This window comes from Gluconobacter albidus (assembly GCF_002005485.1).
Lineage (GTDB): Bacteria > Pseudomonadota > Alphaproteobacteria > Acetobacterales > Acetobacteraceae > Gluconobacter > Gluconobacter albidus.
Genome location: NZ_CP014689.1, coordinates 1198837 through 1255311 on the forward strand (window position 1 = coordinate 1198837; position 56475 = coordinate 1255311).

The 56475-nt window shown below is 57.0% G+C and carries 60 protein-coding genes, 1 tRNA gene and 1 pseudogene (2 of these 62 cut by a window edge); 28 read left to right on the forward strand and 34 right to left on the reverse strand.

Translation table 11 applies throughout. From position 1 onward, the window contains the following. The 3 genes from A0U94_RS05295 to A0U94_RS05305 form a co-directional block, all read right to left on the reverse strand. Positions 1–2039: the 5' portion of a portal protein gene (locus A0U94_RS05295; RefSeq protein WP_167369348.1), read on the reverse strand. Its footprint begins 181 nt before the window's first position; the window shows 2039 of its 2220 coding nt (coding positions 1–2039); it begins with the start codon at positions 2037–2039; the stop codon falls past the left edge of the window. A gap of 61 nt (positions 2040–2100) precedes the next feature. Beyond that, the gene (locus A0U94_RS05300) at positions 2101–3378 is read right to left on the reverse strand and encodes a PBSX family phage terminase large subunit (RefSeq protein WP_077802684.1); all 1278 of its coding nucleotides are present in this window, start codon (positions 3376–3378) and stop codon (positions 2101–2103) included. After that, positions 3371–3697, reverse strand: coding sequence for a DUF5681 domain-containing protein (locus A0U94_RS05305; protein WP_208611677.1), 327 nt, complete (start codon positions 3695–3697; stop codon positions 3371–3373). Before A0U94_RS05305 ends, A0U94_RS05300 begins: the two co-directional genes overlap by 8 nt. 92 nt (positions 3698–3789) lie before the next feature. Here A0U94_RS05305 and A0U94_RS05310 point away from each other — a divergent pair, with 92 nt between their 5' ends. After that, positions 3790–4551: a hypothetical protein gene (locus A0U94_RS05310; protein WP_149026671.1), complete on the forward strand. Its 762-nt coding sequence runs from the start codon at positions 3790–3792 to the stop codon at positions 4549–4551. A 137-nt stretch (positions 4552–4688) separates the two neighbouring features. Here A0U94_RS05310 and A0U94_RS05315 read toward each other — a convergent pair whose 3' ends face one another. The 15 genes from A0U94_RS05315 to A0U94_RS05380 form a co-directional block, all read right to left on the reverse strand. Beyond that, a complete protein-coding gene (locus A0U94_RS05315) occupies positions 4689–4934 on the reverse strand; it encodes a hypothetical protein (RefSeq protein WP_077802686.1) in 246 nt (81 codons plus the stop codon). 61 nt (positions 4935–4995) lie between these two features. Further along, positions 4996–5307, reverse strand: coding sequence for a hypothetical protein (locus A0U94_RS05320; RefSeq protein WP_077802687.1), 312 nt, complete (start codon positions 5305–5307; stop codon positions 4996–4998). Between the two features lie 211 nt (positions 5308–5518). Further along, positions 5519–5692 (reverse strand): hypothetical protein, encoded by a 174-nt coding sequence (locus tag A0U94_RS15855; protein ID WP_167369349.1) that lies wholly within the window; start codon positions 5690–5692, stop codon positions 5519–5521. After that, positions 5686–6288, reverse strand: coding sequence for a TRM11 family methyltransferase (locus A0U94_RS05325; RefSeq protein WP_077802688.1), 603 nt, complete (start codon positions 6286–6288; stop codon positions 5686–5688). Before A0U94_RS05325 ends, A0U94_RS15855 begins: the two co-directional genes overlap by 7 nt. Further along, entirely contained in the window at positions 6285–6578 is a 294-nt protein-coding gene (locus A0U94_RS05330) for a hypothetical protein (RefSeq protein WP_077802689.1), read from the reverse strand. The genes A0U94_RS05325 and A0U94_RS05330 overlap by 4 nt, the downstream gene beginning before the upstream one ends. Then, positions 6575–7279 carry a hypothetical protein gene (locus A0U94_RS05335; RefSeq protein WP_077802690.1) on the reverse strand — a complete coding sequence of 235 codons (705 nt, stop codon included), beginning with the start codon at positions 7277–7279 and terminating at the stop codon, positions 6575–6577. The genes A0U94_RS05330 and A0U94_RS05335 overlap by 4 nt, the downstream gene beginning before the upstream one ends. Next, positions 7276–8157: a winged helix-turn-helix domain-containing protein gene (locus tag A0U94_RS05340; protein ID WP_149026673.1), complete on the reverse strand. Its 882-nt coding sequence runs from the start codon at positions 8155–8157 to the stop codon at positions 7276–7278. Before A0U94_RS05340 ends, A0U94_RS05335 begins: the two co-directional genes overlap by 4 nt. After that, positions 8154–8513, reverse strand: coding sequence for a VRR-NUC domain-containing protein (locus tag A0U94_RS05345; RefSeq protein WP_077802692.1), 360 nt, complete (start codon positions 8511–8513; stop codon positions 8154–8156). The genes A0U94_RS05340 and A0U94_RS05345 overlap by 4 nt, the downstream gene beginning before the upstream one ends. Beyond that, positions 8510–9460, reverse strand: a complete 951-nt coding sequence (locus A0U94_RS05350; RefSeq protein WP_077802693.1) for an ATP-binding protein — start codon at positions 9458–9460, stop codon at positions 8510–8512. Before A0U94_RS05350 ends, A0U94_RS05345 begins: the two co-directional genes overlap by 4 nt. Further along, on the reverse strand, positions 9457–10011 hold the full coding sequence (locus tag A0U94_RS16290; RefSeq protein ID WP_077802694.1) for a GapR family DNA-binding domain-containing protein: 555 nt from the start codon (positions 10009–10011) through the stop codon (positions 9457–9459). The genes A0U94_RS05350 and A0U94_RS16290 overlap by 4 nt, the downstream gene beginning before the upstream one ends. 160 nt (positions 10012–10171) lie before the next feature. Next, a complete protein-coding gene (locus A0U94_RS05360; RefSeq protein WP_077802695.1) occupies positions 10172–10450 on the reverse strand; it encodes a hypothetical protein in 279 nt (92 codons plus the stop codon). 84 nt (positions 10451–10534) lie between these two features. Next, a complete protein-coding gene (locus A0U94_RS15860; RefSeq protein WP_167369350.1) occupies positions 10535–10696 on the reverse strand; it encodes a hypothetical protein in 162 nt (53 codons plus the stop codon). Positions 10697–10747: 51 nt separating this feature from the next. Beyond that, entirely contained in the window at positions 10748–11218 is a 471-nt protein-coding gene (locus A0U94_RS05370; protein ID WP_167369351.1) for a hypothetical protein, read from the reverse strand. Positions 11219–11341: 123 nt separating this feature from the next. Beyond that, positions 11342–11815, reverse strand: a complete 474-nt coding sequence (locus tag A0U94_RS15865; protein ID WP_077802698.1) for a hypothetical protein — start codon at positions 11813–11815, stop codon at positions 11342–11344. Beyond that, the gene (locus A0U94_RS05380) at positions 11808–12029 is read right to left on the reverse strand and encodes a YdaS family helix-turn-helix protein (protein ID WP_167369352.1); all 222 of its coding nucleotides are present in this window, start codon (positions 12027–12029) and stop codon (positions 11808–11810) included. Before A0U94_RS05380 ends, A0U94_RS15865 begins: the two co-directional genes overlap by 8 nt. Between A0U94_RS05380 and A0U94_RS05385 the strand changes: the two genes are divergently transcribed. The 14 genes from A0U94_RS05385 (at position 12028) to A0U94_RS05435 (ending at position 20255) form a co-directional block, all read left to right on the forward strand. After that, positions 12028–12498 (forward strand): helix-turn-helix domain-containing protein, encoded by a 471-nt coding sequence (locus tag A0U94_RS05385; RefSeq protein WP_167369353.1) that lies wholly within the window; start codon positions 12028–12030, stop codon positions 12496–12498. The two genes, A0U94_RS05380 and A0U94_RS05385, sit on opposite strands and share 2 nt — an antisense overlap. 154 nt (positions 12499–12652) lie before the next feature. After that, positions 12653–13474, forward strand: coding sequence for a hypothetical protein (locus tag A0U94_RS15665; protein ID WP_149026683.1), 822 nt, complete (start codon positions 12653–12655; stop codon positions 13472–13474). A 471-nt stretch (positions 13475–13945) separates the two neighbouring features. Next, complete coding sequence (locus tag A0U94_RS05390; protein ID WP_077802700.1) at positions 13946–14266, forward strand: hypothetical protein; 321 nt, start codon at positions 13946–13948, stop codon at positions 14264–14266. Next, on the forward strand, positions 14266–14457 hold the full coding sequence (locus A0U94_RS05395; protein ID WP_062107345.1) for a hypothetical protein: 192 nt from the start codon (positions 14266–14268) through the stop codon (positions 14455–14457). Before A0U94_RS05390 ends, A0U94_RS05395 begins: the two co-directional genes overlap by 1 nt. Positions 14458–14486: 29 nt before the next feature. Continuing rightward, positions 14487–14774: a hypothetical protein gene (locus A0U94_RS05400; RefSeq protein WP_077802701.1), complete on the forward strand. Its 288-nt coding sequence runs from the start codon at positions 14487–14489 to the stop codon at positions 14772–14774. Positions 14775–14814: 40 nt separating this feature from the next. Further along, on the forward strand, positions 14815–15543 hold the full coding sequence (locus A0U94_RS05405; protein ID WP_149026687.1) for a hypothetical protein: 729 nt from the start codon (positions 14815–14817) through the stop codon (positions 15541–15543). After that, positions 15540–16133, forward strand: coding sequence for a 3'-5' exonuclease (locus A0U94_RS05410; protein ID WP_077802703.1), 594 nt, complete (start codon positions 15540–15542; stop codon positions 16131–16133). The genes A0U94_RS05405 and A0U94_RS05410 overlap by 4 nt, the downstream gene beginning before the upstream one ends. After that, a complete protein-coding gene (locus A0U94_RS05415; protein WP_077802704.1) occupies positions 16130–16429 on the forward strand; it encodes a hypothetical protein in 300 nt (99 codons plus the stop codon). The genes A0U94_RS05410 and A0U94_RS05415 overlap by 4 nt, the downstream gene beginning before the upstream one ends. Continuing rightward, positions 16426–16599: a hypothetical protein gene (locus A0U94_RS15870; RefSeq protein WP_156476367.1), complete on the forward strand. Its 174-nt coding sequence runs from the start codon at positions 16426–16428 to the stop codon at positions 16597–16599. The genes A0U94_RS05415 and A0U94_RS15870 overlap by 4 nt, the downstream gene beginning before the upstream one ends. After that, complete coding sequence (locus A0U94_RS15875) at positions 16599–17303, forward strand: YdhT family protein (RefSeq protein ID WP_167369354.1); 705 nt, start codon at positions 16599–16601, stop codon at positions 17301–17303. The genes A0U94_RS15870 and A0U94_RS15875 overlap by 1 nt, the downstream gene beginning before the upstream one ends. A 185-nt stretch (positions 17304–17488) precedes the next feature. Next, positions 17489–17653 (forward strand): hypothetical protein, encoded by a 165-nt coding sequence (locus A0U94_RS15880; RefSeq protein WP_167369355.1) that lies wholly within the window; start codon positions 17489–17491, stop codon positions 17651–17653. Continuing rightward, complete coding sequence (locus A0U94_RS05425; RefSeq protein ID WP_077802705.1) at positions 17650–18240, forward strand: hypothetical protein; 591 nt, start codon at positions 17650–17652, stop codon at positions 18238–18240. Before A0U94_RS15880 ends, A0U94_RS05425 begins: the two co-directional genes overlap by 4 nt. Positions 18241–18430: 190 nt before the next feature. Continuing rightward, positions 18431–18961 carry a class I SAM-dependent methyltransferase gene (locus tag A0U94_RS05430; RefSeq protein ID WP_077802706.1) on the forward strand — a complete coding sequence of 177 codons (531 nt, stop codon included), beginning with the start codon at positions 18431–18433 and terminating at the stop codon, positions 18959–18961. Between the two features lie 190 nt (positions 18962–19151). After that, complete coding sequence (locus tag A0U94_RS05435) at positions 19152–20255, forward strand: tyrosine-type recombinase/integrase (RefSeq protein ID WP_077802707.1); 1104 nt, start codon at positions 19152–19154, stop codon at positions 20253–20255. A gap of 189 nt (positions 20256–20444) precedes the next feature. Here A0U94_RS05435 and A0U94_RS05440 read toward each other — a convergent pair. Next, a tRNA-Val gene (locus tag A0U94_RS05440) sits at positions 20445–20519 on the reverse strand. Between the two features lie 74 nt (positions 20520–20593). On the opposite strand from A0U94_RS05440, the gene A0U94_RS05445 reads away from it, so the two are divergent. Continuing rightward, positions 20594–21430 carry an N-formylglutamate amidohydrolase gene (locus A0U94_RS05445; protein ID WP_077802708.1) on the forward strand — a complete coding sequence of 279 codons (837 nt, stop codon included), beginning with the start codon at positions 20594–20596 and terminating at the stop codon, positions 21428–21430. Between the two features lie 283 nt (positions 21431–21713). Next, positions 21714–24557: a hypothetical protein gene (locus tag A0U94_RS05450; protein WP_077802709.1), complete on the forward strand. Its 2844-nt coding sequence runs from the start codon at positions 21714–21716 to the stop codon at positions 24555–24557. A gap of 78 nt (positions 24558–24635) precedes the next feature. On the opposite strand, the gene A0U94_RS05455 is transcribed toward A0U94_RS05450, so the two are convergent. Continuing rightward, entirely contained in the window at positions 24636–25541 is a 906-nt protein-coding gene (locus tag A0U94_RS05455) for an SDR family oxidoreductase (RefSeq protein WP_077802710.1), read from the reverse strand. 98 nt (positions 25542–25639) lie between these two features. On the opposite strand from A0U94_RS05455, the gene A0U94_RS05460 reads away from it, so the two are divergent. Continuing rightward, positions 25640–26476 (forward strand): helix-turn-helix transcriptional regulator, encoded by an 837-nt coding sequence (locus tag A0U94_RS05460; protein ID WP_244178084.1) that lies wholly within the window; start codon positions 25640–25642, stop codon positions 26474–26476. Positions 26477–26483: 7 nt separating this feature from the next. Here A0U94_RS05460 and mgrA read toward each other — a convergent pair whose 3' ends face one another. Genes mgrA through A0U94_RS05475 form a run of 3 tightly spaced genes read right to left on the reverse strand, consistent with a single transcriptional unit; the run spans position 26484 to position 29428 of the window. Further along, complete coding sequence (mgrA, locus tag A0U94_RS05465; protein WP_077802712.1) at positions 26484–27506, reverse strand: L-glyceraldehyde 3-phosphate reductase; 1023 nt, start codon at positions 27504–27506, stop codon at positions 26484–26486. A gap of 43 nt (positions 27507–27549) precedes the next feature. Next, positions 27550–28392 carry a MetQ/NlpA family ABC transporter substrate-binding protein gene (locus tag A0U94_RS05470; protein ID WP_244178085.1) on the reverse strand — a complete coding sequence of 281 codons (843 nt, stop codon included), beginning with the start codon at positions 28390–28392 and terminating at the stop codon, positions 27550–27552. Next, entirely contained in the window at positions 28385–29428 is a 1044-nt protein-coding gene (locus A0U94_RS05475) for an isopenicillin N synthase family dioxygenase (protein WP_077802713.1), read from the reverse strand. Before A0U94_RS05475 ends, A0U94_RS05470 begins: the two co-directional genes overlap by 8 nt. Before the next feature lie 188 nt (positions 29429–29616). Here A0U94_RS05475 and A0U94_RS05480 point away from each other — a divergent pair, with 188 nt between their 5' ends. The 3 genes and pseudogenes from A0U94_RS05480 (at position 29617) to A0U94_RS05490 (ending at position 33534) form a co-directional block, all read left to right on the forward strand. Further along, positions 29617–32073, forward strand: a complete 2457-nt coding sequence (locus tag A0U94_RS05480; RefSeq protein ID WP_077802714.1) for a TonB-dependent receptor plug domain-containing protein — start codon at positions 29617–29619, stop codon at positions 32071–32073. A gap of 11 nt (positions 32074–32084) precedes the next feature. After that, positions 32085–32765 (forward strand): annotated as a pseudogene (locus A0U94_RS05485) (methionine ABC transporter ATP-binding protein); the annotation flags it as partial. Between the two features lie 109 nt (positions 32766–32874). Beyond that, positions 32875–33534: a methionine ABC transporter permease gene (locus A0U94_RS05490; protein ID WP_077802715.1), complete on the forward strand. Its 660-nt coding sequence runs from the start codon at positions 32875–32877 to the stop codon at positions 33532–33534. A gap of 10 nt (positions 33535–33544) precedes the next feature. On the opposite strand, the gene A0U94_RS05495 is transcribed toward A0U94_RS05490, so the two are convergent. The 3 genes from A0U94_RS05495 to A0U94_RS05505 all read right to left on the reverse strand — a co-directional run bounded on the left by A0U94_RS05495 (position 33545) and on the right by A0U94_RS05505 (position 36817). Further along, positions 33545–34426 (reverse strand): LysR family transcriptional regulator, encoded by an 882-nt coding sequence (locus tag A0U94_RS05495; RefSeq protein WP_077802716.1) that lies wholly within the window; start codon positions 34424–34426, stop codon positions 33545–33547. 35 nt (positions 34427–34461) lie between these two features. Further along, positions 34462–35331: a LysR family transcriptional regulator gene (locus A0U94_RS16240; protein ID WP_062029023.1), complete on the reverse strand. Its 870-nt coding sequence runs from the start codon at positions 35329–35331 to the stop codon at positions 34462–34464. An 85-nt stretch (positions 35332–35416) separates the two neighbouring features. Then, on the reverse strand, positions 35417–36817 hold the full coding sequence (locus A0U94_RS05505) for an amidohydrolase (RefSeq protein ID WP_408735622.1): 1401 nt from the start codon (positions 36815–36817) through the stop codon (positions 35417–35419). A 366-nt stretch (positions 36818–37183) separates the two neighbouring features. Between A0U94_RS05505 and A0U94_RS05510 the strand changes: the two genes are divergently transcribed. The 6 genes from A0U94_RS05510 (at position 37184) to A0U94_RS05535 (ending at position 45421) form a co-directional block, all read left to right on the forward strand. Further along, positions 37184–39508, forward strand: a complete 2325-nt coding sequence (locus A0U94_RS05510; protein WP_167369356.1) for a TonB-dependent receptor — start codon at positions 37184–37186, stop codon at positions 39506–39508. A 57-nt stretch (positions 39509–39565) separates the two neighbouring features. Next, positions 39566–40864: an MFS transporter gene (locus A0U94_RS05515; RefSeq protein ID WP_167369357.1), complete on the forward strand. Its 1299-nt coding sequence runs from the start codon at positions 39566–39568 to the stop codon at positions 40862–40864. 21 nt (positions 40865–40885) lie between these two features. Beyond that, entirely contained in the window at positions 40886–42202 is a 1317-nt protein-coding gene (locus tag A0U94_RS05520) for a CapA family protein (protein ID WP_077802720.1), read from the forward strand. 143 nt (positions 42203–42345) lie between these two features. After that, positions 42346–42771, forward strand: a complete 426-nt coding sequence (locus A0U94_RS05525; RefSeq protein ID WP_062029032.1) for a VOC family protein — start codon at positions 42346–42348, stop codon at positions 42769–42771. Positions 42772–42804: 33 nt separating this feature from the next. Then, entirely contained in the window at positions 42805–44097 is a 1293-nt protein-coding gene (locus A0U94_RS05530) for a Zn-dependent hydrolase (protein WP_077802721.1), read from the forward strand. Positions 44098–44254: 157 nt separating this feature from the next. Further along, positions 44255–45421, forward strand: coding sequence for an MFS transporter (locus tag A0U94_RS05535; RefSeq protein ID WP_077803866.1), 1167 nt, complete (start codon positions 44255–44257; stop codon positions 45419–45421). 45 nt (positions 45422–45466) lie between these two features. On the opposite strand, the gene A0U94_RS05540 is transcribed toward A0U94_RS05535, so the two are convergent. Next, complete coding sequence (locus tag A0U94_RS05540) at positions 45467–46144, reverse strand: peroxiredoxin-like family protein (protein ID WP_077802722.1); 678 nt, start codon at positions 46142–46144, stop codon at positions 45467–45469. Positions 46145–46435: 291 nt separating this feature from the next. Here A0U94_RS05540 and A0U94_RS05550 point away from each other — a divergent pair, with 291 nt between their 5' ends. Continuing rightward, positions 46436–47344 (forward strand): LysR family transcriptional regulator, encoded by a 909-nt coding sequence (locus A0U94_RS05550; protein ID WP_077802723.1) that lies wholly within the window; start codon positions 46436–46438, stop codon positions 47342–47344. A gap of 5 nt (positions 47345–47349) precedes the next feature. Here A0U94_RS05550 and A0U94_RS05555 read toward each other — a convergent pair whose 3' ends face one another. The 7 genes in view from A0U94_RS05555 to A0U94_RS05585 are tightly spaced (at most 55 nt apart) and all read right to left on the reverse strand, a layout consistent with a single transcriptional unit that may run on beyond the window. Then, positions 47350–48993, reverse strand: coding sequence for a urocanate hydratase (locus tag A0U94_RS05555; protein WP_077802724.1), 1644 nt, complete (start codon positions 48991–48993; stop codon positions 47350–47352). Between the two features lie 3 nt (positions 48994–48996). Further along, complete coding sequence (locus A0U94_RS05560) at positions 48997–50109, reverse strand: DUF917 domain-containing protein (protein ID WP_077803867.1); 1113 nt, start codon at positions 50107–50109, stop codon at positions 48997–48999. Between the two features lie 55 nt (positions 50110–50164). Continuing rightward, a complete protein-coding gene (locus tag A0U94_RS05565) occupies positions 50165–51418 on the reverse strand; it encodes a Zn-dependent hydrolase (protein WP_077802725.1) in 1254 nt (417 codons plus the stop codon). Further along, positions 51415–52737 carry a dihydroorotase gene (locus A0U94_RS05570; protein ID WP_208611678.1) on the reverse strand — a complete coding sequence of 441 codons (1323 nt, stop codon included), beginning with the start codon at positions 52735–52737 and terminating at the stop codon, positions 51415–51417. Before A0U94_RS05570 ends, A0U94_RS05565 begins: the two co-directional genes overlap by 4 nt. Before the next feature lie 22 nt (positions 52738–52759). Next, positions 52760–54280 carry an aromatic amino acid lyase gene (locus tag A0U94_RS05575; protein WP_167369358.1) on the reverse strand — a complete coding sequence of 507 codons (1521 nt, stop codon included), beginning with the start codon at positions 54278–54280 and terminating at the stop codon, positions 52760–52762. Next, complete coding sequence (locus tag A0U94_RS05580; RefSeq protein WP_077802728.1) at positions 54277–55632, reverse strand: MFS transporter; 1356 nt, start codon at positions 55630–55632, stop codon at positions 54277–54279. The genes A0U94_RS05575 and A0U94_RS05580 overlap by 4 nt, the downstream gene beginning before the upstream one ends. Before the next feature lie 10 nt (positions 55633–55642). After that, positions 55643–56475: the 3' end of a TonB-dependent receptor gene (locus A0U94_RS05585; RefSeq protein ID WP_077802729.1), read on the reverse strand. 1552 nt of this gene lie beyond the right edge of the window; 833 of the gene's 2385 nt are visible here — the last part of the coding sequence; its start codon lies off the right edge, out of view; its stop codon occupies positions 55643–55645.

Below are 56475 nucleotides of genomic sequence, written 5' to 3' on the forward strand. Positions count from 1 at the left end.
AACGCATTCGGATCGGTCGAGCCAATCGCGGCCATACGGTCCGTCTCTGCCTTGTACTGGTTCGTGTCCGCAGCCATCGCGTCTTTGACAACGGCATGCTGCTGGTCGGCCTGCTTATCCTTGAGCTGCTGCATAACCTGCTGAAGCTGCGCCTGCAGTTGCTGGATGGTCTGCTGGGCCTGTCCGAGACGGGGATCATCAGACGCGGGCTTGAGGCGGTCGGCAATCTCGTCAGCAAGCGGGAAATCAGCACTCTGGAACACAAGATCTCCGATCTGTCCCATGAGAGCCGGGGCCGCCTGAATGACCTGCGTCAGAGCGTTGAACGCATCCTGTTTCCGGGTCGCAAAAGCGGGCCCAACATCAGCCTCAACATCGAAGCGGCCGATGGTCGGGTTGATCGCAAGGATTGCCCCCTCGATCTGGCGCTGCTTCTCAAGCGAAACACCCTGAGGTGGCTGCTGCGGCTGTCCATCGGGCCCGGGTGGAAGAGCCACCTGTGCCGACGTCTGCATGCTCGGATCAACGACGACGCCCGTCTGCGCGCCGTCCATCCCAAGCGACTGCACGGCCCTCTGCGTATCATAGACGCGGGGGATGGCATCAATCAGCAGGCGCCCGAGATATCGGAGCGCCATGCCCTGATTGTCGGTGTAATGATAGTTCGCCGTGTCGGACTGCCGCTGGCGCTGCTGGATCGCAATGCCAGACTTTTCGTTACCTGGCGCGCCCATCTCGGCCTGATACTGTCCGGTGACCATCTGCATCCACTGATCGGCGGACTGCATGCCCTGCATGTGGCCAGTCGATCCGGATGGCGGTTCGATGCGTGTCGGGATGGGAATGGGCTGCCCGTCCTCTGAGAGGGCGTTGTAAGGCAGTACAGCAGCGTTGCTGGTGTTGGCCTGCGACCACTCGTTTGTGTAGCCCTCGATGGCCTCAGCGGAGGCAAGCCAGGGCGCCTTCGTTTGAAGCGCCACGCTCTCGACGTAGGCGCTGGCCGTGTAGTTGAACATGCGCTGCGGGTCGATCAGGGCGCGGACGAGGCCTGCATAATCGGCATCATTGCCATCCGTCGCCCGGGTCTCGATGCCGACCACGGGGATCAGGGGAATGAGCGAAAACACCGTCTCGCCCTGAGCCACCACAGCATTGCCCGCGATGACGTACTTATCGACCATGTGCGACGTCACGGGGCGGGAGGGTGCCTTGTTCTCACGGCACACAGCGACAAGCGCCTCAGGCATCGCAGACTGGCGCATCATGCCGCCCGGAAAATTCAGTTCCGGCATCGGCGGCACTGACCAGAGCGTGTCCTTCTTCTCGCTGCGGCGGTAATACGTCGCCACGCGAACCGTGTTGTCGCTGACCCAGTCGCTGTCTGATTGCAGACCAGAGAGCGGATCGCGCGCCACGTCTTCATGGCCGGGATAGAGCTTGTCGAATTCGCTCCGGTCCATTTCCTCCACGATCATCGCCCAGTTCTGGTCCGAGTGATCGGGCTCCCGGGCAGACGGATCGAAATAGACGGACAGACCGTTCGGAACAGACTTGATGAAGAAGTCCTGATCGAACGTGTCCACGCCCGGCACGTAATCCGTCACGACATGGAACCAGCCCAGACCGGTACGAACCTGCCCCTGAATGGCACAGGCATAGGCGTTTTGCTGAGCGTTCGACTGATACTCGATATGGCGGATAATGCCTTCAATGGCATCCGCAGCCTCAGCCATGGAGCCGAAGCCGGTCGCGTTGACCTTTACGCCCATTTGCGACTGCCGCGCTTCGTTCTCCACCTGGAAGACGTGCTGCGCGGTTTTGTTGATCGTCAGGCAGGGGCGAGGGGAGCCGCCGAACGTTCCAGCACGCGCCTGATAGACTGCATCATCCCACTGCGCGTGATTGTAGGCGTCAGCGTGGAAAAACCGCAGATCATCGCGCGCCCGACCGCGCCACTGGCTCGTATGTCCAGACGCCTCTTCGTAGCGTTTCTGGACCTCGGAAATGATGTCGGCATTGTCGGAAACGCTCTCGCTCATGAGGTATTGAAATACCACACGAGATTCCATCAGTACAAGCGAAATTGAAAGGCTTGTCCGATTACATGCCCATCCATCCAGAGGGAGAACCTGTCAGAGAGACGCGCGGGCGCTTGGCACTCTCAGCCTTCGGTCTCGGGTCATTGATCGCCACTGCCAGCATCCGGAATGCATCCGCGCCATGTGAGGCATCATCGTGCAGCGGCTTTTTGCTGAACTGTCCGGTCTGCTGGTCCACGTCATATCGGTAACGTCGCAGCGCGTTCATGCCGTCTGCCGTCGCCTGCTCATCAAACCATACGCGAGGGAACAGGGCACGGGCGGCGCTGATCCCGGCCATGATCGGCAACTGAGGCAGAACCGAGATTGGCATGGAGCGGGCGCGAAGCTGAGCCGCGATGGTTTTGCCTGCGGCCGATAGCTGGCCCTGATTGGCGTCGTGCGGCAGGAAATGGCGCTCATACCGATAGCCGCGCCGCTCAAGCACGCCAACGTAATGGTCAAGGCCTTCCATCCGGTTCTGGTAGAAGTCGATCACACGGATATCGAAGCCGATCTTCTGCCAGAACCAGATGCTGGTCATATCAGACCAGCCCAGATCCCAGGCAGTAAAGACAGGGGCAGACGGATCATATTCCACGCGGCAGATGCGCTGCTCGTCCGTGGCCTGTCGAATCTCGCTCGCATAGATCGCACCCTCAAGAACCTGCTTGGGGTTGCCCTGCCAGACGTTCAGCCATGCGTCGTAATCCGTGGCCTTGAGCTGCTCCATTTCTTCGCGCAGCACAGTAGGGAAGAATGGGTTCTGATCCCAATTCACCTTCCGAACAATCGCATTGCGCGGCGGGTTCAGAACGAACCGGCGATAGACCTCATCCTCGGCAAGCTCTGGGTTGAAGCCAAGCCAGATCTCAGAGCCTTCCTTTCGGATCGTCGGGATCAGAATATCGAGGCTGCCCTTGGTGATCGTCTGCGCTTCCTCGATCCAGCAACGGTCGATGCCCTCGATCGACTTGATCGACGCGATGTTGTGCCGCAGACCCGCAAAGATGAACTCCGTCCCATTGCGACCGATGATTGTGGTGTTCTGGACCGTGTAGAAACTGGCCAGGGCGGGATTACGCGCAATATGATCTGCCAGCAGCGAGTGAACGGAATCAGCAATGGATTTCTGAAATTCACGCGCGCATAGAACGCGGATCGGCTTCTCCGCACCCTGGATCAGCAGAGCAAGCGCCATTCCCCATGATTTTCCCGACCCTCGGCCACCATACGCGACCTTGTAGCGTGCAGGCTCGAACAGGAAGGCGAGGCTCTCAGGAAACTGGACCTCACTCACTCGGTCGAACCACGGTCACGACAAGGCCGAGCGGGGCGCCATCCTGTCCGCTGATCTCGACAGTCTCTTTCGCTTTACCCCAGGCACGATCGAGCAGAGCATTGGCGGCAGACACACGCGCGCTTTCAGGAGAGGATGGACTGCCAGCAATTTCCGCAAGCGCTGTAATGGCTGTGACCGTGTGCGAGCGGGCGAGGGCGATCACCTCGCGAATGTCTTTCGGAAGGCCCGAAGGATTGCCGCTTTGGCCTTTCTGAAACGGCCGACCAACAGGCATTTTCTTCCGCTGCTTACCGCTGTTGGCAGGGGGTTCTTTCATAAGCCCAACCTATCATTAGGCCCCACTCAGTACAAGCAAAACCGGTAACAGGATACCACAATCCTGCGTTTAATCCGTGCTATTTATCGAGCATGACCACTTTTATAGTCGATTTAAATTCTGGCATAGTTGCGACAGACTCTAGACATTCAGATAAACGTTCGGATGAATTGATATTCTCTGTAGACTCAGATGACGACAAAATAATAATTTTTAAAGACCATGCCTTTATCTTGGCTGGCAGCGGCAGGACATCTTCTGGGTGGAAAGAATGGTTAAGTAGTCATGATAAAGGACTACCGCCATTTCCACCTATGAAGGATGGAAAACCATATGCTGTATTCTGTGCCGTTAACATGAAAACTCGGAAAATTGCTCTTCTGTTCGGCAATGACGCAGCATGGATTTACGATGAGCAAGCGCAAATACTAGTAGCCGGAACCGGGCGATTAGCTGCTAAGCGCAAATGGGATGAAACACACAATGCGTTCGAAGCACTGGAAGAAGCAAAAAACCAGGACGCAAGAACGGGCGGGAAAACAAAATACGTCAACATCGACACTGGTGAAAATAATTTATCAGGGAATTGGCGGCCTTCATATGCTTTCAAAAAGCTCGTCCGTGAAAATGGAATCGTAATGTACGATTTGCAAGGGTCAAAAGAGTATACAATAAATAAGGAACTTCATAATTATTCACAAATTTTGGCCATTTTGTCGGAATATGAAGCACAGGCAATAGTTGAAGAGAAGAAATCCAGTCGTTTTTTTTATAAAAAAGAAATATGGCTTGAACCATATAAGACCGAAGTCACAGAAGCCTTAAAAAAAATATGTCCCGAGAGATTTTCATGACCATAAGACAAACAAAATCAGGCTGACCCTACGACTGTTGCAAGTGCGGGAAGGGCGCTTCATTCATCATTGAGCGCCCGAACGGGGATCTGCGCTACTGCTACGAGTGCTGTCTGGCTAAGCCTAAATCAACATCATCACTCAGGAACGGCGCCCGTATAAAATTCGGTAAGGATTAAATCTTCGCGATTGCCCTCAAACACTTCTTCATCATCAAACTCAATTAGCACAGGTGTATTTGGGCTTGAATTACAGGAAGATATGCATTTTCCGTCTTCTCCAGAATGACTGAGGAACGTTTTAGGTTCGTCAATTACAGTTACTTTGTCGCCAGGAAGCAGCGTGCTTTCGCTATCCAGTTTTTTCCCGATCTCTCTTGCCATTGCAGTCTTTTCCTTTCGTTCAAAGGCTGCACGTTACGCTTCCTTCCAGACTAATACATCCTCAAAACTCCACCGGCTGGCGCTCCATCTCCGCAAGCCGCCGCCTGAGATCGACGTTTTCAGCCTGAATGCGCTCCAGCTCTTCGGCCGGGACCATTCGAATTACTTCACCAAAATCTGGATGCGTGGGAAACGCTTTACGGATGTCGAATGACTCCAACTGCGCACAAATTCTCACTTTCCCATTCTGGGGTTTGGCCTCGGCATCTTTGCGTGCAGCGCGCTCTTTCAGCGCCCACTTGTGCTGCGCGTGGGCTTCGCGCTCCCACCGCCGCACTTCCGCCCAAGGGTTCAGGTACCAGGGAAGGGTCATAGGTTCACCACTATGCATGCAACCGAAACCGCAGCGGAGGCCGCATTACTAGCCGCGATAGCAGCGTCGCTTGCCGCCTGAGCAGCGGTAACAGTGGATAGTAAATCTTCACTTCCGCTACATTCGGGGCAGGTGCAAGGTCCGGAATATTTCCCCAAACCAAGCGCTCTATTTACGCTATCAATAGCACGCTTAAAGAATTTCATCCCCCTCATTCCCCACTCAATTCTTTGAGCATTGCGGGTTCATGCCATTCGCTGAAAGACTGACGTGCCCGGCAAAAGACCCGGCCGTCACTCATGACTGCGTAGGTTGCAGCCTCCGTATGCGAGACCGACACAATCCGTACCTTGCGCCGGAAGGCGCGCTTGATGAACTTCAGCATGCTCTTTCTCCACCCATCCCAAGGTCGCCCTCGGTGTTTGTTGTTCCCATGCCGACATCCGGCAGAAATCCGATTTGAGCAGGTCCGCGGTGACCATGCTCGAAAACGAACCACGCGTAGGCAATCGCGCCACCCTTTGCTTTCACGTCCGACCCTCCGGGCGGCATGGACATGCGACGGCTGGAGACCCAGACGCGGGCAAGAGGCACGGTCCCGAACCATTCCCGCCTTTTCATACCTTCCAAAAACGCCAGTCGGAGCAGGACGCACACCCTGTCGGTCGTGTTTGCAAGTGCGCAGTCGATGAACTCACGTGCCAGATTGTACGGCGGATTACTGACGACGGAATCCGGTTGGTATCCTTCGAGCGAACCATAGAAACTGTGGATGACGGCCCGAGACCAGCGCGGCTTGATATCACCCCCGAACGCGCGGATTCCGGCCATTTCCAGCCGAGTCACGATATTTCCTCCGCCGCAGCACGGATCCAGAACGATGCCGACAAATTTGCGCTCTGCCTGAATGAGGGAATCCACTGCCCACGCTGGCTCGACGTACCAGTCGTCTGCGTTCCGTTCGTAGCCTGATGCCCTCATGGTTGGCTCTCCATTGTTCCACAATTATCGAACAAAGCCGTAGAAGCATCGCCATCGACCGCAGGCGTTTCCGCCCCATCGTGTATCGTCTGACACTCCGCACCGCACTCAGCGACCAACGGCAATGCCTCTCCGTGCATGTCTGTGAGCAAGGCGCGACCGCCAGTCCCGATATCGCATCCCTGAGCCATCTGGGTCCGGGCACAGGCCGCAGCCCAGTTCCGAGGCTTGGCCAGTGACGCGGCGTGTTCCCCGATGCAGTCGGGCCAGGTGTTGAACTGGTCGGTCATGCCATTTCCCTCTCGCTGCGTCTGCGTTTCTGCGCCTTGTCGATCGCGTCATCCACAATCTGAAGGTTTTCCGGCGCATTCTTGGCGACTGCTGCACGAGCGCAGTTCAGAAACGCCATCGCCATTGGGTGGCCGTCCGTCAGAGCGATTGAGCGCCGAAGTCGCGCCACGTCATGCCAGTCAGTCGGATCGGTCTGATCAGCAGGGCGTCCAGTAATGCGCTCGGCTGCGGCGGGGGCGTAGCGCCTGACCATCGAAAGCGCGATGCGCCGGCGAGCTTCCCGAGCCTCGTCAGTGCTGGCGAACTGGTCGGGCTCATTCCAGTTCATGCTTTCACCCTGACGCCAGTACCGCAGCCAAACTTCCTCGCTCGGCGTGAGAGGGGCGAGAGGGCGCCCGGCTGGCCCCACGATCTGCGGCAACGGTTCGCGGGCGTTCTGGATCCGGACCTGCTGCACCTTCCAGCTCTCAGCCAGCAGTTCGCGCAGCCGGGAGTAGGCTGGCCACCATTCGCAGGCCTCTGCCACGTCGTGCAGAGCGGGCGTGCTGAACGCAGCGGCATGGAAGCCATCGCGCCCAAGCATCGCCGTGTAATCCGCGATCATTTCGCCTCGGGTAAAATCCGTGAGCGTCTGCTGGTGGCGAACGAGGCGGGCCAGACGGGTCAGCCAAGTTCCGATTGCGTGTCGGTTGTCGGTCATCCGAGCAGCCCTCCCGAGTAGTCCCGCAAGGCTGCATCGAGGTCGATCTGGTCGCCTCCGATACGCCGCTCGATTGCCGCAAAGCCAGTTCCGACCCGCTGCGCCACGGCCTTCTCGATCCACGCCACCGGCTCGGCCGGTCGAAGGTCGGCAGCTTCGAGCAGGATCCGGTTCAGGATCGAGGCGTCATCACCGCAGGCCTTGAGCCATTTTCCGATCAGGCCGCGAGACTGGGCCTCGGATTTCCCCGTCAGGCCCCGGACGGCTTGGAGCCCCAGCCGGAACAGGGCAGTCCGGGCATCGGGTGGCGATGGACGGGCAGGGAGGGTCTGGGAGCCAGCATCAACCGGACTGACCTCGGACGGCGACGGCTCGGCCGGCGGCACGAACGAAGTGAGTGTTCTTTCTGTATCTGCTTCTGCTTCTGTTTCTTGGTGTTTAAGGGGAGGGGTTGCGTTCGCCTTAAGGGAGGGGGTTAACCCCCCTGATGCTTCACCCTTAACCTTGCGCTTTGCCTTTCCGGTAATGTTGGGATTACCCCCTTTCTTACCGTTAGCAGCGGCTTCATCACTGATTGCCTTATCCCTCACCATGCGGCGGCTGTAGATTGTGCCCTCGTCGGAACGGCTGAAAACTCCGTTTTCTTCGAGTTCAGCCACCAGCTTTGTAGCCTCGCGTTCGGAACAGCCCAGCACGGCCGCAAGCTGTCGCATGTTCGGCGACCGTCCGTTGACCAGAAGGTGTCCGACCGGATCAGCGTCCGCCATCAGGCACAGCATCTCGATCCAAGCGCCGCGCGCTGCGAGGGAGCACATGCGCAGCGCGGGATCGCGTTGCCAATCCTGCCACCAAAATTTTGCCCATCTGCGTGCGCTCATGCCATCACCTCTGCGCGCACTGGCATGCCGACTGATCGCAGGAAGTCGATGACCTCATCGAGAGACCGGCAGACGCCAACCTTTGCGCCGGCTGCGCGGAGCTCGGCGTGTTTTGCCTTCTGCTCTGGAGACAAACGTCCTTTCGGGGCCTTGAGCTCAATGTAGTAGGTCCGCTCATTCCAGACGATGCCAAGATCCGGCCACCCAGGAAGGCACCCGCGGGCCTTTCGGCGCGCCCCCTCTCTGGCGCCGTTCTGGCGGTTCTCGAAGGACTGAGGGACCGCCCCCACGGGCAGGATGAACTGGAGAGCGTTCCAGATATGCTGGTGAAGGCGGTCTTCGGTGTGGGCGGTCATGCCTGACCTCCCGTTCTCTGGGGCGGCCAAGCTATTACACTGAGGCCTTTAACGGTCTCAGCATTCCGCCAGAGCTTCGGCACTTCCATTTCAGGTGGGGGCATGGTCGCTGAGATTACGGACGCAAAGATCGTGCAAGGATCATCGATCGGCATATTCATGCGTGGTCGAACCACGAGCGTCCGCTTCACGCCTTCCATCAATTCCCGCAGCAGCGCGGGAGAAGCTCCGTCAGTGGCTTCGGCAAGAAGGTCGAGGTCATCATCATCAAAAACGAACGGCATCCCGTAACGCTTGATGATGGCAAAGCGCTCCTGGAAGCCCGGCAAGGCAATGCCGATCTGCATATTGAACCGACGCCAGAAGGCCGGATCGATCCCGTCGGGAAGGTTCGTGGCAGCCATGAAATAGCCGACATTGAACTCTTCCATCTTGCGCAGCAGGACGGTCAGAGCGCTATTCTTCTCATCGTCGCACTGGCCACCTGTTCGACCAGACCGACTTGCGCCGACGGCCTCCACTTCGTCCATGAACAGCACGACAGGCGTTTCAGCAGCTGCAAGTCCATCGAACAGCTTGGCCACGTTCTGGCCACTCGCGCCAAGAATGCCAGCGATCAGATGCTCAGATCCCACAACGACCATCGGCAAGCCCAGGCGTGCTGCAAAGTGATGGGCCAACGTCGTTTTACCGCAGCCGGGCGGACCGAAGAGCAGCGCATTGGTCCGAGGCTTTACGCCAACGGACTTGAGTTCCTCCGCCGCCCGGATTTCCGCCATCCACTGGAAGAGAGAGGCTCGCACTGAAGCGTCAAGGATGGGCTCTTCTGCGTCCTTCGGGGAGCGGACGTCTGCTGTTTTCCCCAGACATGCCTTCAGGCGCTCAATAGGATCTTCTGCCGGCTTACGCTGAAGCCTTGTCGGTTGCATCTGCTGTTCGCGCCTCATGCTTCTTCCCCTTTCTCAGCCTTCTTCGGGGAGCGGCGCCATTCAGGAGGGATATCCATGCCGTCGCTACCAGCTTCAGCGCACCAACCTTCATCCCAGGAAGCGCGGGCGGCGTCTCCAGCAGGGAAGGGATTTTCAGTGACGCGCTTGCCCGATCGAAATGCTTCCGCGCCTTGAGCTCGCGCCTCGGACGGAGAGGCTGTCGGCTCGGGATCAGGTGCCGGGTCGAACATGTCATCAACACCAGATTCCCGATCATCCTTTTCGTCGCGGGACATATGCCGGCGCGCGTTGTCGCTCATTGGTGTCCCGTCCAGCATACCAAGCGTGGCCCGGTAGAGTTCACAGAGGGATTGCCACTCCTCACGTTCGGCCTGAGACATGGCGCGCTCACGGATCATCTGCATGATGACCTTGTTATCGAACCCGGCCGCCTTGGCCTCAGTCTTGATGTCGGAGATGCCTTCGTTAATTCCCTTGCGTTCTTCCAGAAGCGTTTCGATACGCTGAACGAAAGAGAAGAGGCGAGCCTGGGAGTTGTTGAGCGTCATTTCCGGAGTTCCTTTCGTGCAGCATTGAGGGCGCGCTGGTACCGGGCCATCTCGGCCTCAGCCCAAGCGGACCAGGAATCCCAATCGCGCCAGAGAATGCGCAGCCATGCGAACCGGTATGATGGGGGAGGGCCCGCGTGGTGGCCGAACCCAAACCGGCCTAGTTTAAGGGTGAACCAGGGCATTGTGTGTCCTCACGCGCCTTGCGGCGCTCTGCGACGAGGCGTTCAACCTCGTCCGCAATGGAGTTGCAGGAGGCCATCAGTTCGATCAGTGCCTCGGCATCGGGCGTGCATCGACCATCCAGCCAGTTTCGTGCGGCTCGCGGCGTCTTCCCTGAAGCGCGGGCCAGCATTTCTTGCGCGAAGCGGAGCGGGCGAAATTCGCGGCCAATCACTTCGAGCAGGGATTCTTTGACGGGGCGTGAAATCGCGTTCATGCGCCCATCCAGGTAAAAATTGCGCCCATTTGGGCGGGTTTTTGACCAATCATTCCGCACTGGCTTCCTCCATTCTCTGTCGTGTCACCGAGCAGAGAAGGAGCAACCACGATGGAAGGAGACGCGCCCCAGACACCACAATTCGAGATCGACGCGGACAGGCCGCACCTTGCCGCGGACTTGTGCAGGGACGCCCAGCTCTGGGGCGTTCTGCACAGTCGGCAGCCGCAGGAGGTCAAGGACCACCTGGCTCTCAAACTGGCGATGTTGGTTGGGGCGGACATCTGGGGGTGAGGCTCAGTGCAGCCCGCTGCCCCGGCCGAACGCGTAGTCCGGCACAGGCGGCGGGTTGCCGTCGAACAGAGCGCGCCACGACACGCTTGAGAACGGTTTCAGCGGCTCCCGAACGATCGGCGGCGTGCGCTCCTTCTTGGGATGCGTCGCCTCCTGTCGGGCCTTCTTCCACTTGGAACGGATCGCCTTGGGAACCTGCCGTTCCATGGCCGCAGACAGTGAAGCCGGCGACACACCGAGCTTCTTTGCGATGGCAGTCGCGCTTTCGACGCGCTCCATCATTTCAAGAAGAGCAGGCAGGAGCGGCGCCCAGTCGATGCGGTTGTGCGTGTTCTGCGGAGACGAGCCGCCCGTTGCGCTGCCGTTCGGCGACAGGCCTGCAAGGCCATGACGCGCGATCATGGACGAGAGGGAGGTTTCCTTCACCCCGAGGTGAGTAGCGATCTCGCGGCGGGTCCTCCCGGCGCGCAGCATTGCCTCGATCTCGGGAAGGTGAGGTGTCCAGTCGTAGCGCGCCGTCATTGTGCGACCCTCCCGGCAAAATGCGCCCGGACGAGCACGAAGAAGGACAGGGCGGCGAAGGCAATAGAAGCGAAATCAACCATCGTCCCGGACTCCCTTCACGGAAGTATCGGGCGTAGCGTCATTGCGGGGATCGGCGGCAACCGAGTCCCCGCTTTCACCATCTGCCAATACAGAGGATGAACTGTCATGAGTGAAAACCTGACCCGTGAGGGATTGATCTGGAACGTCTTTATCGCCTTCGCTCAGATCGACGGGAAATCCAGCGGCACGAACTTCCACGGGTGCGGTGCCGATCGGGCATATATCGCCTCGACGCTTAAAGAGGCTGCCCAAACGGTCAATGCCGCAATAAAACCCGAGAAAAAGGGAATGCCCAACTTTGCTAAAGCCCCTCAAGGCGCACCTGGCAGGAGTACGGATTGGCCCGGAGGTTAACCAGTAATCCAGCGCGGCAGCGGCTTCGAGAGTGCTGCCCATACCGCTGTCTCGCACCTGCGGAACGGAGACAGCGGCCTGAAGCGCGGCAATCCTCGTCTTTTCAGACATGCGCCGCCTCCTTCCGCTTGGCGCGGGTGGGGAGGGGCTGGCGGTACAGGTCCGGGCGCAGTTGCTCGCGGGGGATGCCAAATGCTGCCTCGATTGTCGGGCAGTGCTTCGGCGGGATCTCTTTCCAGAGGATTGGCGTCGAGTGGCGAAGGCGAAGCGCTCTTGCCAGCACGGTCGGGCCGCCAACGCGGCTGATGAGTTCTCGTGGCGTCATGCTTATTGTTTGCCACACGAACATTGATGGGCGCAAGCGTTTTGTCTGCCTCACAAACTCATGGAGATACGATATCTGCGATAGTTACTGGATGTTTGACCGAAAGATTTTAGCTGAGCGTCTGCGATCTGCCCGCCTGCAAAAGGCGGCAAGAGAAGGGCGAAAGCTCATCCAGGAGGACGTTGCTGCTGGCGCAGACGTCTCACGGTCTCACGTCGCCAATGCTGAGGGAGGCAAAACGGGGATCAGCCTAGAGGCGGCCTTCAATCTCGCCCAGTTTTACGAGGTTTCCCTCGACTACCTTACGGGCCTTTCGGTTTCTCCTCTCGAACCTCAGAGCCAAGCTCTCAAGGGTGCGGACGAGGTGGTCCTGCTCAAGATGTGGCGAGCTATGAATGAGGGTGAGAGGCAAGCCCTTCTCGCGGTCGCTGAGCGGCTCGCAGCAAAGGCTGACGGAAATGCCGCCTAAAACCTCGGATTCTCCTATGTTCGCTCTGTGTCTCATTGTTGCGAGCATATGAGAACGGAATGGGAACATCAAGCGCATTGTGGCTTAACGCCATAGGTGCGTCGTTGGGAAGTGGACTTGGAAGTGAAAATTACCATAGAGGCGTAATTGAGATATGAATACAGGCGAAGATCACTCCAATCCAGAAGCATCCAACTCCGACCCACATCAAGATGGCAGAACTCCTGAGCGCGATATAATCGCTCGATTTTATAACTCTGCGGCAACCTTCGCAGAAAATGCAGATCCCGAGCGCGAGGAAAACATAACAGAGCGGCAGAACCAAATGTCGCATGAAATATGTGTCCTTTGGTGGTCCAGAGTCGGAGTAATTGTCTCCGGAATAGCAGCCCTCATTAGCGCAATTGTTTTAGGTTTGACGTATTGGCAATCTTCAATTGCGCAGATGGCAGCATTAGATTCGCATAAAGCTCTCGTTGATGTCCAGCGTGCATACTTAAACGAAAAATCGATAACTATTAATCATTTACCGAATGGTAGATATTTAGCAGACGTAACACTAACAAATGAAGGCGCAACCTCAGCTAGAAACGTGAAATTGTACGGAGCCAGCGGTAACTGGACAGTTGACAAAGATGATTACAACAAAACACTTTCCGAAGTGTTCCCAGTAAGGCAGGGCTCAATATCTCCCAAGGGAACCAAACAATTCCGCTTTCAATTTGAAAATGAAAGCGTTGGGCCAAATGGATTTGCAACATTTTCTCATTCTGGACCAAATCAAAGGTACCTAATTTACTATGTATCCTATGATGATATATTTGGAGTTCATCAAAATCTAGAAGCTTGCTACACTTTAAACCCACCCCAAACGCATGAGGCTATACCTGAAACACAAGTTTTTAACGGTAGTGCCTGCCCCGTGCATAATTGCGATGAGAGCGGTTGCAAACCCGGCTTCTTACGGAATTTTTGATTCTGTTTTTGTGCTGCAAGTTGTCCCTGACCACTAAAGTCCACTCGGTTCCCGACGCTAGAAAAGGGACTTATTCAATGCAGAAGTGGCCCCATTTAGTGAACTGACAGATGCCCGGCTCCGGCCGGGTTTCTTTTTGCCCCGATCGAACCCCTGCGGCAGACAGGCTTTGAATAATCGTCACCCACGAATGGAGACGACCATGCCTGACCTTCGAACTGCCTGCGGCCAGCCACCAGCCCCGCCGCCAAGCCCTCCCGGACCACCGCACCCCAATCCATACCCGCCGCCGGGTGAGGGGCCGCCACCTATGCAGGAGCCGCCCCAGCCAGTGAGCTGACAGAGACCCGGTGAGAGCCGGGTTTCTTTTTTCAGAAAAATGTTCGTATAGCGAACTTTGTGCTTGCACTGAATAATGTTTGTGTGACACACATAATCCCGCACCGCACAAAGCGGCGAGGGAGAACCACAATGGCGAACCTGCCTGACAATTTCTCACAGAGTGCACGCGCCAACGCTGAGCCTCTGCTGAGCGACTTCGGATTTCCACTTGTCCGGACCATCAATTTCGAGAAGTGGATCGCGTTGTATCCGGGCCCATTCGGCACGGTCCGCAAGCTCCACGATACACCCCACTTTGCAGTGTTCGAAGAACAGACGGGTCTCGGAATTTACGAGAAGATGGCAGATGGCCAACTCCGCAGAGGCCAGATTGCACGTCATAGCAACAGCGACGAGCGCGCCCTGGAGTGGTGCAAAGATTGGGTCGCAAAATATGAGGCCGTGATGTGATGCCTGATATCACCGCCCATGATCTGTCCACGGCTGCGGCCTTACTGCTGAAGGTTCAGGAAATCGCATATCGGATCAGTGACGATCCGGGTGCGGCAGAAGAGCTGAGGCGACTTTCATTTCAATGCGGGGAAGTAGCGCGAACGCTGAAATATCCTCTGCATCAGATCAACCTACCCATCGCCGCCTGACCGGCAAGTAAATCATAGGAATTTCTGAAATGCGTGAAGCAGAAAACGCCCGAAGTGTGTCCAAAGCATCAGTTCCATATCTGGAAATGAAGCGCCGTCAGTTCCGCAAGGCCGCATGCGTGAGCCTGAATGCCGCGGGCCGGGCCGATATGGCGGGCGACCGGGCAGAGCATGACCTGCACTGGCAGCGTTATCTCGATGCCGCGAACATCGCACTCGATACCGACCGGCAGCTCAAGAGCCAGACCGTAGCGGGCCTGTCCCGGATCGTGGCGCGCGTCCTGCGCACGCCTCCTGTCATCGCAGGAAGGGCTTGAGACGATGAACGCACTCACGACGACTGACCAGAATTCGAATGTGCAGGTATGGCGCTCAAGCACAGATGCCGCCTCCATGTGCAAAGAAATCGTGGTCAAGCGCGCAATCAACCTGCAGGGGCGGCGATATGTTCCGGTTGAGGGATGGCAAGCAATCGCCATAGCCCATGGCTGCGTAGCATCCGCCGAAAATGTCCGTACCCTTGATGACGGGGTCAGTGCAGAAGGCATCATCCGTCGCATGTCAGACGGAAAAGAAATCGCCCGCGCCGAAGGTTTTGTGGGGAAAGATGAGCCGGTCTGGTTCGGTGGGAAAACGAATAACGGCAAGATTCTTCCAAAGCGCCCTGACTTCGCTATCCGCGCCATGGCTCAGACACGCGCTGTTTCCCGCGCCTGCCGTTCCGCGTTCGCGCATGTCATCGTTTTGATGGATGTCGGGCTGGAGACAACGCCATACGAAGAAATGGCTGGGGTCTTCGATGTAACGCCACAACGTCAGCAAAGCCCCGAACAGCCGCCGGTAGACCATTTGGGCGTCATCAAGGCATGGGCGGCTCATGCGCAGAGCACGGCCAACATTCTCGCCGTTGAAGAAAAGTGGAAAAGGCGCGTCGGCAAACTCAATGAACAAGGCACGCCAATCCCTAAGGATGTGCAGGAAGCCGCTGAAGACCTGATTGCAGACCGTTATGGCGTTCTGTTCGAACAAGAGCGCCAGCAGGTTGACGCCAATGCAGAAGTCCCGGCTGAGGAGATGCCGGCATGAGCATCCTGTTCTTTGATACAGAAACGAGTGGCTTCCCGAAGCCCGGACTTCCGACCGGTCATGAGGATCAGCCGCATTGCGTGCAGCTTGCGGCCATCCTGACAGACGATCAGGGGCAGGAAGAAGCGTGCGTGAACGTCATCATCCGCCCGGATGGCTGGACGGTGCCGGAAAGGGCCGCAGCCGTCCACGGCATCACGACGGAGAAGGCCGCGCGGTATGGCATCCGCGAGCAGGTGGCATCCGTCCTGTTCTACGACCTGACGAGCCGGGCTGATCTTCTGGTTGCACACAACATCCAGTTTGACCGGCAGATCGTGGCGACCATGTATGCCCGGGCCAAGCGTGCAGAGTGGAAGTTGCCGGAGGCGCAGTTCTGCACGATGGAAGCCGCTACGCCGCTGGTGAACCTGCCGCCGACGCCTCGCATGCGGGCGGCCGGGATCATTAAGCCCAAGGCGCCGAAGCTCGAAGAGTGCATTCAGCACTTTTACGGCGAGACGCTTGAGGGCGCGCATGACGCCCTGGTCGATGTCCGCGCCTGCGCTCGGATCTACTTTGAGATGAAGCGCATGGGAGAGGCGGCATGAAGTGGAAAACGCCTAAGGCGCCCAAGCCATGCAAGTTCCTGCCTGGAGAAGCATTGGTCCTGAGCGGAGATGCACTTTTGGAGATAGCCGAAAGCCACAAGTGGTTTTTCCACGGCGCACGCCTAATGCACTCGGCCGCTTTGAAGAACATGAGCCTGACTGTTGTCCGCGCAAGGATTGCCGATGGGTACATTCGACGCGCCGACCTGAATCCGGACTGGATTGTGTTTGAGCGAGAACGTTTCGCTCGTCTCGATAAGGCATCCAAAGCTGCAATTATTGGAGAGGTGGCATGACCCACCCCCGCGAGATCAACGAGGACCTGAGCGACGTGATTGCGCGCTCCCTCCTCATGGAGCGGATCGAGCGCGCGGCAGCCCTGCCGTGCCTCTCCGACCTCCGACACGACGACAACGAAATCCGCCGTGAGAGCGGCTTGCTGAATGCAGAGAAGTGGAGCGCGTGATGAGCACTGAAACGACGAACAATCCGACTGAAATTACCCTCCTGCGCATTCGCGAATGGGGCGCGTGTGGCGATGGCCGTGACTGGTTCCGTGAAAAGTTTCCGCAGGGTGGAGACTACGGCCTCGTGATGAATGCGCTGTATGACGACAGGCGCTTTGTTGATGCCCAATGGCTGGCGTCGAAGGTCTTTGCAGAAATCAAGGACACGGCCGCCATAGTGGGCAGCGAAGTGAGCGCAATCCAGTCCGCGACGAAGGGCAAAGATGAGAGTGGGAACTACGCCCGGATCGGCAGCAGTGGGGACGACGCCCGGATCGGCAGCAGTGGGGACGACGCCCGGATCGGCAGCAGTGGGAACTACGCCCGGATCGGCAGCAGTGGGAACTACGCCCGGATCGGCAGCAGTGGGGACGACGCCCGGATCGGCAGCAGTGGGAACTACGCCCGGATCGGCAGCAGTGGGAACTACGCCCGGATCGGCAGCAGTGGGTACGGTGCCCAGATCGAGTGCGAAGGCAAGAATGCGGTTGTCGCTTCGGCAGGATGGCACACTCAGGTCACCTTAGGTGAAAACGGCTGCGCCTCACTTGTCTGGCATGACGGCGAACGCTCACGCTTCACGCACCTCTATGTAGGCGAGGATGGCGTTGAAGCTGGGGTTGCGTACCGATTGGACGATGCCGGGAAGGTGGTGCCAGCGTGACCCACACCATACCCACCCTGATCGAGGCGCTGGCCCTCGTGATCCTGTTCCACCTGGCGGCCGGCTCGCGGCCAGGGAGTGTTTGAGATGATCTGGTTTCTCAAGAAAATCCGCCAGTTCTTCACCGAACCAGACGCGGGCCATGACGAAAACTTCGACGATTGGGCACAGAGGATTACGTGGTAATGACCCAGAAAGACCCGACCAATCGCCTTGGTCTGAACGATGGCCGTTGGCACGAAGTCCAGTCCCACCATGCCGGGCTGTCCGCGCCGGACTACGAGTTCGTGTGGAACGGCCATCGGCGGTTGATCCGTGACGTGGCAGCTAGCCGGGGTGCAGCAAAATGACGCAGGAACAGAAGGGCGCAGTTCGGGCGCGGGACGAGCAGATCTCCGATTTTTCTTCCGATCTTCTGGTGGAGAAGCAGTTGAAGAACTCTGTAGTCCTAAAAGACCGACTTCATGTCGAGCTTACTGAAGCCGAAGCCCGAGGCGCAGAGGAACAGCGCCGGAAGGATGCGGAGGATTGCGCTCCAAGATATCAGGTTTGGAACAATAATCCCGGCTTTTGGGATGACTGCCCTGAAGACGAAGAAGACTGGCGATGGGAACACGCAACAGAGGCAGATAGGCGCATCCTCTACACGCGCCCCGCCAACGTCGCCGCGCTGGAAGCACGGATTGCGGAGTTGGAAGGGGAGAATACTACCCTGAAAAGGCGCGTAATAAATGCCGCCGAAAACCTACTGAGCATCGAGACTCCTTGCATGAAAGGAGACAACTTCGCCGTAACGATATGCAGTCATTTTGAAGATTGCGAAGGGGAGCCCTGTGACAACGGATGGCATCCCAAAGCTACGGAAGCATACGAGGAAATAAAAACGGCTATCGCTCGGCATTTCCGCGCCGCCCTCACACGCGAGGGAGGGGTGTGATGCGCTTTCGTATTCGGATGTTTGGAAAGACAGTTGCTTCAGCAGAAGGCGCGTATTCGGAAAGCGAGATCTTCCGATATGTGGCACAGTACCGTGAAGATGGCGAAATCACGGTCCAGTATTGGACAGGAACGCATTGGAAGCGGTGGGCACTATTCTGTCAGTGGCCGATACCCGCAGGAGACCCGGCATGAGCGGGCGGACGGATACGAAACTGCCAGTGCTCGACCCATGCTCTGGTAGCCGGATGTTCTACTTCGACCGCGTAGATCCGCGTGTTTGCTTTGGGGACATCCGGAGCGAGACGCATGAACTGAAGGACCGTTCCAGTTCTGGAGGAAGCCGTAAGCTCATCATCGCGCCCGATCGGATCATGGATTTCCGCGCACTGCCGTTTGCTGCGGAACAGTTCCACCTCGTCGTATTCGACCCGCCGCATCTTACTACCAATGGTGTGAGTGGATGGCTGGCTAAGAAATACGGGAAGCTCGGGGCGGATTGGCGGGAAGACATCCGCAAAGGATTCCAGGAATGCTTTCGCGTTCTGAAACCATTCGGGACACTGATCTTCAAGTGGAACGAGCATGAAATCCCGGTGCGCGAGATACTGGCTCTGACGGATGCCTCCCCCATCTTCGGAAACCGGAGTGGGAAAACATCGAAAACGCACTGGATCGTTTTCCTGAAAGATGAAGCCATGGACGCGGAGGAACGGGGATGAGTGAGGCACTCGAAGAAACTCTGACCTTTCAGGATGTGCTGAACCGCCTCAAAGGCCGCGTCGGACGCACGAAGCTCCGTGAGCACCTGAACCGCGTGCGGGACTTTCATGGAGGCCCCACGCATCGTCGCTGGGGTCACCGCATCATCTTTTACCCGGCGGATTTCAAACGCCTGCTGCTGAGCTTGGAATGTCACTCAAACTCGTCAAACGTGCCAGATCGGAAACCTACTACGTTCGCGGAACCGTCAAAGGACAGAGCATTTACGAAAGCTCAGGAACTTCTGACCTCGAGCAAGCGGAAGAATACAGAGCGAAGCGCGAAGCCGAACTCTGGCAAGAAAGCATCTATGGCAAGCGGTCCGTTGTAACCTTTGCCCATGCGGTCTCTGCCTATGCTGAGGCAGAGCCGCGCTCCGAGGCAACCAAGGCCTATCTGCGTCGTCTGCTGGACCATTTCGGTACCACGCGCCTGGCAGACATCGACCAGATAGCGCTCGACCAAGCCTATCGGCATATTTTGCGTGATGGAGCCGAAGCCAGCCCTGCCACAAAGGTCAGGTCTGTTCTCACGCCTCTGCGCTCCGTTCTGGAATTTGCCGCTGTTCGGAGATGGTGCGAGCGGCCGGCGTTCGACAAACCGCGCATTCCGATAAGCCGGACGGTTTATCTCAGGCCCGAGCAGGTGACGAGCTTGATCGATAACGCGGCGCCACACCTGAAGCCGTTGCTGGTCTTTCTGTTCGGAACCGGTGCGCGCATGTCAGAGGCTCTCGAACTGGACTGGTCTTGCGTCGACCTAAGGGGAAGGCGGGCTGTTGTCTGGCAGAAGCAAGGGAACGAGCGGCATATCGATCTGCCGCCTCGCGTCTGTGCATCGCTGGCGTCTCTGCCCAATCGAGACGGCCGCGTGTTCCGTCCGGTCCGTGCCCGAAAGTCGAGAAACGGGAAGGGAAGGGAAATCGGTCAGGCGTATTCGGAAAATGGACGCACTAGCGGTGGTCAGATCAAATCCGGATGGTCGGTGGCTTGTCGCAAAGCGGGTCTGCCAGGGCACATGCGCGTCTGGATACCCATGGGGCAGGAGAAACCGAAGAGCGTATTCGTTCCGGACGTCACTCCGCATGATGCCCGTCACACCTGGGCAAGTTGGCAATACTGCCTGCACAAGGATCTGATGCGCCTCAAGGCTGACGGCGGATGGGGTAACATCACGACAGTCACCCGTTACGCCAAGGTGATGCCGGAGGCTTACCGGGCCGAGATATTGGAATGGCTGGGCCTAGAAAACTGAACGCGCGATCCCCGATTCGCAGGAGTGCGCAGATGCAGAGAAGGGTGCACGGATTTTGCACGGATTTGCTCGGTCACATCCGGCTTTATGCGGTACCAAGCGGCTCTAAGCGACCCACACTAATCAGCCCAATGGACTGAAAGGATCACTAGAAACTCTATATTTTCAAGGAGTTATCACCGGACCGAGTGGTGGGCGCAACAGGGATTGAACCTGTGACCCCTACCATGTCAAGGTAGTGCTCTACCGCTGAGCTATGCGCCCCCGGTCCGGTGAGGTGGCTTTTAGATGCGTCTGCAAAACCTTGCAACCCCCCTTGAGGCGGAATATGAAAAATTATGAAAATTTCTTCGCCTCTAACATCTTTCAAGGTAGATTATCCCCGGAATACCGCCATTCCTGTCATTGTGTCTTCACCACATTCCGGGCGGTTTTATCCTTCTGATTTCCTCAGCAGTGCGTTCCTGTCTCTTTTCGAACTTCAGCGGATTGAAGATCGGTTCATGGACCAATTGCTGGAGGATGCTCCCGATTTCGGGGCGACCTTGTTGAGCGCAAATTTTTCCCGCGCTTGGTGTGACGTGAATCGGGACTGGCGCGAAGTCGATGGAGAAATGTTTGACCCTGTGCCTCCCGAAGACGAGGTTATTTCGAGCGCCAAGGTACAGGCTGGGTTTGGAGTTATCCCGCGCTGCATTTCGCAAGGACGTCCGATCTACAGGCACCCTCTGGAACTTTCCGAATTAAGGAAAAGAATTTCTACAGTATGGTTGCCTTATCATGAAGCTCTTGATGCTCTTCTAGAGGAAACAAGCCAGCGTTTTGGCTATGCTATCCTTCTCGACCTGCATTCAATGCCGAAATTACCATATGCACGTTCATGCGACGTCGTACTTGGAGATCTGCATGGCAAAAGTTGCGATCAAAACATAATTGATAAAATAGAAAATATAATAAAGAATAAATATCACTCGGTTCGCAGGAATATTCCTTATTCTGGTGGGTATATTACGCAGCATTACGGAAGGCCGGAAAGGAAAATTCATACTGTTCAGATAGAAATATGCCGGTCTCTTTATCTGAACAGCGCGACCCTTCAGCCAGGGGGCGGTTTCATGGAAACAAAGCAGAATATGCGGCATTTTCTTGCCGCCATATCGGACTGGCTTTTATAAATACTCGAGGACTGTCCTGTATTGACGCATCATTTTTCTTGGTGCGCGCAGGTTCGCTTCGCTATCGCCAAACTGCCGCTTCCAGGCTGTTTCCGTCGATGAAGCAAAGTGTGTCTTTCCACTAGAAACACTGAGCGCTCCCTGTACCGACAAGGCGGGTCGGTACAGGAAATTGTGGATTATCACCGGATCAAACTGGATGGAGATGAAGAAAAACAGCGCTGTGAGAGCGCTGTTTTTTTTGCCTCAGAACCCTCATGACATTGAGTAATGGAGACTTGTGATGGTCCAGAATTTTACGCCACTCTGGGAATCCGCAACAGATACGTCGGATATGATCGGTCTGGTCAAATCTCCTCAGATTGCCAGTGCGCTTGGTAATAAGGTCGATGCAGATGGCGGTCAGTCCATCCGACAATCAATCCAGTCCGGCGCGCTTGATGCGTCCAGTACGCTTGATGGTGTGACAGTTGCGGATGTGCTGGCGGCCAGCAGTCAGGCACAGGTTTCTTCAGTGGCGCAGTTCAGAGCGCTGCAGAGCGCTCCCGTCGCGGTTACACTCACATCGTGGGACGGGACGGCACAGACGCGGGGTGCGGCCGGCATTTTCCTGCAGGCACCTGACGGGTTGGTGGCAGACGGGGGCGTGGTCATTGCAACGGCCGGGGCCGGAACCTATCGCCGTGTTTTTCAGGGCGGTGTGGACCCGGCCTGGTATGGTGCGATCGGAGATGGCACCTCACACCCGGCTTCAACGCTCTTTACCACGTTGGCAGATCTGCAATCCGTTTTCCCCAAGGCCTATAGCCTGTCGCAGGAAATGGACTGGCTGGCCGTGCAGGCTGCTTCGCTTTCAGGGTATGGGGTTTCCAGCCCAAAGCGGGCCTATATGATGTGCAACGACGCGGTTGCGTCCGATGACAATCCGCTCGTCTGGATCCCGGGCATTACATTCGGGTCATTTGGCGGGTCGACCTTCGATTTCACCACGCTGAAAACTGCCGCGGATACACAGGATTTCGTGACGAACGGCACGTTCACCGATAGCAGCGGGGCAGGTTGGTCGAACGCCACGGTCTATCCGGCAATGCAGATCACGGATGCAACCTTTACGACGGGTGCCGCCATATTTACGGATCCTGCCGCTCACGGAGCATGGACGGGAACAGTCTCGGGTGGTGTCATGACCGTGACCGGGTTTTCCGGCAATCCCGCACTGGCCGTAGGGTCTGTCGTTTATGACGTTAATGACTCACTCGCTTCGGGGACGACCATTACGAAGCTTCTGACAGGCACGGGGGGCGATGGCACTTACCAGATATCCGATAGCACGGCGTCCATCGCCACTGCGGTCTCCATGTCGAATTCGACCGGTCATTATGGACAGTTCGGTCAGAAGCTCACCTTGCCAGCCGGAAACTACATGCTGGACGTCCAGTATGAGGTCACGCTTGGCGCATCGTATGCGAACGGAAACGGACAGCCGGGAAATGTCGGGGTTTCGTTCAGTGCAAATAGTCCGGGTTCTGGAGCAAATCCCTGGAACAATAGTATTTCCAAGGATACCGGGTGGCCTGATCCTGCCGTGGAAGGTGAGATTTCGTTTGCCTTCAATGTCGCGGAAGCTGGTAGCGCCTGGCTGACGATTTCGGTCTCGGGGTATATCAACGTCCGGGTCAAGAGCGTCTCCGTGAAGGCCCTGCGCTGGAACTGCGCGGTTCTTTCCACCCGCGATGGTGCACTGGAACACTATCCGAACAATGTTCTGATTGAAGACGCGACCATTCTTGGACCAACGGGTGACGTTGGGCTGACAGGCGTGTTTTACAATTCATTCCAGAATACGGATGGTACGATCCACAATTTCAAGGATTTGTCCATCCAGGGGTTCGGGGTCGGAATTGACTGGCGTAATGGGGCTTATCTTGCAGAGTACTGGAACTGCTCCGTAACTTCCTCTGCGCTGTACGCGCTCCAATTCCTCGCAGGCAGTGTCAACGCGGGTGAGAATTTCCGTTGGTATGGTGGCAGTCTGGGCAATGCGGCTGGGATTGTGTTCAATCCAGGCGGAGCTGAAATGACGTTTTATGGAACGTCTCTGGATTATTCGGACCAGATTTTCATCCAGAACACCGGCCGCATCGAGATGCATGGGGTGCATTGCGAAATGTGGGGACCGCAGGCCGAGAACAAGCCGCTGTTTCATTGTACCGGAAGCGGATATCTGGGGTGGTTCGGCGGGATGATCCTGCTGGCGGGAAATTCAGCGACCTATAAGACGCCACCGGTCTGGATGGAGCAGAACCTCTCACAGATCTGTTTTTACGGGACACAGCTTTACAATCTGACAAGTGCGGATGGTCGGGCGGGTTACGGTTCCGGGTCGATCAAGACCTTCAACATGCTGAATACCGGCAATCCCAATGTCGGGACGTTCATCAACGGTACGTCCGATCGGCTGGGACTGGCAGGGAAGTTTATCCCGCAGTCCAAGTCCGTATTGTGTCGGGACGGAATTGGACTGGCGGGCGGTCTGTATTCCGATAACTCCGCTGCGGCCTCGCAGTGGGTGTCGGACGGTGCATCGGTTGCCATGACCACGGCCTATACCGTCAACGGCAATCCTGCTGCGCTTGCGGTCACGACCCAGGGTGGCGGCCGGAACGACCGTGTCGTGCTCTGTATCCCGATCGACCGTTATCAGTCCGGCTTTTTCAATATCCAGTGCCTGTTTCCCTACGACCTGACACAAAGTGGCAAGGTTGTATCGACGAATTCGCAGTCGGCAGCTTACTCGGATGATGTCTTTCCGCTCTATGCGCGGGCGTTTTACGTGTCGATCGTGGGCTATGACGCCTTCGGGAGACCGAATTTCGGGGCACGGGATCTGTTCGCGGGGGAAGCGGATTTCAGGATTCCAAAACAGGGCTGCACCCAGTGGATGGAGGCCGGTTTCGCGTGTGCGTATCTCGGACTGCCATCGGCGGGGACAGGAGAGGATGACATTACACTCGTCGGGGCGGGCGGGGCACCATCTTTTGCGACGCATATCGCGATTGTTCTCGATAGCGAAAGTCTGCCTGCCACCACCTATTATATCGGTGAATTTGGCGGCTCCGTCTTCTGACGGCACCGTCGTGAGTGTCTGATACAGGGATCGCCTGACACGCCACAAACAGGATGTCCGGCGATCCCTGAGCAGTCCTCAGGGGGAGAAAACTGCACTCTGGAAATCGAGATTGGCGATATCAGTTAACAATCTGGGTCCCGTTGGCTGCCAGTTCAGGCGCATTTTTGTCTTCTCGCTGGAGGCCGTCATGTCTTTGGAGATGAACCCGTTCAGCCATCCAAAATGTGTGGACGCCTCCTGTGCAGACAAAGCCACAACCGGCAAACCGAGGCGATGTCCGATTGCTTCCGCGATGGATCGGATAGAAACGCCTTCTTCATCTGTTGCGTGATAGCGTGCACCGGGATGCTGTCTTTCCAGCGCGAGGCGGAACACGCGCACCGTATCGGAGACATGGGCGGCGGACCAGCGGTTTGAGCTCCCTTCGACATAGGATGACCGACCGGTCCGGCGGGCAAGGTCGATCATGAAGGTTACAAGACCCTGCCGCTGGGTGTCGTGGATCTGGGAAAGGCGCACCAGAGAGACATTGGCCCCTCGCTCCATCAGGGCTTCGGCGGTAATTTCGGACGTGACACGCGGGTTGGTGTGTCCGGTATTGAATGTATCTTCATCAGCCAGCTGACCAGAAATCGGTTCACCGAACAGGGTTGTGGAGGTGATGACGAAGGGGCGATCAGAGCCTTCCAGTGCGGCTCCCATGGTTTCGATGGCCCGTTGATCTTTCTGACAGTTGGCAAGATAGTTTGAAAAATTGTGGTCAAAGGCCGTATGGATGACCCCATCGCAGCTTTCGGCGCCCACGCGCAGGCTGTTGAGATCTTCAAGATCGCCCCGATGGGCTTTAGCGCCCGCAGCAGCGAGATGTTGTGCTCCTGCGTCCGAACGTGTCAGTCCCACAACCTCATGGCCGGCACCAATCAATTCACGGACGAGTCTGGATCCGATAAAGCCGTTGGCCCCTGTGAGAAAAATTTTCATCAGCTAATTTCCGTTGTTGTCTGCCGGGTACCGTGATCCTAATTTTTATCCTGTTACAGTAGTGACGTTATCGTAGTATAAGAATTAACGAGATGACCGTGATCGTTCCCACTTCACTTGGCGCCTATCTGAAGGACAGGCGAACCCGCCTTGATCCCGCTGCGTTTGGTTTCTCCGGGAAGCGGCGTCGCACACCCGGACTGCGTCGGGAAGAAGTCGCGCAACGCGCCAATATCAGCCCGACTTGGTATACTTGGCTGGAGCAGGGAAGAGGGGGCGCGCCCTCGACAGATGTGCTTGATCGTATCGCCAGGGGGCTGTTGCTGACGGAACCGGAACGCGAGCATCTGTTCATGCTTGCGCGCGGTCATGCTCCGGAAGTCCGCTATCGCGTTCCTGATGGAATTACTCCGCGTCTGCAACGTATCCTTGATGCTCTTCAGGACAGTCCCGCAATCGTCAAGACGCCGTTATGGGATGTCGTGGCCTGGAACAGGGCGGCTGCAGCCGTGCTGACTGATTACAGCAGACTGCCACCGGACCAGCGCAATATTCTGCGGATTGTCTTCTGCACGCCTCGGGTGCGTGAGATGCAGATGAACTGGCCTAGCTTGGCACGATCCGTTGTCGCGGCCTTTCGTGCCGATGCCATACGGGCCGGGGCGTCTTCCGAGGTCGATGAGCTTGTGAAAGAGCTGAGTGCGCGTAGTCCGGAATTTGCTGCACTATGGCAGGATAACGATGTGCAGAGTCACGGAGAAGGAACGAAGTGCCTTCTTCATCCGGATGTCGGACTGATTGAACTGGAATACTCTGGCTTTGCCGTGGATGGACGTCCTGATCTTGGTCTGATCATCTACAATCCGGCCACCCACGCGGACCTGCACCGTATTCGTACGCTGATTGCAAACAGTCAGGCTGACTTTCTCCCATGATGGAGGTCTATTCCGACAGATTGCGCCACAGGTCGACGTTGCCGTCTTTTGCGTAGCGATCAATCGTTGCCAGCTCTGCTGAAGTGAAGTCCAGATTTTTCAAGGAATCCAGAGACTCATCCAGTTGCTGGACATTCTTTGCGCCGATGAGCGCCGACGTCACACGTTCGTCGCGAAGAACCCAGGCGATTGCCATCTGGGCCAGACTCTGCCCCCGTTTGTGTGCAATTTCGTTCAACGCCCGCACATGAGTCAGATTTTCCTCTGTCAGCATTTCTTGCGAAAAGGAAGATCCTGCCGAGGCTCTTGAGCCTTCCGGAACGCCCTGGAGGTATTTTTCTGTCAACAGACCCTGCGCCAGAGGCGAAAAGGCAATACAGCCAACGCCCAGCTCTTCCAGCGTTTTCAGAAGTCTGACTTCTATCCAGCGGTTCAGAAGTGAGTACGAGGGCTGATGGATCAGGAGCGGCACGCCCTCGCGCTGGAGAATTTCCGCGGCCTGCTGCGTTCTCTCGGGGCCATAGGACGAGATCCCGATGTATAGCGCTTTGCCCTGACGGTGCATCTGCACAAGCGCGCCGATTGTTTCTTCCAAGGGAACATCGGGCGTCGGCCGATGCGAATAAAAGATGTCAACATAGTCGAGCCCCATCCGTCTGAGGCTCTGATCCAGAGAGGCCAGCAGATATTTACGTGAGCCTCCACTGCCATAGGGACCGGGCCACATGTCCCAGCCGGCTTTGGACGAAATGATCATTTCATCGCGGTAAGGTCTGAAATCGCGTCGGAGGATTTCGCCGAAGTTTTCTTCGGCTGACCCGTAAGGTGGGCCGTAATTATTGGCCAGATCGAAATGCGTAACGCCCCGGTCGAACGCCCTGCGGATGGTTGCGCGCCCCGTTTCGAACACGTCAACGCCTCCGAAATTATGCCATAATCCCAAAGAGATAAGAGGAAGTTTCAGGCCCGAACGACCTGAACGGCGAAATGCAGCGCCATCATAGCGCGAAGGTGAAGGAAGCCATTCCATGGTGTGATGTCCTTTTCGATCGTGGAAGCAGGCTGGGTGGACATTACGTCCAGGAGGGAATGATGGCTCCGTGATAGGCTTCAAGCAGCTTGGCGCGAATATTGGGTTTCTGAAAGGCGCTTACCAGCGGCTGAACCCAGGCGGCATGTGCATCGGGTTCGTTTACGGCGATGAAATTGATGTACGGATTGTTGTCCATGCTCTCACGCGCAAGACGTTCCGATTTGAGATCAATTCCGGCTTTGTAGGCCCATTCCGTAATCACTACTCCAGCATCCAGATCCGGCAGGGAACGTGCCAGTACAGGGTCATCCAGTTCCCTGATCGTCAGATTTTTCGGGTTTTCGGAAATATCGAGCGCTGTTGGCATTTCGCCTGCTTCAGATGAGATCTTCAGCAGTCCGAGAGATTGCAGAAGCTTGAGCGCACGGCCTTCGTTCGTCGGATCAGCGGGAACGCCGATCGTAGCGCCATCTGGAATTGTGGAAAGTGTCTTCCATTTTTTCGAATAAAAGCCAATCGGTGCGAAATAAGTATTTCCAACCGGCACGATATGGGATCCAAGCGCAGCATTCTGAGCCTGAAGATAGGGGCCGTGCTGAAATGCATTGGCCTCCAGATCTCCTGCTGCAAGGGCCGCGTTGATTGGATTGCCTTCAGAAAAGGTAATGATTTCAATGGTCAATCCTGTTGCGCGGGCGTTTTCCTGCACAATGCGCCAGATATCCTCGTCTTCTCCGGACAGGATTCCGACCCGAACAGGCTTCGGTTGAGCTTTCGCGGATGCTCCCATCAGGGACGTGGCGGCAACCAGCGTGAGCAGTCGACGGCGGCCCAGAAGACCCTCCGAGGCGGACTGCGGCCGCGTTTTCAGGCGATTATGCATGATGCAGGGCTTTCGATGAAGCAGCAGACAAAAGATCGCTATGATGCCGTGCCGCGACATCGGGATGAGAGCGCAGCCGCCCTTTGAGCGTGTTCTGTCCGATCTGAGAGAAAAGAGGGTTTTCGGGATCCTGGGTAATACCGGTGCTGAAATTGACCAAGGCGTCCGGCAGGGGGAGGATCGGCATCGTGGCATCGAGTTGGGCACCGAGGAAGAAGGCCGCAGAAAGCCTGTCTCGCCCTGAGTGCGGGCTGACGACACGATGGATTGCCGCCTTGAAATATCCGCTCGTGGCAACTTCCAGCAATTCGCCGATGTTGACGATGAACGTTCCCGGCTGGGGTGGCGCCTGAAGCCATTCACCGTTCGCCAGCTCTACCTCCAGGCCGCCTTCATTGTCCTGCAGGATCAGGGAGAGCAGGTCGCTGTCTTTGTGGGCGCCCACGCCCTGTCTTTCTCCATCGCCAAAATGGCCAGGGTAATGAATAAGCTTCAAAAGCTGATAAGGCGTATTGCTGACGACGGAGTGAAAGGCGTTCGCTGCTTGACCCAGAGACAGCGCAAGCGCTTCAAGCAGGCGTCGTAAGACCTCCAGAACCTGATCCTGCCATGACAGAACGGCCGCTCTGAATTGTGGAAGTGTCTTTGGCCACTGGTTCGGACCCTGAAGGCGGAGATAAGCCGGCTTGTCCTTCAGATCTGTGACGATGGCTCTTTCGGGCCCGATATCGAGTTGCTCGCGCCAGTCCGCTTTGCCGCGTGTGATTTCTCGACCTGCATGATTATACCCTCTGAAATGTGGGGAATTAACCATGGAAATCTGTTCTTTCTGCTCCATAGATAGAGAGAAGAACCTGTTCGCCTGCACCATGAGATCGGCATTCAGGTCAGCCGAAACTCCATGCCCTTTCAGGTAGAAGAAGCCATATTCATGGGCAGCATTCCGCAGAGAGGCAAGGAAAGTGTCGTCAGGAGCTTGCCGGTCCTGCCACAGGGACAGGTCGATCGTCGGTAGAGAAAGAGTGTTCTGCGTCATACACGTAACCGCTTTCGGCTCTGAATTTTTGCCTCTGAGCCCCGCTTACAAGCAGGAGGCAGAAGCATTTGTCTTCATATACCCCTCCATAAAACGCGATATATATTAAATCCACATCAATATGTTGCTTGACTCGAAAAACACTATGAAACAATCAATAAAAGAAAAATCTCCTTGAAAGAACTTTTATGCGTAGTGGTTATATCCTGGCGCCACTTCTTGTTGGCCTTTCGTTTTCTACGGCCGTCGCGGCCGAGACCACATCGGGTCAGGATAGCTCTGGCGAGAAAAATCCCTCCGGGAACAAGACTGTTGTCAAAAAATCCGTGCCTGTCGTCAGGGCGGAACAGTCTGTCGCTGACGAACCGGAACAGGTCATTGTGACCGGAACGCGTGATCCATCCCAGACGGCAGCACGAAGCATCAGTCCCATCACCATCATCGGGGGCAACCAGCTTCGTTCAACAGGAATGACCGACATCCGGGAGGCGTTGGTCCAGCTTTCTCCTTCCATCAGCCGTGAGGTTAACGGGTCGGATCAGGGATCGGTCATAGATGCGCTGAGCCTGCGGGGATTGAATGCCGATCAGACCCTGGTGCTGGTGAATGGCAAAAGACGGCATACGACGGCCGCAATTGCGGTGGATGCTTCATCGCAGCAGGGAACCACTCCAGTTGATCTGGATATGATACCGATTTCTGCAGTCGATCATATCGAGATCCTGCAGGATGGAGCGGCTGCGCAGTACGGATCGGATGCGATTGCAGGCGTAATCAACGTCATTCTGAAATCCAACAATCACGGACTTCATCTTCAGGCTGTAAATGGTGGTTACGCTGCGGGAGATGGCTTCACGACCGGTGAGAACCTGAACGCAGGATTCAAGCTGGGTCATCGTGGGTTTCTGAACCTCAGTGCCGAATTCAAACATCAGGACCGCACACAGAGAACCGGTATTGACCCCCGGACCGGCAGAAACAATGATCTGGCCACGGGCCAGCCTCAGGTTACGCGTGAGTCCATCGAGACGAATTTTGGCTATCATTTAACGGATGCGATAGAGCTTTACGGTTTTGGGACATTCACGCACCGTGATGCCGAACGTTGGGCATTTTTAAGGGCTCCAAGCACGACAGCGGCGGACGGACTATCCGGGATGTATCCGAACGGCTTTGAACCTGTTGAGACGATGCCTGAGAATGATTATGGCTTTACTCTCGGGTTCCGGGGAAAACGGCTTTACGGCTTTGACTGGGATCTGAGCTCCACGATTGGTGGAGACCATGACACGCTGGGGGACTACAACTCCGCCAACGCGGATGCCTATAAGGAAACAGGCTATTCTCCTTCACGGTTTTATCTCGGGAATTATTCCAACCAGCAGTGGACGAACAATCTTGATATTCGACGGGGCGTAGATCTTCCGTTTCTTTATAGTCCTTTGAATATCGCGTTTGGTGGCGAATATCGCCGTGACACCTATTCCATTGGTTCGGGAGAACCGTTGTCATATTACCTGAGTGGTGCGCAGGGATACCAAGGTGAAACGCCTCAGGATGCTGTTAACGCAGCCAGACACGTTGCAGCAGCCTATGTCGATTTCTCGACACAGATCGTCAAGCGCTGGCGTGTAGATCTTGCGGGAAGGTTTGAGCATTATGACGACGTCGGAAATGCCCGGACAGGCAAGATCTCCACGCGATATGATATCAACCGCTTCATTGGATTTCGAGGTACCGCCAGCACCGGCTTTCGTGCGCCGACCCTTGCTGAACAGAATTTTGCGGCCTTCATCTCCAGTCCGAACTACGCAACCGGGCAGATTGCGGCCAACTCGCCCGCCGCGCGCGCTCTGGGCTCACCCGGCCTCAGACCAGAGACGTCCACCAACTTCAGTGCAGGCATGATCCTGAATCCGTTGCCGCGGCTTCATATCAATGTTGATGGGTATACAATCTATATCAAGCACCGGATTGTCGACGGCGGTTATGCTTCAGGGGCCCGTGCTGTAGAAGCTTATGCAGCAGCAGGCGTGGATACATCCGGTTTCTCGGGCGATGAATCTGCTGTCAGTACAAACTACTTTACGAATGGTGCCAGTACCCGGACAACCGGCCTCGATATCACGGCGCGTTATTCTTCAGATTTTGGGCGCTATGGGAAAGTAGACTGGGATGCAGCCGTCAATTTCAACCATACCAATGTGAAAAATATTGCACGGACAGGGGAAGGGGCCCCTGTTCTGAATGCCCAGCAGATTAGTTTGATGTCTACGGAGAACCCGTCCAATAAGCTGATTTTCGGAGGGATCTGGCATCAGGGAAAATGGACGGTCGCCGTTCATGAAATACGTTACGGTCATACGACGTCCAACCTGACATTCGTCTCGGGAAGCCATGCTTTTTCGACAACGGATTTTTACCATCAGATCAATCGCCCGCGTTTTGTGACCAATCTTGAAGTCGGCTATCAGGTTCTTCCACTACTTCATCTGGCGCTGGGCGGTAATAACGTTGGGAACGCCCATCCCAGTCGCGTACCTTCCTTCACGGCCGATTATAACAACAATCTCTACGATACCCTCAGTCAACAGCTCTCCGAAGAAGGTGGTTTTTATTACCTTCGGGCTGATCTGGCTCTTTGAATATTATGATCATGCAGCATACCAGTCTGGCTGAAACAAACGAGACGTTGAAGATTGAAGGGCTGTCAAAGGCTTTTGATGACCGCTATGCGCTGGAAAATATCAGCTTTTCTGTTTGTCGCGGCGAAATTGTCGGGCTCATTGGGCGCTCGGGTGCCGGGAAAACCACGCTGCTTCGGTGTCTCAATGGCGCAGAAAGTGTGGATTCAGGTCGTGTTCTCGTTGAAGGTCGCAACCTCAGCACTCTGAAGGAGCGGGAACTCCTTGTTCTTCGACAACGGATCGGGCTTGTTTTTCAGAGCTTCAATCTTCTTCAGTCCCGAACGGTAAGCGGAAATATTTCCCTTGCTCTGGAGATTTTGGGCGTTCCCAGAAAAGAGCGTCACCATCGCATTCAGCAACTGATCCACCTGGTCGGCTTGGAAGGGCACGAGGCAAAGTACCCCTCGCAGCTTTCCGGAGGGCAGAAGCAGAGAGTTGGGATAGCAAGAGCACTTGCAGGTCATCCCGCTATTTTGTTGTGTGACGAAGCGACGTCAGCGCTGGACCCTGAAGCGACGACTTCGATTCTCACGCTTCTTGAAACAATAAACACAGAGCTTGGCGTCACGATTGTTCTTATTACACATGAAATGGATGTTATCCGCCGGCTGGCTCATCGGGTTCTTGTGCTTGATCAGGGGCGTATCGTTGAAGATATTTCAGGAGAGGCTCTGAGCAGGGGCGAAGCTGAACATTCTTTAACGCAGTCCTTCATCAGCCGCTTGTCGAATAATGCAGAGGATATGGAGGTCGCGGGATATGCATCGTCAGGTTTTTGATCTGTTTTTGAGGGCTACACTGGCGACGCTCGAAATGGTTTTTGCGTCCGCAGCAATTGCCGTCTTTTTCGGATTGCCTCTCGCTATTCTCCTCACCGTCACGAGGCCTGGGGGGCTCTGGCCAGTTCGTCCCATCGGTCGGCTTCTTGGGATTGCTGTTGATCTGACAAGGGCGGTGCCGTTCATTATTCTTCTTGTCGTCCTAATCCCTTTTACGCGTTTCGTAATGGGGACGGCTCTGGGCACTGCTGCGGCCATCGTTCCTCTTTCCGTCACCGCGATCCCATATTTTGCGCGGATTGCGGAAGTTTCGCTGAAAGAGGTGTCTCCGGAGCTGATTGACGCGGTTCGTGCTATGGGCGCAACCCGGGCAAAAGTCGTGCGCTCGGTTCTTGTTCCGGAGGCTTTGCCAGGGCTGGTGTCCGGACTGACAGTCACGCTGGTAACTCTGATCGGAGCATCTGCCATGGCGGGCGTTGTCGGTGCAGGCGGCTTGGGAGATCTTGCCATCCGCTATGGATATCAAAGATTTAATACTGCCATGATGTTGTGGGTGGTGAGTATTCTTGTTGTGCTGACAATTCTTGTTCAGCTCGGCGGGAACTGGATTTCGGCCCGGTTGAGAAAAAATTTTATATAGTCCCTCTCGATTATGGATCGGCGCGTTCAAGCGGAGACTGGAGAACGCCAAGAAGGCGGTTGATAAGACGTCTTCCGGGAGCATTTCTCTGGGAAAAAAAACCGAGTTTTCTGCAAGGGGCGGGGTCAGGCAGGAAGACCTTCTTCAGATGGAACCCTTCCGGCCAGGGAAGAGCCCAGTCCGGGATCAGTGAGACGCCGGTTCCCTGATTGACGAGCGTCGTAATCGCATCAAGTGCATCCAGTTCTAGGCGTTCGTGCGGCCAGATACCGGTACGTCTCAGATAGTCATCTGCCAGACGCCCGCCCCACTGATTGCGATCGTAGCGAATGAAGGGGTAGGTCCGCAGGATTTCGTGAGGATCGGTTTGCGTAACATGCCCGGGAACAAGAACGATGAGAGGCTCGGAGCGCAGTGTTTCCCACACATGGCTGGCTGGAATGTCGAACGGGGGTTCGACGATAAACGCGGCGTCCAGCGTCCCATCGAGAACGGCGTTGTAGAGCGCGGAGGATGAGCCGGGCATGATGTGAAGTTCGATTTCAGGGAAACATTCGAAAAAACGTTTCAGATAGGGGGGAAGCAGACCATTTGCCGCGCTCGAAATCGCTCCCAGCCTCAGTTTTCCAACCGGTGTGTCGCTTGTGGCGATGGTGCAAAGTTCACGGACAGACGTGATGATCCGGCGACTCTGTTCGAGAATGGCGAGCCCGTGTTCGGTGGGACGGACATTCCGGCCGTCCCGTTGTACCAGAGAACAGCCGATTTCCTCTTCCAGTGTCCGGAGGCGCTGCGCCACGGTTGCGGGGGTCAGATGCTGCTGACGGGCGGCAGCGGCAATGGAGCCCTGTTCGATCACGATGAGCAGGCTCTCAAGGAAACGTGTGTCCATGAATGGTTTTTCCGAAAATGGTGGAATGGGAGCTTTCAGGCCCTTTGGGTGGCGAGAAATGGCTCCAGGGTCTTGATGAGATGGGTGTGCGGAGACGAATGCAGCCAGTGCAGGCCGATATGACGTTGAGGGGGCGTGGTGGAGACGGGGATTTTTCGCACTGCCAGTCCTTCCGGCCATGGCGGCAGCCAGTCCGGAAGCAGGGAAATGCCAATGCCCTGACTGACCATCAGGGCAATCGCTTCAAGAGAGTCCAGTTCAAGCTGTTCTTTGGGAAAAATCCTGTTGTCCTTGAGGAACGTATCCGCGACACGGCCGCCCCACTGATTGCGGTCGTAGCGAAGGAAGACATTGTCCTTGAGGATCTGCAGCGGGTCTGTCTGCGTGCAGCTTTCGGGAACCAGAACGATCAGCGGCTCTGACAGGAGCCTTTTCCAGCCGCAGGTCTTGGGAATGGCGAAAGGGGGCTCCACGATGATCGCGCAGTCCAGTTGTCCTTCCAGAACCTCATGATACAGCTTGATGGACTGTCCGGGAGTGACGTGCAGGTCGATCTGTGGGTATTCGGCGAAGAAATCTTTCAGCATGAAGGGAAGCATGCCGGTCAGTGCCGTGGAAATGGCGCCGATTTTCAGTTCACCGGCAAATTCCTCCTGAAAAGCCAGTGATCTCAGCTCTTCGACGCCCCTGATGAGCTGTCGGCTTTTCTCGATGATCGCCAGCCCGGCAGCAGTGGGTGTTACGGTCCTGCCGGCACGGATCAGCAATGGCTGCCGGATCTGGTCTTCAAGAGCCTTGATGCGTTGGGAAACGGCCGCAGGCGTGAGGGAGAGCTGACGCGCTGCATCGGCAATGGAGCCTCGTTCCACGATGGCGATGAAGCTTTCCAGAAAGCGTGTATCCAAGATGCGCTGTCTCTCGTTTCTGATGCGGAGGCGATGTACCCAGACATCATGATATGGCAATCACCGGAAATTCAGAACAGACGTTTCAGCAGTTCCCCTGAGGGGGCAAGGTGCTCTCGGGTATCGGGCAGATATACGGTGTGCGCAGCAGACGTTGTGTGTGATCGTCCTGCGCGGCTTTCAGGAGTTCGGGAGACTGGAAAAGGCGAATGGCGGTCATGGCCATTGCTTTTGCAACATGAACCATCCCTTTATGCGCCACATCTGAGGTCCCCTGTGCCGTCATCTGCCATGAATGGAGAGGGGTGCCGATGGCGCAGGTCGCTCCGAGAGCCTGAACTGTCGGCACGGTCCAGCTGACATCCCCGACATCGGTAGAGCCGAGGGAAAACCGGCTTCCCACAGGCAGGATAAAGTCAGCCAAAGGCGCATCGCATGTATGCCGTCCTACCTGACGAAGAGCCGAAGCGATGTCTTCTGCCGAGAGGGTCTCCTGTATCTTTTCAGCGAAAGCCCGATCTTCCGCATCGAATGGAGGTGGCCCGAGCTGCTCGAAGCTCGCCTGCATCACTTCTTCAAGGGGCGGGCAGGGCAGCAGGTTTGCAACCCCTGAGGTTATGACGCTCTGAACCTGCGTCCCGCTCATCAGGGCTGCTCCCTGTGCAACCTGCTTCACACGTTCTGCCAGCGTCAGCATCTTCGAAAGGTCTTCCGCACGTACCGAATAACGAACCGTCGTTTCTGCCTGCACCACATTGGGAGCCATGCCCCCCGCATTGATGTAGGCATAATGGATGCGGGAGGTGGGAAGCATATGCTCACGCAGATAATTGACCCCGACGCTCATCAGTTCGACTGCATCCAGAGCTGACCGTCCAAGATGGGGCGCCGCAGCCGCATGGGCCGCCCGACCGGTGAATGTGAAGTCCATTCGTACATTTGCCAGAGAGGACGGCGGAAGCACCCCGCAGAACGGAGAGGGGTGCCAGGAAATGGCGGCATCTACGCCCTGAAATGCTCCGCCCCGGACCATAAAGCCCTTTCCCGCTCCGCCTTCCTCTGCGGGGCATCCGTAATACCGGACCCGTCCGGGAAGCTGCATGGCCGCAAGCCAGTCCCGGACGGCCAGGGCCGCGAGAAGAGACGCAGCTCCGAGCAGGTTATGCCCGCATCCATGGCCGTTTAGCGTGCTTGGAGTATGCACGAAGCTACCTGCCGCCGCTGCAAGGCCGGGCAGGGCATCATATTCCCCCAGAAAAGCAATGACCGGGCCGCTCTCCCCGCTTTCTCCCATCAAGGCTGTCGAAATTCCCGCAATATCAGGTGTTATGGCAAAACCGTGAGCCAACAGCATTCTGCGGTGCAGCGCGCAGGATTGCACTTCGTCGTAACAGAGCTCCGGAACAGCCCACACGCTATCGCTCAGGGCGATGGCCTCGTCCGCCAGTGCATCCACATGATCCTGCTCATTCCCGGTGTTTCGTATCGACATGGTGATGTTCCTGATCTTTGGACATGGATCGTTTGAGTGGGGACTCGGAATATTGCGAAGAACGATCATCCTCTGGGAAAACCAGCATATTTCCCACATGGATAATCTGCAATAAAATGTTTTTCTCATCTTTCAGGGTGATAAAATTGCTTCATTCCCCGAGGATATCCAAGATATTTTGCTGATATATCCTCCGATAAGATAGTTTTAATATCTTTTGAACCAAACAGGACCCTCTATGCCCTGAACGCTGAATATGTTCTGAATATGAAACATAAAGAGCGCCGGTCTGCGGGATGATCGGTTTATGAGCAGGAGTTCAGAATGATGATGGTTCGGGCTGAACGGCAGGGTTCTGTTATGAGAAACGCATTCCGCAGCGTCCTGATGCTGTCCGTCTGTACGGGGTGTCTTTCCATGACGGGGGCATCTGCCGCCACTTCAAAAAACGACAAACTCCGTCGGGTTGCTCCCTCCAGGCATACGGATGCGCACGTCCCCCCCGCACACCATGCGGTTGCCAGGCAGGATCATCCTGAAGTCATCAGCGTGACGACGACGCGCCGGGCGTTTGGTTTTGGTACGGATCAGCACAGGGCGGGTAACACCACCAATCTGACGGCCGAGGACCTCGTGACGCACCACGTCACGACTGTCGAGGATATCCAGAATCTGGTGCCTAACCTGACAATTCAGACTGAAGGCGGCTCGAACGTTCCGGATTATTACCTGCGCGGTATCGGCATGCAGGACTATACCCAGAACAACATGTCTTCGGTCATGACCTATTTCGACGATGTGCCGTATACCATCACGGCGATGAGTTCCGGTCAGATGTTTGATGTGGCCTCCGTAGGGGTCGAGCCCGGTCCTGTGGGTTTTGAGCACGGACTTGCCGACACGGGTGGGGAAGTGCGGATTACGACCAACGATCCGACCAAGACCCTTCACTACGGTGCATCGGAAGACATCGCGAGTTACGCACGAAGCAAGACGAATTTCTATGTGTCCGCACCGATCACGGACCGGCTTCAGTTCCGGCTTGCCGGTCAGATGCTACAGGGGGGCGCCTTTCGCTATAATCGGGTGAATGGTGAGTCGATCGGACGGGCGAACGAAGGTGCGCTTCGTGGAAAACTGGCCTGGCAACCTGATGACAAGACGAACATCAAACTGACCGCCAACTGGTCACAGGATTCCTCGGAAGCGCAGGCAGGGTTCATTCTGTCCGACAGCAACAATATCCTTCCGCGCGATCAGGATATCTATGCGACCGGCTGGAGCCTTAACCCGCAATACGCCAAGATTCTGGGGATCTCTCCAGACAGCAAGCCGTCCTATAACGACATGCAGTGGAACATCAATCTCAATGCCGACCGGGACCTCGGATGGGCCCATCTGGCAACGATTTCTTCATTCCAGCAACAGCAGCGCCATGAGTATATTGATCGTGACGCCGAAGCCTATCGCTCGGGAGACAGTTATCTGACAGGGAGCATGAATGTGTTCTCTCAGGAAATACGTCTCTCAGGACTGGCGCTTCACAACCGTCTCGAATGGGTGGCCGGCATGTATTACAACCGTGTACGGGCCTCGGGCGAAAACTGGTTTGATTATACGGATCGCCCCGGAAAATATTATTTCCAGGACAGTGCCCATGTTCAGCCGCAGCAGAACTTTTCGCAGTTCGCGACCCTGAAATATGCCCTGACACCCAAACTTCACCTGATTTTCGGTCTGGAGCATCAGAGCGACGATCGTCAGTTTCTCGATGACGCCGTTTATCGGTACAATCCTGTGACGTTGGGAAAAACCTACACAAAGGTTTTCCCCGACCACGGTGCCCTGACAAACCAGTTTTCGGGCAAGGTCGGCATCAATTATCAGGTGATGCAGAACGCCATGCTCTATGCCGATATTCGGCGCGGTGTGAAGCCTGGTGGCTTCACCGCCAACACAACCCTGACCGAGCAGCAGGCTGCGGGCTTCAAGCCGGAATGGCTGATGGCGTATGAAGTCGGGTTCAAGAGCGAATTCTTCAATCACCGCCTCCGCATCAACGGCGCTGCGTTCTGGGATTCGTACCACGACCAGCAGTATTTCTCATATATTCTGGTGCCCGGATGGGGGACGGTGGGGTCTTACGTCAATGTGCCACGGTCGCATATTTTCGGAACGGAGCTCTCCATCAGCGCGCATCCTTTCCGTGGGCTGACACTCACGCAGAACGTCGGATATCAGCGCGGGACATATGACGATTTCCAGGTTCTGAACGTGCAGGCTGTCACGGCCTATTACGCCAAAACCGGACAGTACAGATCCATTACGGACAACTATGATGGTGCTGATACAGGTATTCCCAAGCTGACGCTGAATGGCAGCGTATCCTACGAAACAAAACCTGTTTTCCGGAAATACACCATCACGCTTCAGGGAGATTATTCCTATCGCGGAGCCCAGAATACTGTGCCGCGGGGAACTGGAACCTACCTGCTGCCTGCATACTTCCTGATGAATGGCAGTGTAACCTTCAAGCCGGCCAAGGGGCGCTGGGCTGTTACGGCCTATGCCACGAACATCCTCAACCGCGACTATATCGTCAGCCGGACTCTCGCAACAACGGTCAACATGGGCATCTCCGGGCAGCCCCGGTTTGTTGGAGGACGTTTTTCCTATGATTTCTAAAGCCGGAATATTCCGGTTAAGGTTTAAATCATGCCCAGCGTGGGAGGAGAGACGGCATTGACGAACGAGTTACAGACCAGACTGTACCATCGCCTGAACTGGCGGATCATGTCATGGATTATCGTGATCTATTTGATGGACAGTATCGACCGGACTAATCTGGGCTTCGCACGCAGTCACATCTCGCAGGATGTGGGACTGACTGCGGCGCAGTTCGGGTTTGCTGCCGGAATTTTCTTCGTCGGTCTGGTGTTGTTCGAGATTCCCATCAGTCTCTGGTCCTCGCGTGTGGGCGCACCCAAGACATTCGCCAGAATCATGGTTTTGTGGGGCATGACATCAGCGGCGACAGGTTTCATTCACAGCCGTGACAGTTTTTATGTCCTGCGTTTTCTGCTGGGGGTTTTTGAAGCCGGGTTTGCTCCGACCTGCACTTACTATCTTGCCCGCTGGTATCCCGAAAACCGAATGTCCGCAGTCATTTTCTGGCACCAGCTCTCGTTACCTCTGGCCGGGATCATCATTGGTCCGATATCGGGACTGATTCTGGTCCATTTTGATCAGGTCGCCGGTCTGGCGGGGTGGCGGTGGATGTTCCTTCTCGAAGGTCTTCCTTCCATCCTGCTAGGAATCATCGTTGCATTTGTATTGCCTAGGGCTCCAAAGGATGCGCGCTGGCTGTCCGCGCAGGAACGCGACATGATCGAGACATGGAGCGTGCGGCAGAACGTGCGTCATGTGAAGTTCTCCGCAGTCGTACGGGATCCGACCATCTATTTTCTGGGCCTCGGCTTCTTTGCGCTTATGGCCGGAATGTACATGCTCAACTTCTGGCTGCCGTCCATCATTCATGAGTCCGGTGTCCATTCTTCCGTGGCGGTCGGACTATACTCTTCCTTCCCGTATGTGGTGTCTGTCGCTTCGATGGCGTACTGGAGCGCGCGTTCGGACAGGCTGAAAGAGCGAAGCTTTCACTGCTATGCACCCGCAGTTCTGGCCAGCCTTTGCTTTCTGCTGACAACTGTAATTCCGGACATCTTCGTTCTGAAGATGATCGTTCTCGCAGGCGCTACGGCCGGGATCTACGCCTCTTACGTGGTGTTCTGGGCCATGGCTGCCAACGTATTTCAGGGAAGTGCCGCAACTGGCGGCTTTGCTCTGATCAATGCCATCGGTCTGTGGGGCGGAGTGATCAGCCCCATGGTTGTCGGAAAGCTGACCTCCATGACAGGAACACTGTCAGCAGGAATGCTGTGCATGGCCGTAACAGTCGCCGTCGGCGCGCTCATCCTGTGGTCCGTGACGCGCAGGATCACGGCACCTTCCGTTTCTCCTGTTCCTTCTGAAATTCTGTAACTGTAATTGAAAGATTTGACTATGAAAGTCTGCCTCACGGGTGACAGTATTGTTCTGCGTCGACTGAATACAGGTGTTGATCCGGTCTGTGCTCCGCTGTTTGACATGATCCGGGACTGTGATGCGTCCTTCACGAACCTTGAAATCATGCCAAGCGACTTTCAGGGCGATCCAGCCCTGGACCACGGTGGCTCCCATTTCAGCGCACATCCCTGGATTTTGGACGAACTTTGCGATGCCGGTTTCGACCTGTTTGCCGCAGCCACCAACCACTGCCTTGATTATGGAATTTCCGGTCTGCGTATCGCGATCGAGGAGCTGAAAAAGCGGGAAATCCTGTATTCCGGCGTCGGTTTGACCCTTGAGGAAGCGCGTCGGCCAGCCTATTTCAGCCATCCCAAAGGCACGGTTTCAATGCTGTCCTGCTGTTCGACGTTTGCGCGTGGGCAGGAAGCCGCCGATCAGACCCGCAGCATGCAGGGGCGCCCCGGCCTCAATCCGCTGCATTTCAGCACGACCTATCAGGTCAGACCGGAAGAGCTTTCCGTGCTGCAGCAGATTTCCGCAGGCCTTGGACTGGAAAAAATCAAGCAGGAACAGATCAAGCTCGGCTTTGGCTATCCCGCTCCGGAAGGAACGCTGACACTGGATGGAACACGTTTCGTCGAAGGCAGCGCAACCCGTATCCTTACCACTCCGAATGCGCGGGATCTTGAAGAGATCGGGCGCTGGGTCCGGGAAGCCCGGGTCGTTTCTGATGTGGTGATCGTCAGTGTTCATACCCATGAAGTCGGATATGACGCAGATGGCACAATCAGTTGGGAAAAACCGGGAGAATTTCTGGAAGCGTTTGCTCGTGACGCTATCGATCAGGGCGCCGATATCGTGGTCTGCCACGGTCAGCATCTGCTGAAAGGCATGGAGCTCTATAAAGGCAAACCGATCTTCTACAGCCTTGGAAATTTCATCGGGCAGAATGAACTCGTCGATATGCTGCCCGAGGATTCCTATACCTTCTATAAAGTCAGCACCGATGTAACGCCCCATCAGGTCTACAAGACCCGGACCCTGAACGACAAGAAGGGCTTCCCTGCTGACCGCCGTTTCTGGGAAACCCTGCTGCCGATCTGCGAATTCGCGGAAGACGGGACATTGTCATCCATGGAAATCCATCCCGTTTCGCTCGGACTGGGCAAAAGCGCTCATACGCGCGGCCTGCCTTTCCTGGCGGAAGGCGAAGAAGGCGAGAGTATCCTGTCACGCTTTGAATCCCTCTGTGCGCCCTATGGTGTCAGCTTTACGCGGGACAAAGGAAAGCTGATCCTGAAACAGGAGTGATACAGCATATTGTTTGCAGGGGGTTCCAAAGTGAAACGCCCTGCAAAGACAATATTTTCTTTCATTAGAAGCCATATAATCGTTCTGTAGTGCGCTGTTTTTGCGTGTTATTTCTGTATTTCTTCTTAATTTCCGGTGTAGAGATGCCTAATCCGTTTCATATTGCCTTCCCGGTCGACGATCTTGATGCTGCCCGTGCCTTTTACGGTGAAATTCTGGGATGCCCGGAAGGGCGCAGCACGAACAGCTGGATTGATTTTGATCTGTATGGCCACCAGATCGTCACACATCTTATTCCCGGCGCATGTCGTAAAGGAGATGCCGAAGGTGGAGCAGTGGACGGACACAATGTTCCCATTCCCCATTTCGGTGTCGTTCTGGATATGGATGACTGGAAAGATCTTGCTCAACGCGCCAAACGCCACGGAATTACTTTCGGGCTGGAACCACAGATCCGCTTTGAAGGCCTGCCCGGGGAACAGGCGACGATGTTCTTCTGTGATCCGGCAGGTAATGCGCTGGAGTTCAAGGCATTCGCTGACATGAAACAGCTTTTTGTGAAGCAGTAAGTCTCCATTACCCCGGTCCAGAGAGGAATTTTCGTGTCCAGTTCCCTGATATCTTCCAATACCGCCGCTGTCGGTCCGGTTCCTGATCCCGAACTGGCGAAGCTGATATTTGATCGCCTGTATGATATCGGTTTTGACGGGAGGGGAATGACCCGTCCGTCCTACGGTGAAGGTGAGAACCGGGCACATGCCCTGTTTGAGGAAATCGCCAGGGAACACGGACTGGAAATCCGCAGAGACTGGGCATCGAACCTGTTCATCACGCTTCCGGGGCGTAATCGTAATCTGCCTGTGGTCATGACCGGTTCGCATCTGGATACGGTGCCATGCGGTGGCAACTTTGACGGTGCGGCCGGAGCGGCGGCCGGACTCCTGATCCTTTGTGCATGGTCCACGGCAGGCTTTCAGCCGGAACGGGACACAACGCTGATCGTAACCCGTGCGGAAGAGAGCGTGTGGTTTCCGGTTTCTTATCTGGGAAGTCGGACGGCTTTCGGTCTGCTGGATGCGGATGCTCTTGAAACACCGCGCAGTGATGACGGTGTGACGTTGCGCGAGCATATGCAGGCCTGCGGCGCAAAACCGGAAGAATGTGGCACGGCGCCTGTTCTGGACCCGACGAAAATCGACTGTTTCGTGGAGCTTCATATCGAGCAGGGACCGGTTCTGCTGGAGGCCGACGTTCCCGTGGGAATCGTAACAGGCATCTGCGGCAGCACACGATACCGTTCAGCCGTCATTCACGGTCAGTACGCCCATTCCGGCGCAACGCCGCGCCGTTTCCGTTCGGATGCTGTCATGGCGGGTGCCAGCATGATGATGGCCCTTCACACGGACTGGAAAACGGTTGAAGCCGCAGGCGAAGACATGACGCTGACATTCGGTGTGTGCCAGACGGACCCTGCACAGGCCAATTTTGCCGCCGTTCCTGGAAAGCTCGACCTGGTCATCGATATCCGTTCGCGTGATGAGGCGTTGTTGGAGCGCATGAACGCACGGGTCATCGAACAGGCGCGTCGGGTGGAAGCCGAGTTCTCGGTTCGTGTCGAACTGGGGCCGCGCACGCAGAGCACGCCTGCACTCATGGATGAGACGATTCAGGAGCAGGTGAAAGATCTGGCTGCGGAAATGGGCATTGCGGTCGTTTCCATGGCCAGCGGAGCCGGACATGATGCGGCAACATTCGCAGGGCAGGGCGTTCCTACGGAAATGCTCTTTGTGCGCAATGAGAACGGAAGCCATAACCCTGATGAAAGCATGGAAATGCCGGACTTCCTTGTAGGCGTCGTTCTGCTGGAACGGCTTCTGCGTCAGAGGGCTTCCTGAAACTCACAGGGATTGAAAATCCTTCTTCTGCTGGCGGCTCCTGCTTCAAAAACGTGGGCAGCAGCCGCTTTTGCGCTTTACAAGGCGGCTTTATGGTCGCAGGACTACGACGTATTTTTCACAAACTCTTGGCAACAGGGTTTTGAACCTGCGTCTGATGGACAGCCCCAATCCTGCTTCGCTGAAGGCACAGCACGCGACCCGGTTGGCATTTTTCAGTGCCGGGTTTTCGGGTGCGGCATGGGCCCCGATCATTCCCTACGTCAAGTCCCGGTGTGAACTGACGGACGCTCATCTCGGCCTGCTCCTTCTGTGTCTGGGGATGGGATCGATTGTTGCCATGCCGATTGCTGGCAGTCTGGCCGGGCGTTTCGGTTGCCGGTGGATCATTGCGTTTGCCACTCTGGCGATCTGTTGCAGTCTGCCGGTTCTGGCGTCTTCAGCCTTCCTGCCCGGTCTGGTCATCGCGCTGACAGTCTTTGGGGCCGGTGTCGGGTCAATTGACTGTGTCGTCAGTGTACAGGCCATCATCGTCGAGCGCGCCAGCCAGCAAACGATGATGTCCGGCTTTCATGGCCTGTTCAGCGTGGGCGGCCTGCTCGGGGCCATGGGCGTAAGCACTCTGCTGGGTCTTGGCCTGTCACCTGTTCAGGCCTCTCTTGCGGTCGTTCTTCTGTTGCTTCTGGGCGGCGGGCTGGCTCTGCCCGGACTGCTGACCGGACGAAGCAGTTCAGGCAAGGGGCCTGCATTTGCTGTGCCGCACGGCATCGTTCTGATCATCGGGATCATGTGTTTTATCGTTTTTCTGGCCGAAGGCAGCGCCATAGACTGGAGTGCCGTATTCCTGGCCACGGTGCGGCATGTCGATATGCGCTATACCGGCCTGGGATATGTGGCGTTTGCCACTACTATGACGATCGGCCGACTATTGGGAGACTGGCTGGTGCGGCGTGTTCCCGGTCGTATGCTGATCACGGGCGGAAGCCTGCTGGCCGCATCAGGGATGCTTCTGGTGGCCGCTATCCCGCTCTGGCAGGTCACATTGCTGGGCTATGCGCTGGTTGGCGCAGGGTGCGCCAATGTGGTGCCAGTTCTGTACTCAGCCGTCGGACGACAGACTTTCATGCCTGAACATCTCGCCGTGTCGGCCATAACGACGCTGGGATACTCTGGCATTCTGGTCGGGCCGGCCGCGCTCGGCTTCGTCGCTCAGGCTGCAAGCCTTCCGTTCGCTCTCGGAATTGTGGGCGTATTTCTCGGTGGGGTGGCAGCAGTAGGAATGATTCTGCCGAAAGCTCTCATCAATGGTGATCCCACGTCATGACCCTGTTTATATTGAGCATGGTCATGACGGGCATCTGCGTCGAGATTATCCGCTGATCGACTGTGCCGCTTTCCGCAGAGCCGGAAGCATATCTTCCGGTTCCGGCCGGCGGGTATAATCCGGATTGACCTCGGCATAGAGAATTACGCCGTCCTGACCGATGACGAACCGTCCAGGCATTGGAAGAGTCCAGCTATCGTCGCCATTGAAGGACGGCAGGTCGTTTTTCAGGCTTGTGTAGAGTTGCACAAGATAGTCCGGCAGTACAAAACGCAGACCAAAAGCGGCTGCAACGTCGTTGTGCACGTCCGACAGGATTGGGAAATCCAGATTATTCTGGCGGACCGATTTACGGCTGTTCACGGCTGTCTGGGGTGAAATGGCGATCAGGTTTGCGCCAAGCTCCCGGAATGCAGGTAAGGCGGCCTCAAGGGCCTGAAGCTCCATGTTGCAGTACGGGCACCACACGCCGCGATAAAAACTGAGGACCAGCGGGCCTTTCGCCAGAAGTTCGGATGAAGACACCGGAGCGTCGTCAGGGTCGTTCAGGATGAAAGACGGAGCCGTGTCGCCTGCTTTGAGCGCATTCCCCGCTACACCCGAGGCGATCAGCTCTGCGGTTGCACGATGCATGATTTCAATGACCGAGGCCGGAACATTGTAAGGCGGCTTTCCGGCTTCAAAATCGGCTTTGAAAGCATCAAGTTTTGCCTGAAGAGACATGGGTATTTCCTTCCAAAGAGGATGCGGCGTCTGATGTCAGGGCCGCTGACAGGCCGGAGAACATATGTCCCAGAAGGGTGGAAGCGACGTGCAGCAGGCTGCCCGTCAGGTGAAAAGCCACAAGACCATCCGTTATGGCGGAGCCAGACGTGATGCGTATGAGTGAACCGAACATCTCTGAATCCTTCCTTCACAATCCGGCCTGTTGGGGGGACGAATGAAAAATGCCTCTTCCATGCTCGACAGGGCAGAGGGCCCAAGGCGATAAGGATCATTCCCTGGAGGAATATTATGGATCGTTATCAGGCAATGGCCACCTTCATACGGGTGGTGGACACGGGATCGTTTTCGGCAGCCGCACGACAGCTTGGTGTAGGACAGCCGGCGGTTTCCAAAACCATAGCGCAGCTTGAAGCCCGACTTCAGGTCAGTCTTCTCATCCGCTCCACCCATGGTCTGACACCGACAGAGGCAGGGCAGAATTTTTATGAGCGGGCACAGAATGCGATTCAGGAAGCCGACGAGGCTGAACTTGCTGCAAAAGGCGCGGGGGCGGGTCTTTCAGGCCGGTTAAGGGTGTCAGCTGCGACAACGTTCGCAAGGCTGCACATCATCCCGAAACTGCCGCTGTTTCTGGTGCAGAATCCTCATCTGACAGTTGAGATCATTCTCGATGACCGGATGATCGACCTTGTGGCGGAAGGCGTGGATATTTCGCTGCGTATGGGAACGCTTGCGGATTCTACTGCCGTTGCCCGGAGGGTGGCGACCGGGGAACGCTCGGTCCTCGCCACCCCCGCCTATCTCAAAGACGCAGGTATACCCCAGTCTCCTGCGGATCTGGCGACCCATGAGGCAATTATCTACAGCCAGTTGCCAAGTTCGTGGTCATTCCTGCGAGATGGAGCCGCCGTGTCAGTCTCTGTCAGCGGACGCCTCAAAGTCAGTGCTGCGGAGGGTATCAGAGCCGCCGTTCTGGCCGACATGGGACTGACCATCGCATCCGACTGGATGTTCGCGCCCGAGCTTGAAGACGGCGCCGTCGTACGCGTTCTCGAAGCCTGGTCTCTGGCTTCGATTGATCTGTGGGCGGTATTCCCGGCCGGACGGATGATGACGGCCAAAGCCCGGCAGTTTGCGGATTTCGTGGAAAGCATCATGAAACCCGCGAATACTCCCTGTTCTGTTTCCAGGGCTTGATTTCGCTACAGGGAAAGCCATCGGATGCCACGCTGCTCTGCTTCGTCGTGGGCGTCTTCATAGCCCGCATCGGCGTAGCGCATGACACCCAGACTGGTATCGTTGGTCAGCGCAATTTGCAGACGCTCATCCGCTTCGCTGGAGCCGTCGGCGACGATTGTGACACCTGCGCTGGTCATATATCCCGCATAACCGCCGCCTCCGGAATGAATGGCGACCAGATCGGCCTGTGATGAACAGGCCAGCATGGCATTCAGGAGCGGCCAGTCTGCAATGGCGTCCGATCCGTCCTTCATGTTTTCCGTCATGATGTTTGGATGCGCCATTGCGCCGGCATCCAGATGATCGCGCGTGAATGCGACCGGTCCGGCCAGTATACCATCACGAACCATTCCGTTCACGGCCAGGCCGACCTGCGTACGGGCGTCATGGCCAAGCCAGGCAATCCGCGCCGGAAGCCCTTCAAACGGCACATGCGCCCGGGCCAGCGTGATCCAGTTCACAACGGATGGGTTGTCCGAGAATGTTTCCAGAAGATAGTCGTCGATCCTGCGGATATCGTTCTCGTCGTTTGACAGCGCAATCCAGCGGAAAGGTCCGATCGCCCGCGCAAAAAGAGGCCGCAGATAGGCTTCCGTAAAGATCGGAATATCGAACGCATTCCCGATCCCCGCCTTCTTTGCCTGCGTGCGGATCAGGTTGCCATTATCGAAAACGATGGACCCGGCAGACTGGAAATCCAGCATGGCCTGCACATGACGGGCGATGGATTTCAGGGAAAGCGCGGCGAGTTTTTCGGGCTCGCTTTCTCGCAATGCCTGAATTTCGGCAGCGGACAATCCGGCGGGAAGATAGCCGTAGACCAGATCATGGGCGGATGTCTGGTCTGTGACGATGTCGGGAACGATGCCGCGGGCATGGATTTCAGGGAGAATGTCCGCCGAATTTCCCAGAAGACCGATCGAACAGCCATCGCCCGCGCGCTGCGCATCCGCCACGAGTTTGAGGGCTTCGTCCAGCGTCTCTGCCCGATGCTGGAGATAGCCTGCTTCCATCCGCTTGTTGATGCGTGCGCCGTCCATTTCCACACACAAAATTACGGCGCCAGCCAGACGTCCGGCGAGGGGCTGTGCGCCCCCCATGCCACCAAGACCGGAAGTCAGGATCAGCTTTCCGGACAGGTTCGAGCTGAAATGACGCTCCGCGATACAGCGGAAGATCTCATACGTTCCCTGTATGACGCCCTGAGAGCCGATATACTGCCAGTCGCCGGCTGTCAGGCCACCCCAGCAGATCAGGCCTTTCTTTTCGAGCTGGTAGAATTCCTCAGCCTTGGCCCACTGTCCGATCATGTTGCAATTGGCCATGACGACAATTGGCGCACGCTCATGTGTGCGTACTACGCCGATGGGCTTTCCGGACTGAACGATGAGCGTTTCGTCATCGCGCATGGTCTTCAGCGTCCGGACGATGACATCATGTGACGGCCAGTCCCGTGCAGCCTTGCCCAGAGCAGCATAGACCACGAGGTTGTCGGGATCTTCACCCACAGACAGGACGTTTTCCAAAAGACGCAGAAGCCCTTCCTGTCGCCATCCCCGACAGCGCAGCGTGTTGCCTGACGTGACGTCGAAATGCCGTTTGGTCATATTTCAGATGTCCTTGCCAAGAGGAGGGGGAGCAAGCGCATAGCTGGCCAGATCAATGCCCAGAGCACGCTCGACGGGCGGATAGACGGCCGGATCCACAACACTTGAGGAAAGCGGAAACTTGGTTTTCTCAACATGAAGGACAAGGATTTCCATGCCTTCCTCGATTTCCCCGACGCTCAGCGGATAGCCGTCCGGAGCAAGCGTGGTGATGATATCGGGGAACGAGGCCAGACGCTGACCGTCCGCACCATCAACCGCCATGTATTCGTTCATGACATGCAGGGTCACGGCAGAAGCGCCCTGTCCGACCGTAATAGTCCCCACGTCGAAGGCCTCAGGCGTATAGGTGACCGACTTCCGGCTGACTATGCCTTGCGCGAGAATGGCCCCGTCGAGCGTTTTCAGAATGGCGTCGACGACGGCATTTCCGCTTTTGCCCGAGGCTTCGAGGATGGCTTCTCCCAATGCGAGGGCACGGGAAATTCCGCCCCATGCGGCATGGCGTTTGACGTAAGACGCGGGAAGCGGGTTGCGGCAGGATGCGATGAAGCCGCCCGACATATCGGAGGCGGTCCGCAGAATGGGCGAAATCCGTGCAGTCGCGCCTTTTGCGACCATCTCGATATAGGAATGGCGGGAGCGGTTGCCGCCGACAACGGCCTGGATCATTGTTTCGGGCGAATTGGCCATGCCGATGGACCCCATGTCGCCGGTGGGATGAGCGCGCATGTCGCCAACCGCATCCACGACCTTCGTGCCCAGGATCGCTCCGGGAAGCCAGGCATTGAGCGTACTGGACTTGCCATTCTGTCCGATCATGAGACCGTAAATTGGTTGTCCCAATTCCTTCTGGACGAGCTTTACGGCGTTGACGTAATCGACACCCAGCATCTGCCATTCCGTCGTACTGGCAGGCGCACCGATCGCTGCCGCCGTGGCGATGATGGCATCGTCTTCAATCTCTTCCGCGGAGACGAGCTCAGGCTGTCCGGCATTGACGGCTGCCATACCCAGCATCCGCCCATGTTCAACCCAGCCACCGCCGCCACAGGCGAAGACCGATCCGCCCCGGATCGCGGCTTCGACATCTTTTTCAACCAGTATTCTGCCCATCGTGACCATTCCCGTATTGCGGCGTCTCACTCCTGCGCGGGGAGACAACTATCATTCAAAAATCCCGATCAATGTCCTGAAGAGCCTGTGTCAGGATGCGCGCGCCGTTGGCTGCGTCCTCCGGCGAGCACCATTCTTCCGGGTCATGGCTGCGTCCATCCCGGCATGGCACGAACACCATGGCGGCCGGGCAAAGCTGTGCGACAAAAGCCGCGTCGTGACCCGCGCCGGACACTATTTGACGGTGTTTCAGCCCAAGCTGACCGGCAGCCTGTTCGATCATGCGGACGAGTGTTGCATCGCAGATAACCGGTTTCGTATCCGACAGACGCGTGAATCGCTCTAACCGGACATGCGCCTCGGAGGCCAGTCTGAGGCTGGTTGTTTCAAGTTCCTTCAGAAACGCCTCGACGACGGCGCGTTCCGAAACCCGGATGTCCACCACGATCCGGGCGGAGCGGGGCACCACGTTGGACGCATTCGGTGAAACCCCGACGATCCCACATGTCGCGGTCATATGTCCCTGACCGGACCGAGCCAGTTCCGTCGCCCGGCGGCTGACGAATGTGATGACACCAGCCGCAGCGACGGCTGCATCCTGTCGGCGGTCCATTGGGGTTGTTCCCGCGTGGTCCGCCCGGCCTTCAAAGAGGATTTCAACGCGCGTGACACCGGCAATTGCCGTGACCGCCCCGATCGGCAGGCCGTCCTGTTCGAGAACGATGCCCTGTTCGATATGCACCTCCAGAAACGCCCGCAGATCTGTACGGCGCGGCGTATCGAGACGCTCCGGAAGCCCCCCCATCCGTGCCAGCGCCAGCGCCAGCGTTTCTCCCCCAGGAGCGACAAGCGCGCGCTGATCGGTTGTCAGCGCGCCTGCCATGCCCCGGCTGCCGATACAGGACAGGCCGAAATCACTTGGCTCTTCAGCAAGGAAATCAACGATTTCGAGATCGTGCCGCAGGACCAGCCCTGCATCCCGGAAGGCGCGGGCGGCTTCAAGTCCGCAGAGCACGCCCAGAATGCCATCGAAACGCCCACCGTCGGGGACTGTATCGGAATGTGATCCGCTCATGATCGTTCCAGCCCCGTCAGCGGAACCGAGACGTCGGCCGATGAGATTGCCTGCATCGTCCAGATGGCAGGTCAGCCCGGCCTCGGTGAAGCGCTGCTCCAGCCAGCGGCGACCATCGAGAAACCGGTCGGAAAAGGAGCGGCGGGTATGGGGACGTTCCGGATCAGTGATGTCCGCAAGCGTCATGAGATCGGACCAGAGGCGATCGGGCTGGACGAATTCTGCGGCGTTCATGGCTGCTCCGGCTTTACGAAGCGCCCATGCCCCGGTTTTGCCAGTATGGCGCCGTCGGCAAAAATCCGCTCTCCCCGAAGCCATGTCTCGGCAATGCGCCAGTCCAGCGTCCGCCCTTCGTAAGGGCTCCAGTCTTCAAAGGCGTGGCCACTGGCTTTCGGATCGTAAATCCAGTCTTCACGTCGGGCGACCGTAATATCCGCGTCGCGTCCTGCGGCCAGACCGCCCTTGCGAGAGGTGAGACGGAACAGCCGGGCCGGATTTTCAGCCAGCAGACGTGCGGCATGTGTCCATGATAGGTTACGCCGCCCCAGCTCCGTGAGAAACAGGGGATAGATGACTTCCAGCGAAGGGGCGCCCGACGCATTTTTCAGCATGTCAGGATCGGATTTTCGCGTCAGGCTCCATGAAACATGGTCGGTAGAAACGACGCTTACGTTCCCGGCAGCAAGATGGTGCCAGAGCCCCTCGACCTGCGCCCGCGGACGGATGGGCGGATTGATCTTGGCGCGACCGCCCAGGCGGGCGACGTCATGCTCTTCATCAAGCACCAGGTAATGGATGCAGGCCTCGGCGGTCGTCTCGAAACCCTGCTGGCGGTAGGACGCGCATAAGGCATAGCCGCGCGCTACGGAGCAGTGAACGACATGCGCCGCGCATCCCGTACCAGCCGCCGTTTCATAAATCTGTGCCATCGCCAGAGTTTCGGTCAGGGGAGGTCGTGACAGTCCGTGCGCGCGCCAGTCCGTAATGCCTGCTTCCGTTACCTGTGCCAGCCGCGCCCGGACCATTTCGTCGTCTTCATTATGAACGCCCGCAATCAGCCCGGTCTCGCGCACGGCGCCGAAACACCGAGCGAGAAGATCGGCCGGGATCCGTGGAAAGCGTTTGGGGTCCGTCCCGAACGTCGAGAACTTGAAGCCGCAGGCTCCGGCTGCCGCCATCTCGCCGATATGATGCAGACTGTCGCCGGGAGCGATCGTGCCCCAGAGCGCGAAATCGACGCGGGCCTGCTCTCCGGCTTCGGCGGCTTTCTGTTTCAGACGGTCAGCGGTGTTGACAAGAAAACCCTCGTCATAGGGCATGTCTGCAATTGTCGTGATACCGCCTGCCGCTGCGGCGCGGGTCGTCCAGATGAAGTCTTCCTGTCCTTTCTGGGAGCGCGAATGCACCTGCGCATCAATCCCGCCCGGCAGGATAAGACTTTCTCCATAGTCACGTATGTCCTGCGCCGCAGGAGGCGTGCCCTGACCCAGTCGGCTGATTTTCGTGCCGTCAATGGCTACCCAGCCGTTTTCCAGAACGGCTGAGGGGGTCACGACCGTTCCTTTCAGCAATACGTCATGCATACAGGCACTCCATCGGATCAGGCTGGGAAGAATCAAATTCCGGGGCAGGAGGGAGGGGGAACTCGGCCAGAACAGCCTCGGTCGCCCGCAGTACGTCTCCCACCGCATGGCTATCGTCGAGCCAGGGGATATCCTGCGACAGAGCCGCGATAATCGCGCCGGGCAGGCCCTCGGGCGTTGCGCCCGAGAGGCGGACGGCCTGTCGTCCCGCCATGGCTTCCAGGGCCACCAGAGGCTCCAGAAGCTTGCATTGCAGACGCAGCGCGCGTGCAATGGACGGCAGATAGCTGGCCTCGTCCTCAAAACCGTTGGCGACGGGGACCTGATAAAGCGAGGCCGGCGTAGACTCCCTCAGGATGGACGTCGCCAAATCCGCGGCGAGCTTGGTCGCAGCTCCGAAGGCGACCTGACGCCCCGGTTCGAAGGTCAGGTTGCGCGACAGACCGGACAGGTCGTTGCGACAGAGCGCCAGAATACGTCCCAGAACGCCCCGGACATAATGGCACAGGGCAAGAACGAAAGCCTGCGCGTCCAGTGCCAGTGACAGTGGCAGCGAGGCTCCGGATGTCAGCGCCCGTCCATCCAGCAGGATCGGATTGTCGTCGCAATGGCTGAAACTGTAGGCGAGGGAGGCCTCGACCCGCTCCAGCGCGGCCAGAAACGCCCCGCCGATCTGAGGCATGCAGCGGAAGCTCAGCGGGTCCTGAAGGTTCCTCCGCGGCGTCCAGCCTCCATCCCCGCTGACGCGCTCGAGGAAACGTGCGATCCGCTGTTCCGTTGGCATTCCGGTACGCCGTGCGGCTTCCCATGGAATCCTGAACGCACCGAACCCTGCACAGGACACCGTATAGATCCCGAGCCAGAGCGGAAGACGGGCACGGATTTCCGCCACGACCAGTGCTACGCCCGCCACACCGAGCGCGTTGCTCGACAGGACGGTCATCATATCCTTCGGGCCAGGGACAAATGCTCTGAGACCGCAACGCTTCAGAAGGACTGCGGCACTCAGCCGTTTTCCATCCGGCCCGAAGGCCTCGCCTTCACCCATCAGGACCGCGCCGACATGGCCCATCAGACCCACATCCGCGCAGCCGATGGACCCGTATTCCGGAACGACTGGCGTGATGCCGGTGTTGAGCAGCGCCTCCAGGGCACGAGCCAGATCCGGCCCCGCGCCGGTATGACCGCTCAGGATACCGTTCAGGCGGATGAGCATGGCTGCGCGGACGGTGCGGACCGGAAGAGCTTCACCAAAGCCAAGCTGATGCGATCGCATCAGGCGCAAGGTGTGGTGTGGCCTGTCCTCCGGCGTTACAACAGCGTCCTTGAACGCGCCGACCATACTGGTCGTCCCATAAACACCCTCGCCACGCGCCAGCGCGTCGGCGAGAGCGCGTTGGCCCGCGCGTACCTCTCGCAAAGCTGCCTCTGAAAGGCTGATCCGTCGGCCGTCGGCAATGCTCACGAGATCGGCGAGCGGCAGGGTTTTGCCCGTCAGTGTGATATCGTTCACAACCGCTCCCCCTTGAGTGATTCTGCGATAACTGTCCCATCATCCGGCGATGCAGGCGTTATGCTTTTTGCTGCATGTCCCATAGCTCCGGCTTGTTGAGGAGACGTGGTACTCTGTCGCCACAACGGAGATCCCAGAGCCAGCGCAGCCGGAACTGCGGCCAGCAGGATGTAGAGTGCGGGCGAGGGTATCCCATGCCAGTGCGACCCCATTTCTGTCAGGAACATGGGGGCGAAACCTCCAAACAGGGCAGCCGCCACGTTATAGGGCGCCGCGATTCCGGTCGCCCGCACTTCAGAAGGAAACAGGCTGGCCAGTCCTTCGGGGGCTGCCCCGGCAAACAGCCCGACCGCTCCAAACAGCCCCATCATCACCAGCGTGATGACTGGCGGATCAGTGAATGCTCCTGCCAGCAAAAGAAGAGGTGTGGGAGCAAGGAGCACCATCAGCATCCCGGCAAGAAGGACGAGGCGTGCGCCATATTGATCCGCAAGTTTTCCCGAAAGAAGCGAGGTTAGAACCAGAACGACATTCGCAGCCAGATAGGCCGCGTAGCTGACATGGGACGAAATGCCGAACGCCGTCTGCATGTAGAGCGGCAGATAGATCACCAGCGCGTATGGAGCTGCCGTCCACAGGATCGAGACCCCGGAAGAGACGCGGAGAGACGGGCGATACTTACGCAGAAGGGTTTTGAGTACCGGCGTTTCGGACTGTTGTGGCGTTTGCGCTGATCCGGCAAAATCGGGAGAGCGCCGCAGGATCAGTCCTATGGGAACGATCAGCAGCCCGACGATAAAAGGAAGGCGCCATCCCCAGGCGGTCATCTGCGTTTGATCGAGGCAGAGTGTTGCGAGGGTTGCCACCGTGGCGCCCAGTATATTGGACAGCCCCATTGTTGCCTGAAGGAATGAGGCCGTCATACTCCGGGCGCCGGATGTGGCCTGCTCAGTCAGGAACGCTGCGCCCCCCCCGATTTCACCTCCTGCCGATAACCCTTGCAGCACACGCGCCACGCAGATGATGACGATCGACAGGCGCCCTCCTGTTTCATAAGGCGGGTCGCAGACGATCATAAGCGTTCCGGCCCCCATCAGCAGGCAGGTGAACGTCAGTGCAGCGCCGCGCCCGTTCCGGTCTGCGAAGCGTCCGATCAGGATGGCGCCGAGCGGGCGGACAACGGCCCCGAGCCCAAAGACCAGAAGGCTCTGGACCAGTTGTGAAAAACTGTCGGACCTGTGGAAGATGGATGCGGCGATATAACGCGCAAACAGCGCATAGACCGCAAAATCATACCATTCCAGCAGATTGCCGATGCAGGCCGCTGCAATCAGCCGCCTGCGTGAGGACATGACCCTGTTTTCAGAAATGCGCACTGACGGTTCCGAAGAACTGACGCGGCGCGCCCATCAGGAAGTAATTATATCCGGTATCGACGAAGTTGTTTCCAAGCTCGTTGGTTGTCGAGACATAGGTCTTGTTGGCGAGGTTGTAGATATTCAGGCTCGTCGTCAGTCCCTTCAGGACGCCGATATTACCGAAATTGTAGCGGGCCCCGAAGTTGGCGAGGAAATAGCCCGGAACATGCAGGTCATTGGTATAGGTCAGCTGTCTGCTGGACAGGTAAGTTCCATCGACATGCACCTCGAAGCCGCCGAGGCGGTAGGTGATGTTCCCTTTGTACATGAACTGCGGATAGTTCGGCACGAGCTTGCCGCGCGTTGCCTGCACGCCGGAGGCTGTCGTGACATCCTGATCGTAGGTGGAATGCGCATAGGAAAAAGAGTTGTAAATGGAGAGCCCGTCGAGCGGCCGGATCGTGACACTCGCTTCCGCACCGTTCGTGGTGACACCGCCTACATTTTCAACCGCGGTGATCGGATTGATGCCGGACTGGCTGTTGATCAGCTGAAGACGGTTGGAGAAGTTGATCCGGTAGAGCGAGGCCAGCGCGCTCAGGAATGGCGTCGTATAGCGGTATCCCCCTTCATAGACCCAGTCTGTCTCCGGCCGCAGGATGTTCTTGGTGCTCTGGAACGCTGTCTGTGACGATGTCCACGGTGTTGCGGAGACATTGGTCCCGTATCCGTCTTCGGGGAAGGAGCGCATGTTGTGCGAGACATCGAAGAACAGTTCATGATGGGGCAGGAAGCGCCAGTTTGCCGAAACCTGCGGCAGGAATGCATTGGAGGCTT

Bases quoted from the DNA above. Each gene is read 5' to 3' on its own strand.
- A0U94_RS05495 (WP_077802716.1), bottom strand. From the start codon at position 34,426: ATGGACACACGTTTCCTTGAGAGCCTGCTCATCGTGATCGAACAGGGC.
- A0U94_RS05445 (WP_077802708.1), top strand. From the start codon at position 20,594: ATGAAAATTTCTTCGCCTCTAACATCTTTCAAGGTAGATTATCCCCGG.
- A0U94_RS15870 (WP_156476367.1), top strand. From the start codon at position 16,426: ATGACCCACCCCCGCGAGATCAACGAGGACCTGAGCGACGTGATTGCG.
- A0U94_RS05410 (WP_077802703.1), top strand. From the start codon at position 15,540: ATGAGCATCCTGTTCTTTGATACAGAAACGAGTGGCTTCCCGAAGCCC.
- A0U94_RS05455 (WP_077802710.1), bottom strand. From the start codon at position 25,541: ATGAAAATTTTTCTCACAGGGGCCAACGGCTTTATCGGATCCAGACTC.
- A0U94_RS05510 (WP_167369356.1), top strand. From the start codon at position 37,184: ATGAGAAACGCATTCCGCAGCGTCCTGATGCTGTCCGTCTGTACGGGG.
- A0U94_RS05340 (WP_149026673.1), bottom strand. From the start codon at position 8,157: ATGAGCGCACGCAGATGGGCAAAATTTTGGTGGCAGGATTGGCAACGC.
- A0U94_RS05310 (WP_149026671.1), top strand. From the start codon at position 3,790: ATGACCACTTTTATAGTCGATTTAAATTCTGGCATAGTTGCGACAGAC.
- A0U94_RS05475 (WP_077802713.1), bottom strand. From the start codon at position 29,428: ATGACGCAGAACACTCTTTCTCTACCGACGATCGACCTGTCCCTGTGG.
- A0U94_RS05580 (WP_077802728.1), bottom strand. From the start codon at position 55,632: ATGTCCTCACGCAGGCGGCTGATTGCAGCGGCCTGCATCGGCAATCTG.
- A0U94_RS05450 (WP_077802709.1), top strand. From the start codon at position 21,714: ATGGTCCAGAATTTTACGCCACTCTGGGAATCCGCAACAGATACGTCG.
- A0U94_RS05385 (WP_167369353.1), top strand. From the start codon at position 12,028: ATGCTTATTGTTTGCCACACGAACATTGATGGGCGCAAGCGTTTTGTC.
- A0U94_RS05400 (WP_077802701.1), top strand. From the start codon at position 14,487: ATGCGTGAAGCAGAAAACGCCCGAAGTGTGTCCAAAGCATCAGTTCCA.
- A0U94_RS05390 (WP_077802700.1), top strand. From the start codon at position 13,946: ATGGCGAACCTGCCTGACAATTTCTCACAGAGTGCACGCGCCAACGCT.
- A0U94_RS05425 (WP_077802705.1), top strand. From the start codon at position 17,650: ATGACGCAGGAACAGAAGGGCGCAGTTCGGGCGCGGGACGAGCAGATC.
- A0U94_RS15665 (WP_149026683.1), top strand. From the start codon at position 12,653: ATGAATACAGGCGAAGATCACTCCAATCCAGAAGCATCCAACTCCGAC.
- A0U94_RS05520 (WP_077802720.1), top strand. From the start codon at position 40,886: ATGAAAGTCTGCCTCACGGGTGACAGTATTGTTCTGCGTCGACTGAAT.
- A0U94_RS05350 (WP_077802693.1), bottom strand. From the start codon at position 9,460: ATGAGGCGCGAACAGCAGATGCAACCGACAAGGCTTCAGCGTAAGCCG.
- A0U94_RS05395 (WP_062107345.1), top strand. From the start codon at position 14,266: ATGCCTGATATCACCGCCCATGATCTGTCCACGGCTGCGGCCTTACTG.
- A0U94_RS05335 (WP_077802690.1), bottom strand. From the start codon at position 7,279: ATGACCGACAACCGACACGCAATCGGAACTTGGCTGACCCGTCTGGCC.
- A0U94_RS15875 (WP_167369354.1), top strand. From the start codon at position 16,599: ATGAGCACTGAAACGACGAACAATCCGACTGAAATTACCCTCCTGCGC.
- A0U94_RS05480 (WP_077802714.1), top strand. From the start codon at position 29,617: ATGCGTAGTGGTTATATCCTGGCGCCACTTCTTGTTGGCCTTTCGTTT.
- A0U94_RS05535 (WP_077803866.1), top strand. From the start codon at position 44,255: ATGGACAGCCCCAATCCTGCTTCGCTGAAGGCACAGCACGCGACCCGG.
- A0U94_RS05435 (WP_077802707.1), top strand. From the start codon at position 19,152: ATGTCACTCAAACTCGTCAAACGTGCCAGATCGGAAACCTACTACGTT.
- A0U94_RS15880 (WP_167369355.1), top strand. From the start codon at position 17,489: ATGACCCAGAAAGACCCGACCAATCGCCTTGGTCTGAACGATGGCCGT.
- A0U94_RS05550 (WP_077802723.1), top strand. From the start codon at position 46,436: ATGGATCGTTATCAGGCAATGGCCACCTTCATACGGGTGGTGGACACG.
- A0U94_RS05555 (WP_077802724.1), bottom strand. From the start codon at position 48,993: ATGACCAAACGGCATTTCGACGTCACGTCAGGCAACACGCTGCGCTGT.
- A0U94_RS05325 (WP_077802688.1), bottom strand. From the start codon at position 6,288: ATGAGGGCATCAGGCTACGAACGGAACGCAGACGACTGGTACGTCGAG.
- A0U94_RS05360 (WP_077802695.1), bottom strand. From the start codon at position 10,450: ATGAACGCGATTTCACGCCCCGTCAAAGAATCCCTGCTCGAAGTGATT.
- A0U94_RS05305 (WP_208611677.1), bottom strand. From the start codon at position 3,697: ATGAAAGAACCCCCTGCCAACAGCGGTAAGCAGCGGAAGAAAATGCCT.
- mgrA (WP_077802712.1), bottom strand. From the start codon at position 27,506: ATGGAATGGCTTCCTTCACCTTCGCGCTATGATGGCGCTGCATTTCGC.
- A0U94_RS16290 (WP_077802694.1), bottom strand. From the start codon at position 10,011: ATGACGCTCAACAACTCCCAGGCTCGCCTCTTCTCTTTCGTTCAGCGT.
- A0U94_RS15855 (WP_167369349.1), bottom strand. From the start codon at position 5,692: ATGCTGAAGTTCATCAAGCGCGCCTTCCGGCGCAAGGTACGGATTGTG.
- A0U94_RS05430 (WP_077802706.1), top strand. From the start codon at position 18,431: ATGAGCGGGCGGACGGATACGAAACTGCCAGTGCTCGACCCATGCTCT.
- A0U94_RS05565 (WP_077802725.1), bottom strand. From the start codon at position 51,418: ATGAACGCCGCAGAATTCGTCCAGCCCGATCGCCTCTGGTCCGATCTC.
- A0U94_RS05470 (WP_244178085.1), bottom strand. From the start codon at position 28,392: ATGCATAATCGCCTGAAAACGCGGCCGCAGTCCGCCTCGGAGGGTCTT.
- A0U94_RS05370 (WP_167369351.1), bottom strand. From the start codon at position 11,218: ATGCTGCGCGCCGGGAGGACCCGCCGCGAGATCGCTACTCACCTCGGG.
- A0U94_RS05490 (WP_077802715.1), top strand. From the start codon at position 32,875: ATGCATCGTCAGGTTTTTGATCTGTTTTTGAGGGCTACACTGGCGACG.
- A0U94_RS05345 (WP_077802692.1), bottom strand. From the start codon at position 8,513: ATGACCGCCCACACCGAAGACCGCCTTCACCAGCATATCTGGAACGCT.
- A0U94_RS05315 (WP_077802686.1), bottom strand. From the start codon at position 4,934: ATGGCAAGAGAGATCGGGAAAAAACTGGATAGCGAAAGCACGCTGCTT.
- A0U94_RS15865 (WP_077802698.1), bottom strand. From the start codon at position 11,815: ATGTCTGAAAAGACGAGGATTGCCGCGCTTCAGGCCGCTGTCTCCGTT.
- A0U94_RS05525 (WP_062029032.1), top strand. From the start codon at position 42,346: ATGCCTAATCCGTTTCATATTGCCTTCCCGGTCGACGATCTTGATGCT.
- A0U94_RS05540 (WP_077802722.1), bottom strand. From the start codon at position 46,144: ATGTCTCTTCAGGCAAAACTTGATGCTTTCAAAGCCGATTTTGAAGCC.
- A0U94_RS05320 (WP_077802687.1), bottom strand. From the start codon at position 5,307: ATGACCCTTCCCTGGTACCTGAACCCTTGGGCGGAAGTGCGGCGGTGG.
- A0U94_RS05380 (WP_167369352.1), bottom strand. From the start codon at position 12,029: ATGACGCCACGAGAACTCATCAGCCGCGTTGGCGGCCCGACCGTGCTG.
- A0U94_RS05415 (WP_077802704.1), top strand. From the start codon at position 16,130: ATGAAGTGGAAAACGCCTAAGGCGCCCAAGCCATGCAAGTTCCTGCCT.
- A0U94_RS05560 (WP_077803867.1), bottom strand. From the start codon at position 50,109: ATGGGCAGAATACTGGTTGAAAAAGATGTCGAAGCCGCGATCCGGGGC.
- A0U94_RS05330 (WP_077802689.1), bottom strand. From the start codon at position 6,578: ATGACCGACCAGTTCAACACCTGGCCCGACTGCATCGGGGAACACGCC.